At 52.1% G+C, this 56100-nt stretch carries 51 protein-coding genes, 1 other RNA gene and 1 pseudogene (1 of these 53 cut by a window edge); 29 read left to right on the forward strand and 24 right to left on the reverse strand.

What is annotated here, in order from left to right; genetic code table 11:
• The 3 genes in view from KQJ19_RS01945 to KQJ19_RS01955 are tightly spaced (at most 9 nt apart) and all read right to left on the reverse strand, a layout consistent with a single transcriptional unit that may run on beyond the window.
• Positions 1–594 carry the 5' portion of a carbohydrate ABC transporter permease gene (locus KQJ19_RS01945; protein WP_216403286.1) on the reverse strand. Its footprint begins 234 nt before the window's first position, so only the first 594 of its 828 coding nucleotides appear in the window; its start codon is at positions 592–594; its stop codon lies off the left edge, out of view.
• A complete protein-coding gene (locus tag KQJ19_RS01950; protein ID WP_200047064.1) occupies positions 595–1461 on the reverse strand; it encodes a sugar ABC transporter permease in 867 nt (288 codons plus the stop codon).
• Positions 1462–1470: 9 nt separating this feature from the next.
• Complete coding sequence (locus KQJ19_RS01955; RefSeq protein ID WP_216403287.1) at positions 1471–2757, reverse strand: ABC transporter substrate-binding protein; 1287 nt, start codon at positions 2755–2757, stop codon at positions 1471–1473.
• Positions 2758–2968: 211 nt separating this feature from the next.
• Here KQJ19_RS01955 and KQJ19_RS01960 point away from each other — a divergent pair, with 211 nt between their 5' ends.
• The 4 genes and pseudogenes from KQJ19_RS01960 (at position 2969) to KQJ19_RS01975 (ending at position 8652) form a co-directional block, all read left to right on the forward strand.
• The gene (locus KQJ19_RS01960) at positions 2969–4015 is read left to right on the forward strand and encodes a LacI family DNA-binding transcriptional regulator (RefSeq protein WP_016154604.1); all 1047 of its coding nucleotides are present in this window, start codon (positions 2969–2971) and stop codon (positions 4013–4015) included.
• A gap of 25 nt (positions 4016–4040) precedes the next feature.
• Positions 4041–5429: a phosphomannomutase CpsG gene (locus KQJ19_RS01965; protein WP_216403288.1), complete on the forward strand. Its 1389-nt coding sequence runs from the start codon at positions 4041–4043 to the stop codon at positions 5427–5429.
• A pseudogene (gene ugpC / locus KQJ19_RS01970) lies at positions 5426–6492 on the forward strand (sn-glycerol-3-phosphate ABC transporter ATP-binding protein UgpC). Before KQJ19_RS01965 ends, ugpC begins: the two are co-directional and overlap by 4 nt.
• A gap of 141 nt (positions 6493–6633) precedes the next feature.
• Positions 6634–8652 (forward strand): NADPH-dependent 2,4-dienoyl-CoA reductase, encoded by a 2019-nt coding sequence (locus tag KQJ19_RS01975; protein ID WP_016154607.1) that lies wholly within the window; start codon positions 6634–6636, stop codon positions 8650–8652.
• A 56-nt stretch (positions 8653–8708) separates the two neighbouring features.
• Here the strand turns inward: KQJ19_RS01975 and rlmG are convergent, their stop codons facing one another.
• Complete coding sequence (rlmG, locus tag KQJ19_RS01980; RefSeq protein WP_216403289.1) at positions 8709–9845, reverse strand: 23S rRNA (guanine(1835)-N(2))-methyltransferase RlmG; 1137 nt, start codon at positions 9843–9845, stop codon at positions 8709–8711.
• Positions 9846–9928: 83 nt separating this feature from the next.
• Here rlmG and KQJ19_RS01985 point away from each other — a divergent pair, with 83 nt between their 5' ends.
• The 4 genes from KQJ19_RS01985 (at position 9929) to sstT (ending at position 14227) form a co-directional block, all read left to right on the forward strand.
• Positions 9929–10429: a M48 family metallopeptidase gene (locus tag KQJ19_RS01985; protein ID WP_103767079.1), complete on the forward strand. Its 501-nt coding sequence runs from the start codon at positions 9929–9931 to the stop codon at positions 10427–10429.
• A 72-nt stretch (positions 10430–10501) separates the two neighbouring features.
• Positions 10502–11500, forward strand: coding sequence for a Gfo/Idh/MocA family oxidoreductase (locus KQJ19_RS01990; RefSeq protein ID WP_047499168.1), 999 nt, complete (start codon positions 10502–10504; stop codon positions 11498–11500).
• A 271-nt stretch (positions 11501–11771) separates the two neighbouring features.
• On the forward strand, positions 11772–12740 hold the full coding sequence (locus KQJ19_RS01995; protein WP_016154611.1) for a TerC family protein: 969 nt from the start codon (positions 11772–11774) through the stop codon (positions 12738–12740).
• 242 nt (positions 12741–12982) lie between these two features.
• Positions 12983–14227: a serine/threonine transporter SstT gene (gene sstT, locus KQJ19_RS02000; protein ID WP_049283300.1), complete on the forward strand. Its 1245-nt coding sequence runs from the start codon at positions 12983–12985 to the stop codon at positions 14225–14227.
• A gap of 14 nt (positions 14228–14241) precedes the next feature.
• On the opposite strand, the gene KQJ19_RS02005 is transcribed toward sstT, so the two are convergent.
• From KQJ19_RS02005 to uxaC, 3 genes are all read right to left on the reverse strand, one after another.
• Positions 14242–14796 carry a YgjV family protein gene (locus tag KQJ19_RS02005; RefSeq protein WP_016154613.1) on the reverse strand — a complete coding sequence of 185 codons (555 nt, stop codon included), beginning with the start codon at positions 14794–14796 and terminating at the stop codon, positions 14242–14244.
• Between the two features lie 206 nt (positions 14797–15002).
• Positions 15003–16490, reverse strand: a complete 1488-nt coding sequence (locus tag KQJ19_RS02010; protein ID WP_016154614.1) for an altronate dehydratase family protein — start codon at positions 16488–16490, stop codon at positions 15003–15005.
• Between the two features lie 15 nt (positions 16491–16505).
• Positions 16506–17918 carry a glucuronate isomerase gene (uxaC, locus tag KQJ19_RS02015; protein ID WP_047499643.1) on the reverse strand — a complete coding sequence of 471 codons (1413 nt, stop codon included), beginning with the start codon at positions 17916–17918 and terminating at the stop codon, positions 16506–16508.
• Positions 17919–18390: 472 nt separating this feature from the next.
• On the opposite strand from uxaC, the gene KQJ19_RS02020 reads away from it, so the two are divergent.
• From KQJ19_RS02020 to KQJ19_RS02070, 11 genes are all read left to right on the forward strand, one after another.
• The gene (locus KQJ19_RS02020) at positions 18391–19692 is read left to right on the forward strand and encodes an MFS transporter (RefSeq protein ID WP_016154616.1); all 1302 of its coding nucleotides are present in this window, start codon (positions 18391–18393) and stop codon (positions 19690–19692) included.
• Positions 19693–19826: 134 nt separating this feature from the next.
• Entirely contained in the window at positions 19827–20603 is a 777-nt protein-coding gene (gene exuR / locus KQJ19_RS02025) for a transcriptional regulator ExuR (protein ID WP_047499647.1), read from the forward strand.
• 348 nt (positions 20604–20951) lie between these two features.
• Positions 20952–21614: a DedA family general envelope maintenance protein YqjA gene (yqjA, locus tag KQJ19_RS02030; RefSeq protein WP_216403290.1), complete on the forward strand. Its 663-nt coding sequence runs from the start codon at positions 20952–20954 to the stop codon at positions 21612–21614.
• Positions 21615–21632: 18 nt separating this feature from the next.
• Entirely contained in the window at positions 21633–22001 is a 369-nt protein-coding gene (gene mzrA, locus KQJ19_RS02035) for an EnvZ/OmpR regulon moderator MzrA (protein ID WP_029139667.1), read from the forward strand.
• A gap of 147 nt (positions 22002–22148) precedes the next feature.
• A complete protein-coding gene (locus KQJ19_RS02040; RefSeq protein WP_204552259.1) occupies positions 22149–22517 on the forward strand; it encodes a DUF1090 domain-containing protein in 369 nt (122 codons plus the stop codon).
• Positions 22518–22550: 33 nt separating this feature from the next.
• On the forward strand, positions 22551–22856 hold the full coding sequence (locus KQJ19_RS02045; RefSeq protein ID WP_003024832.1) for a YqjD family protein: 306 nt from the start codon (positions 22551–22553) through the stop codon (positions 22854–22856).
• A gap of 2 nt (positions 22857–22858) precedes the next feature.
• Positions 22859–23254: a phage holin family protein gene (locus KQJ19_RS02050; RefSeq protein ID WP_016157537.1), complete on the forward strand. Its 396-nt coding sequence runs from the start codon at positions 22859–22861 to the stop codon at positions 23252–23254.
• The gene (locus KQJ19_RS02055; protein ID WP_003024845.1) at positions 23254–23553 is read left to right on the forward strand and encodes a YqjK-like family protein; all 300 of its coding nucleotides are present in this window, start codon (positions 23254–23256) and stop codon (positions 23551–23553) included. Before KQJ19_RS02050 ends, KQJ19_RS02055 begins: the two co-directional genes overlap by 1 nt.
• A 174-nt stretch (positions 23554–23727) precedes the next feature.
• The gene (locus KQJ19_RS02060; protein ID WP_003024847.1) at positions 23728–24120 is read left to right on the forward strand and encodes a DoxX family protein; all 393 of its coding nucleotides are present in this window, start codon (positions 23728–23730) and stop codon (positions 24118–24120) included.
• 72 nt (positions 24121–24192) lie between these two features.
• Positions 24193–25179: a glutathionyl-hydroquinone reductase YqjG gene (gene yqjG / locus KQJ19_RS02065; protein WP_200047070.1), complete on the forward strand. Its 987-nt coding sequence runs from the start codon at positions 24193–24195 to the stop codon at positions 25177–25179.
• A gap of 124 nt (positions 25180–25303) precedes the next feature.
• Positions 25304–25669 carry a DUF805 domain-containing protein gene (locus tag KQJ19_RS02070; protein WP_216403291.1) on the forward strand — a complete coding sequence of 122 codons (366 nt, stop codon included), beginning with the start codon at positions 25304–25306 and terminating at the stop codon, positions 25667–25669.
• Positions 25670–25733: 64 nt separating this feature from the next.
• On the opposite strand, the gene yhaJ is transcribed toward KQJ19_RS02070, so the two are convergent.
• Entirely contained in the window at positions 25734–26630 is an 897-nt protein-coding gene (gene yhaJ, locus KQJ19_RS02075) for a DNA-binding transcriptional regulator YhaJ (RefSeq protein WP_016154624.1), read from the reverse strand.
• Between the two features lie 104 nt (positions 26631–26734).
• On the opposite strand from yhaJ, the gene KQJ19_RS02080 reads away from it, so the two are divergent.
• Positions 26735–27436 (forward strand): pirin family protein, encoded by a 702-nt coding sequence (locus tag KQJ19_RS02080; RefSeq protein ID WP_016157539.1) that lies wholly within the window; start codon positions 26735–26737, stop codon positions 27434–27436.
• 26 nt (positions 27437–27462) lie between these two features.
• Positions 27463–27612: a hypothetical protein gene (locus tag KQJ19_RS02085; protein WP_216403292.1), complete on the forward strand. Its 150-nt coding sequence runs from the start codon at positions 27463–27465 to the stop codon at positions 27610–27612.
• 53 nt (positions 27613–27665) lie between these two features.
• On the opposite strand, the gene KQJ19_RS02090 is transcribed toward KQJ19_RS02085, so the two are convergent.
• From KQJ19_RS02090 to garP, 14 genes are all read right to left on the reverse strand, one after another.
• A complete protein-coding gene (locus KQJ19_RS02090; protein ID WP_016154627.1) occupies positions 27666–28976 on the reverse strand; it encodes a serine dehydratase subunit alpha family protein in 1311 nt (436 codons plus the stop codon).
• Between the two features lie 24 nt (positions 28977–29000).
• Positions 29001–30332, reverse strand: coding sequence for an amino acid permease (locus KQJ19_RS02095; protein WP_016157542.1), 1332 nt, complete (start codon positions 30330–30332; stop codon positions 29001–29003).
• 854 nt (positions 30333–31186) lie between these two features.
• Entirely contained in the window at positions 31187–32551 is a 1365-nt protein-coding gene (tdcG, locus tag KQJ19_RS02100; protein ID WP_103767075.1) for an L-serine ammonia-lyase, read from the reverse strand.
• A gap of 87 nt (positions 32552–32638) precedes the next feature.
• Complete coding sequence (locus KQJ19_RS02105) at positions 32639–33034, reverse strand: enamine/imine deaminase (RefSeq protein WP_016157544.1); 396 nt, start codon at positions 33032–33034, stop codon at positions 32639–32641.
• A 13-nt stretch (positions 33035–33047) separates the two neighbouring features.
• On the reverse strand, positions 33048–35342 hold the full coding sequence (pflB, locus tag KQJ19_RS02110; protein WP_016154631.1) for a formate C-acetyltransferase: 2295 nt from the start codon (positions 35340–35342) through the stop codon (positions 33048–33050).
• A 28-nt stretch (positions 35343–35370) separates the two neighbouring features.
• Positions 35371–36579 (reverse strand): propionate kinase, encoded by a 1209-nt coding sequence (gene tdcD, locus KQJ19_RS02115; RefSeq protein WP_047499660.1) that lies wholly within the window; start codon positions 36577–36579, stop codon positions 35371–35373.
• A 31-nt stretch (positions 36580–36610) separates the two neighbouring features.
• Positions 36611–37942, reverse strand: a complete 1332-nt coding sequence (tdcC, locus tag KQJ19_RS02120) for a threonine/serine transporter TdcC (protein ID WP_153689985.1) — start codon at positions 37940–37942, stop codon at positions 36611–36613.
• A gap of 22 nt (positions 37943–37964) precedes the next feature.
• Positions 37965–38954, reverse strand: a complete 990-nt coding sequence (gene tdcB, locus KQJ19_RS02125) for a bifunctional threonine ammonia-lyase/L-serine ammonia-lyase TdcB (protein WP_003828594.1) — start codon at positions 38952–38954, stop codon at positions 37965–37967.
• Positions 38955–39052: 98 nt separating this feature from the next.
• Positions 39053–39991: a transcriptional regulator TdcA gene (gene tdcA, locus KQJ19_RS02130; RefSeq protein ID WP_103767074.1), complete on the reverse strand. Its 939-nt coding sequence runs from the start codon at positions 39989–39991 to the stop codon at positions 39053–39055.
• A 991-nt stretch (positions 39992–40982) separates the two neighbouring features.
• Positions 40983–41359, reverse strand: an RNA gene (gene rnpB / locus KQJ19_RS02135) — RNase P RNA component class A.
• A 32-nt stretch (positions 41360–41391) separates the two neighbouring features.
• Positions 41392–42537 carry a glycerate 2-kinase gene (gene garK, locus KQJ19_RS02140; protein ID WP_047358544.1) on the reverse strand — a complete coding sequence of 382 codons (1146 nt, stop codon included), beginning with the start codon at positions 42535–42537 and terminating at the stop codon, positions 41392–41394.
• Between the two features lie 65 nt (positions 42538–42602).
• A complete protein-coding gene (gene garR / locus KQJ19_RS02145) occupies positions 42603–43493 on the reverse strand; it encodes a 2-hydroxy-3-oxopropionate reductase (protein WP_003840019.1) in 891 nt (296 codons plus the stop codon).
• A gap of 31 nt (positions 43494–43524) precedes the next feature.
• A complete protein-coding gene (gene garL / locus KQJ19_RS02150) occupies positions 43525–44295 on the reverse strand; it encodes a 2-dehydro-3-deoxyglucarate aldolase (RefSeq protein WP_216403293.1) in 771 nt (256 codons plus the stop codon).
• A 15-nt stretch (positions 44296–44310) separates the two neighbouring features.
• On the reverse strand, positions 44311–45645 hold the full coding sequence (gene garP, locus KQJ19_RS02155) for a galactarate/glucarate/glycerate transporter GarP (protein ID WP_003024898.1): 1335 nt from the start codon (positions 45643–45645) through the stop codon (positions 44311–44313).
• A gap of 403 nt (positions 45646–46048) precedes the next feature.
• On the opposite strand from garP, the gene garD reads away from it, so the two are divergent.
• The 8 genes from garD (at position 46049) to KQJ19_RS02195 (ending at position 54201) form a co-directional block, all read left to right on the forward strand.
• The gene (gene garD, locus KQJ19_RS02160) at positions 46049–47620 is read left to right on the forward strand and encodes a galactarate dehydratase (protein ID WP_216403294.1); all 1572 of its coding nucleotides are present in this window, start codon (positions 46049–46051) and stop codon (positions 47618–47620) included.
• Positions 47621–47798: 178 nt separating this feature from the next.
• A complete protein-coding gene (locus tag KQJ19_RS02165; RefSeq protein ID WP_181220885.1) occupies positions 47799–48653 on the forward strand; it encodes a tagatose bisphosphate family class II aldolase in 855 nt (284 codons plus the stop codon).
• A gap of 132 nt (positions 48654–48785) precedes the next feature.
• Complete coding sequence (gene gatZ, locus KQJ19_RS02170; RefSeq protein ID WP_181220886.1) at positions 48786–50057, forward strand: tagatose-bisphosphate aldolase subunit GatZ; 1272 nt, start codon at positions 48786–48788, stop codon at positions 50055–50057.
• Between the two features lie 14 nt (positions 50058–50071).
• Entirely contained in the window at positions 50072–50536 is a 465-nt protein-coding gene (gene gatA / locus KQJ19_RS02175; RefSeq protein WP_019077770.1) for a PTS galactitol transporter subunit IIA, read from the forward strand.
• 29 nt (positions 50537–50565) lie between these two features.
• On the forward strand, positions 50566–50850 hold the full coding sequence (gene gatB / locus KQJ19_RS02180; RefSeq protein ID WP_003828616.1) for a PTS galactitol transporter subunit IIB: 285 nt from the start codon (positions 50566–50568) through the stop codon (positions 50848–50850).
• A 4-nt stretch (positions 50851–50854) separates the two neighbouring features.
• Positions 50855–52228 (forward strand): PTS galactitol transporter subunit IIC, encoded by a 1374-nt coding sequence (locus tag KQJ19_RS02185; protein WP_016154648.1) that lies wholly within the window; start codon positions 50855–50857, stop codon positions 52226–52228.
• 44 nt (positions 52229–52272) lie between these two features.
• Entirely contained in the window at positions 52273–53316 is a 1044-nt protein-coding gene (gatD, locus tag KQJ19_RS02190; RefSeq protein WP_016154649.1) for a galactitol-1-phosphate 5-dehydrogenase, read from the forward strand.
• 111 nt (positions 53317–53427) lie between these two features.
• Positions 53428–54201 (forward strand): DeoR/GlpR family DNA-binding transcription regulator, encoded by a 774-nt coding sequence (locus tag KQJ19_RS02195; RefSeq protein ID WP_003828620.1) that lies wholly within the window; start codon positions 53428–53430, stop codon positions 54199–54201.
• Here KQJ19_RS02195 and KQJ19_RS02200 read toward each other — a convergent pair.
• On the reverse strand, positions 54198–55211 hold the full coding sequence (locus tag KQJ19_RS02200; RefSeq protein WP_200047076.1) for a Fic family protein: 1014 nt from the start codon (positions 55209–55211) through the stop codon (positions 54198–54200). The two genes, KQJ19_RS02195 and KQJ19_RS02200, sit on opposite strands and share 4 nt — an antisense overlap.
• Before the next feature lie 2 nt (positions 55212–55213).
• Positions 55214–56077 carry a 16S rRNA (cytidine(1402)-2'-O)-methyltransferase gene (rsmI, locus tag KQJ19_RS02205; RefSeq protein ID WP_016154652.1) on the reverse strand — a complete coding sequence of 288 codons (864 nt, stop codon included), beginning with the start codon at positions 56075–56077 and terminating at the stop codon, positions 55214–55216.
• Between the last annotated feature and the right edge of the window lie 23 nt (positions 56078–56100).

Raw genomic sequence — 56100 nt, forward strand, 5'->3', positions numbered from 1 at the left:
AATCGCCAGAATGGATTTATTCAGCGGCATCATCACATGCCGCAGGATCCCCCACAGGCTGGCGTGATCGAGCCTTGCGGCGTACAGGTAATCATTCGGCGTGCCTTTAAAGCTCTGCGAAACCATGAAAATGCCCCAGGCGCTCATCGCATACGGCAGGATCATCGCCCCGTAGCTGTTGATCAGCCCCAGTTCACGCATCAGGACAAACTGTGGAATGATGAACATAAAGACCGGGAAAACCATCTGCACAATCAACAGGTTGCGAAACGCATTTTTGCCGCGAAAATCGGTTTTCGCGACGGCATATCCCACCAGCATTGAGGTCAGCGTGACGCAGACGGTAATGGTGAGCGACACAAACAGCGAGTTAACCAGGGTGCGCAAAAAAGGTTTGTCCGCCCGGTTGCTGTTATCGAACAGAAAAGCGTAATTCTCCAGCGTCAGATGACCGGAAAACAGCCCGGTCGTGTAGATTTGCGCCGTCGGTTTCAGCGAGGAGATCACCATCCAGATAAAAGGATAGAGCCAGGTGAGCGCCAGCAAAAACATCATGGCGTGAATGAGCAGCGTTAAGGGAGTCAGTTTCTTCATTCACACAATCTCGATATGTTTTTCGAATACTTTGCGGAAGACCCAGATGGCGAGGAAACTGCATGCCGCAACGATAATCGACATGGTCGCCGCCCAGGTTGGCTTCATTTTCTGGAACGCCACTTCATACATCACCACCATCGGACTGGTGGTGCTGTTGAGCGGTCCACCGCCGGTGATAAGATACGGCTCGGTAAAGATGCTGAACGCCACGGTAATCGCCAGCACCATCACCATCACGATTTGCGCGTTCATCATCGGCAGGGTAATCGCCCAACTTTGCTTAAACCTCCCGGTTTTATCCAACTGCGCCGCGCTGTAAATATCCGCGGGGATCGCCACCATCCCGGAATAGAGAATCAGCCCGTAATAACCGACGAATTTCCAGGTAACAATTAACGCAATGGATAACATGGCGCAGTCAGGGTTGGTAAACCAGGGCACAGAGATGCCGAAACTGGCCTGTAAAAATTGATTGACCGGCCCGTATTCGCTGAACAATTTTGAAAAGACGATGGAATAGGCCACCCCCGAAGAGATATTCGCCAGTAAAAAGCTCAGGGCAATAAAACTTTTCCCGTACTTAATTTTTCGTAATCCCGCGGCAAACAGCAGCGAGGCAAGAAAGACAATCGGGATATACCACATTAAAAAACGGCACACGTTCCACATCGACTGCCAGAATAACGCGTCATGAAACACGCCAATGATATTCTGTAATCCGCTAAACGTCGGCGTGCCAATAAATTGCCAGTTCGTCACGCTGAGCACGACCAGCCAGCACAGCGGATAAAACCAGAACAGCAACGAATAACCGATCCACGTGGAGGCCAACAGGCCTCCGGTGCGGGATTCATATCCAGCCATTTTTTCCCCTTATTTCGCCAGCAACGTATTAATTTCCTGCGCGGATTTATCGAGGGTGGCAGCCGGATCGGCGTGGTTGAAAATGACCTGCTCCAGCATCTGCGTCATGCTGCGCTGAATCTCCGTGGTTTGCGTAGTGGCCGCTGGCGGCAGCGCGACGTCCACGTAAGATGCGATCGCCTTCTCCAGCGGGTTTTTCTCAAAGTAATTCACAAACAGCGGATTACTCATTAAATCACTGCGTGCTGGCGGCATACCGGTCAGCTCCAGCCAGCTCCGGTCGTGCTCGGCGTTGTTAAAGACCCACTGAATAAACGCCCACGCCTGCGCTTTGCGCTTGCTGGAACTGAAGATCACCACCCCTTTGCTGTCGCCGAACGTATACGGATGCGCGTCGCCTTTCTCGGTGAGCATCGGCCCAATTTGCAGCGTTTTGAGGATCTCCGGATACTGCTTGTGATAGCGAGCGATATCCCACGGACCGCGCGCGGACGCCAGCACCTGTCCAGTCGCTAACGGATCGTCGGCGGCGGTGAAGTCGTAGCTGCTCCACTTGCTGTTAAAGACTTTCCCCATAAAGGTCAGTACCGCCTGTCCGGCAGGATCGGCAAACGTCGCCTGATGACCCGCGAGGTAAGGTTTACCGCCGTTTTGCGCATAATAAAGCGGAATAAAATCGAACCAGCGTTCCCACCAGTTTTTCCCGGCGGTCATCTGGATAACATAGCCGTTATTATCCGCCGCCCGGCGCTCTGCCAGCTGATAAAGCTCATCATAACGGGTCGGAACATGATCAAAACCATACTGCTTGAGTAAATCGCCCCGCCACCACCAGACGATAGGATTAATATAGATTGGCAGAACATGTTGCTCGCCGTTTAATTGCCAGGCAGGAATAATTTTGCCCATCTGTCGGTTATTAACGAGTTCATTAAAACCACTCATTTTAGACAGGTCTTCAAGCTGACCAATTTCCACCAACTGGCTGGCAAAACCGATAAAGATATTACTGGAAATATCGGGTTCCGTGCCGGAAGCCAGCGCGTTCATTATTGCCTCTTCAGAACTGCTGGCGGCAGGAATGGGCGTAAATTCGACCGGGGTATGCGCCGGGTCTTTATTCCATTCTTTAACCATAGTATTCCAGAAGGCTTCTTCATTTTCGTTTGGTGCCACCCACATTTTAATTGGCGTTTTTGCTGTCTCTGCGGATTTTTTATCATCCGGACCGCAGCCAGAAATACAAAATGCGAATAGTACACAGGTTGTTAATTTAGCTAATTTTACAACTCTCACGATAACTCTCCATTTACTTTCAATAAGTATTGATTTACCGCTACCCTGCTATTGAATGGAGCGTAAATTAACACCCCCTTTTTATGTTTAACGTTAAACAAATCACAAAACGATTTTTGTTTAACGTTAAACTTTGCATCAACGTTCAACGCAATGGACGATAGAAATAAATAATTCACGCCAATATATAAACCCAGCAAATATATTAAACATGAAAATAAACGTTAATGATAATAAAGATAAGAAACGTATTACGATAAAATCATTGGCCAAGATTATGGGTATTTCCCATACCACGGTGTCGAACGCATGGAATAATCCGGAAAAATTATCTCCGGAGCTGCGCCAGCGAATTTTGCAATATGCCAGCGAGCTTGGCTTTCAGGGACCGGACAAGCTGGCGCGCGCGCTGCGTACCGGCAAATCTGACACCATCGGCGTGATATTCAACGACTCTATGAGTTACGTGTTTATCGATCCCCACGACATTGCGCTGATGCGGGGGATCGCCGTCCAGTGTGAAGAACAAAACGTCAATCTGGTCTTGATCCCTTTGCGTAAGCGGCAACAGACGCCGCTCAACACCCTGGTTGATGGCTATATTCTCAACGCCACGCATAACAATGCGGCCATGATCCAGCACGCGCTGGCTCATGGGCGTCCGGTGGTCACGCTCGATTTTCAGTTTCCCGACCATAGCAGCGTCTCCATCGATAACGCCTGCGCCATGCGCGATATTGCCCGCTATCTGGCCGATAAAGGTCATCGACATTTCGGCATCATCGCCTTTCCGTCACAGCCCTCAGCGCAGGGAATGTGCGATCTGACCGCCCCCGTCACCGGCGACAACCTGCTGATGCTCTCCCGCGTGAATGCCTGCCGGGAGGTTTTCCAGCAGCGCGGCTTCGCCCTTGATACGTGCTGGCTGTATCAAACCCGACACGATGAAGAACACGGCGAACAGGCGGCCAAAGCGTTACTGGAAACCCATCCGGAGATCACTGCGCTTATCTGCCTTTCCGATCGCTTCGCCGTCGGCGCGATCCACTACTGCCAACGGCAGCAACTGGCGGTTCCGCAGCGGGTTGCCGTTACCGGTTTCGATAATCTCGCCGTTGAGGTGGCGGGAATACGCCTGACCACCATCGCGCAAGACGCGGAAAAGAAAGGGGAAATGGCCGTCAAATTGCTGCTCACCAGAGGACCGGTGACCCACTATGAATTGCCTTACCAGCTCATCATTCGGGAGTCAGCCTGACTCATTAATTACAGAAGAGTAGATTATGGATGAACTAACCTGTTTTAAAGCCTACGACATTCGCGGTGAGGTTGGCGTCAACCTGACGCCGGATATCGCCTTTCGCATCGGTCGCGCTTACGCCGCCTGGCGCCATCCGCGCCGGGTGGTGATCGGCGCCGACATTCGCCTTAGCTCGGAATCGTTAAAATCCGCCGTGACCGACGGGCTGATTTCCAGCGGCGTGGATGTTATCGACCTTGGTCTGTCAGGCACCGAAGAGATCTATTTCGCCACCCGGGAACTGCGTGCCGACGGCGGCATTCAGATTACCGCCAGCCATAATCCGGCGCAGTACAATGGTATGAAGCTGGTGCGCGAAGAGGCGCGTCCGATCAGTAACGACAACGGCCTGCTGGAGATAAAAGCGCTGGCGGAGCGCAATGACTTTGCACCGATTGTCCATCGTGGCAGCCTCATCCCTTATGATAATCGCCCCGCCTGGATTGCCTGCCTGCTGCGCTTCCTTCAGCATCCGCCGACTCGCCCGTTACGTATTGTGACCAACGCCGGACATGGCACCGTCGGGCCTGCGCTTGACGCGATCGCCGACGGACTGGCCCGTGCGGGGGTTCAGATTGAGTTTATTCGCCTGCACCATCAGCCGGACGGTCATTTCCCGGCGGGCGTGCCGAATCCGATGCTGACGGAAAACCGCCTCATCACCCAGCAGGCGGTTATCGAGAATCAGGCTGATTTCGGCATCGCCTGGGATGGCGATTTCGATCGCTGCTTCTTCTTTGATGAGTGTGGCCGCTTTATTGAGAGCTACTACCTGGTTGGCCTGTTCGCCGAGCACTTCCTGCAACGCTCCGCAGGCAGTCATATCATTCTGGACCCGCGCCTGACGTGGAATACGCTGGACGTTGTAACTCGCTGCGGCGGAATCCCGGTCATCAGCAAAACCGGGCACGCCTTTATCAAAGCGCGAATGCGCGAAGAGGACGCGGTCTACGGCGGAGAAATGAGCGGCCACCACTACTTCCGCGATTTTGGCTATTGCGACAGCGGGATGATCCCACTGGTATTGCTGCTGCAAATTATCGGCAGCGACAGCCGTCCGCTGTCGGCGTATATCGAACACGCCCAGGTGCGCTTTCCGGTTTCCGGCGAAATCAATCTGACGGTGGCCGATCCGCAATCGGTCATGCAATCCATCGCCTCTCACTATCTGCAAGCCAGCGGCCTGCGTGACGATTGCGACGGGTTGAGCATCGACTTCGTTGACTGGCGCTTCAACTTACGCGCCTCCAACACCGAGCCGCTACTGCGCCTGAACGTGGAAACCCGCGCGGATACGGCACTGCTGGCGCGCAAAACCGATGAACTTTTAACGCTGATTGCAGCCTGGGATTCTGACAAGGAGAGGTTATGACCGCGCTAAGCCTGAGCAATATTCATAAAGCCTGGGCAAGAACACCATCATTGAAAATCTGTCGCTGGAGATCGCCTCCGGGGAGTTCATTGTGCTGGTTGGCCCTTCCGGATGCGGGAAATCCACGCTGCTGCGGATCATCGCCGGACTGGAAATCCCCGACGGCGGTAAACTGGTGATGGGGGGAAAAGAGGTTACCAAACTTGCGGCGGGCAAACGCAACCTGTCGATGGTGTTTCAGTCCTACGCCCTCTACCCGCATATGACCGTCAGGGAAAATCTGTCATTCGGTTTACGTAATATCAACACGCCCGCCGCCGAGATTGATAAGCGGGTCGCTCACGCCGCCAGCATGCTGAAGCTGGAAGAGATGCTGGACAGGCTGCCGCAGAATCTGTCCGGCGGGCAGCGCCAACGTGTGGCGATCGGGCGTTCTATTGTCCAGCAACCGGAACTGTTTCTGTTTGATGAACCGCTGTCTAACCTGGATGCCGCGTTGCGGGTCGGGATGCGCCAGGAGATCCAGCAACTGCATAACACCCTGAAAAACACCATGATCTATGTAACGCACGATCAGGTGGAGGCGATGACGCTGGCCGATCGCATCGTGGTGCTTTACAAGGGAAAAATTGAGCAGGTGGGCACGCCGCTGGAGCTGTATAACACCCCGGCAAACCTGTTTGTCGCTGAGTTTATCGGCACGCCGAAAATCAATGTTCTGCCAGCGGTATGGCGCGAAGGCGCGCTGCATATCGCCGATAACCTTGTCTTCCGCCTCACCCGTCAGCCAGCAGGCGTTAGCGACGGGGACAAGCTGTTTGTCGCCATCCGCCCGGAGCATATGCAGTACCAGCAGACCGGGGATTTCACATTGCAAGGTCGTACCCGGCTGTGTGAATTACAGGGCGACTCCACGCTGGTGTGGTTGGATTTGGCCGGCCACCCCGTGTGCCTGAAGTCTTTTCAACAGCTTAGCTTCATGCCGGATACACCGCTTACGCTCACCGTACAAGAGTCGCACCTGCACCTCTTTGACGGTCTGGGTAAACGACTGGCGTTCTGACCCACTTGCCCTTGCGTCCGCAGGGGCATTTTTTGAATCCCATCACAATCACGGCATTCCCCTTTTCCCTTTTACGCCACGACGGCTAAATTATTAACTCATCCGACCACATAACAATAATTTTACATACTGGACACCTTTATGAGCTATCCGTCGCTGTTCGCCCCGCTCGATTTAGGCTTCACCACGCTTAAAAACCGCGTGCTGATGGGTTCAATGCATACCGGGCTGGAGGAGTATCCCGACGGTGCAGAACGGCTGGCCGCGTTCTACGCCGAACGCGCCCGTCACGGCGTAGCGTTAATTGTGAGCGGAGGTATTGCGCCTGCGCTTTCCGGCGTGGGGATGGAAGGCGGCGCGATGCTGAACGACACCAGCCAGCTTGCACATCATCGCGTCATTACCGACGCGGTGCATGACGAAGGCGGCAAAATCGCCTTGCAAATCCTGCATACCGGGCGTTACAGCTACCAGCCGCATCTGGTGGCACCTTCTGCCATTCAGGCGCCAATCAACCGCTTTACGCCGCATGAGCTGACGCACGATGAGGTGCTGCAGTTGATTGAAGATTTTGCCCACTGCGCTCAACTGGCGCGGGAAGCAGGCTATGATGGCGTCGAAGTGATGGGCTCGGAAGGCTATCTCATCAACGAATTCCTGACTCTGCGCACCAATCAGCGCAATGACGAGTGGGGTGGCGAGTATGCCAACCGCATGCGTTTTGCCGTGGAAGTGGTGCGCGCGGTACGCCAGCGTGCCGGTAATGACTTTATTATTATCTTCCGCCTGTCGATGCTCGATCTGGTGGAAAACGGCGGAACCTTCGACGAAACCGTCCAGTTGGCGCAGGCGATAGAAGCCGCAGGGGCGACCATTATTAACACCGGTATTGGCTGGCATGAGGCGCGTATTCCCACTATCGCCACCCCGGTGCCGCGCGGTGCGTTTAGTTGGGTGACACGTAAGCTGAAAGGGCATGTGACGATCCCACTGGTCACCACCAACCGCATTAACGATCCTCAAGTCGCCGATGACATTCTGGCCCGTGGCGATGCCGATATGGTGTCGATGGCCCGTCCGTTCCTCGCCGATGCCGAACTGCTGTCAAAAGCGCAAACCGGGCGAGCGGATGAGATCAATACCTGTATCGGCTGTAACCAAGCCTGCCTGGATCAGATCTTCGTCGGCAAAGTCACCTCTTGCCTGGTGAATCCGCGCGCCTGCCATGAGACCAAAATGCCGATCGTTGCCGCCACTGTGCCGAAAAATCTGGCGGTTGTCGGAGCAGGTCCTGCAGGCCTCGCCTTCGCCATTAATGCCGCCGCACGCGGTCATCACGTGACGTTGTTTGACGCGCATAGCGAGATTGGCGGGCAGTTTAATATCGCTAAGCAGATCCCCGGCAAAGAAGAATTTTATGAAACCCTGCGCTACTACCGCCGGATGATCGATGTGACTGGCGTATCGCTGAAGCTGAATCACTTTGTCAGCGCACGCGATCTGTACCCCTTCGATGAAGTGATCCTCGCCAGCGGGATCGAGCCACGCATGCCACCGATCGAGGGGATCGCGCATCCTAAAGTGCTCAGCTATCTCGACGTCCTGCGCGATAAAATGCCGGTGGGCAAACGCGTGGCGATCGTTGGCTGCGGCGGGATCGGTTTTGATACCGCCATGTATTTAAGCCAGCCCGGTGAGCCCACCAGCCAAAACATTGCGGAATTCTGCGTGGAATGGGGGATCGACACCAGCCTGCAACAGCCTGGCGGCTTACGCCTGGAAGGCCCGCACTTATCCCGCAGCCCGCGCCAGATAGTGATGTTGCAGCGCAAAGCCAGCAAACCGGGACAAGGTTTAGGGAAAACGACAGGCTGGATCCATCGCGCCACCCTGCTCTCACGCGGCGTGAAAATGATCCCGGCAGTTAGCTATCAGAAAATTGATGATGATGGGTTACACGTCGTGTTGAACGGCGAACCGTTGATCTTTAACGTGGATAACGTGGTGATTTGCGCCGGACAAGAGCCGCGCCGTGAACTGGTTGATCCACTCCACGCGGCAGGTAAAACGGTACATCTGATCGGCGGCTGCGATGTGGCGATGGAGCTGGATGCCCGGCGCGCTATTGCCCAAGGGACGACGCTGGCGCTGGAAATTTAACAGTATGGATTTCGTAGGCCGGATAAGGCGGTCACGCCGCCATCCGGCACACACGATTAGCGGCGGCGACCGGTTTTGACCGCTTTCAGTACCACGAATTTATTATTGGTGGCGATGGTCACACAGTTGCCGAAAATCTTCTTCAGCTTGTGGAAGTAGTCAAGGTGACGGTTAGCCACAATGTACAGCTCACCGTTGATTTTCAGGCAGCGGCGAGCGTGGTGGAACATCTCCCAGGCAATGTTATCCGTCAGCGCGTGCTTCTGGTGGAACGGTGGGTTACACAGCACGGCGTTAAAGCGGAACGGTTCGACGCCCGACAGCGCGTTGTTGATCATAAACTCACAGCGATCCAGCGCTTCAGGCATGTTACTTTCCACGTTCAAGCGGCTTGAAGCCACCGCCATCGGCGATTCATCAACAAATACCACGCTGGCTTCCGGGTTCTTCGCCAACAGCGTCATACCGATGACGCCGTTACCACAGCCGAGGTCAACAATCTCCCCTTCGAGGTTTTCCGGCAGATGCTCGATAAAAAAGCGCGCGCCGATATCCAGTCCGGTACGGGAGAAGACGTTGGCGTGGTTATGGATAGTCCATTCGGTACCTTCCAGCTTCCAGCTTAGCATTTGCGAGGCAGCGGCCAGCTCAGGTTTGCTGAACGTACAGTTGATTAAACGGGCTTTTTTCCACGCCAGCGTGGTGGTGGTTGGACCCAATACTTTTTCAAACAGCTCCAGCGTCGAGGTATGCACATCACGCGCTTTTGCCCCGGCGATGATACGCGTTTGCGGCGTCACCACTTCACGCAGCGCGCGCAGTTGCTGCTCCAGCAGCGCCATGGTTTTTGGCAGCTTAATCAGCACCACGCCCGGCGCCTGCGGATATTCAGCGGTGCTGTCGAGGAATTTGACGCTCGACTCAGCAATATCGTTATGACGCAGGTTCTCGCGTGTGGCAAGCTCGCTGAGATAGGAGTCGCCAATGCTGTACGGCGAATGTTGCGCCAGCGCACAGCCCAGCGCGCCAAAGGTATCATTCAGGATTAGCACCGGGCCGCTAATCTCGGTATCGTCCAGCTGTTGCAGCAGATATTCATCTGCCGCTTCCCACGCCAGCAGCGGGTTAACGTCATCCGTTTCCGGGAAACGTTTAAGTGACAGCGAACGGAAACCGTTGTCTATGTGGCTCATCGGCCCTCCTGAATGGTAAAATTTCGGCGTATCCCTGAAAAGGGTGCGTGAGTATACACTTTTTATGATTGGCATGGGCAAAGATGAACCAACTAACTTATCTCCAGGGCTACCCGGAACATTTGCTTTCTCAGGTGAGAACGCTGATTGCTGAACAGCGTCTGGGCGCAGTGCTGGAGAAGCGCTATCCGGGGACGCATGATTTCGCGACCGACAAAGCGCTCTGGCAATATGCTCAGGATCTGAAAAATCAGTTCCTGCGTAATGCCCCGCCGCTGAATAAAGTCATGTATGACAGCAAGATACACGTTCTGAAGAATGCGCTGGGGCTGCATACCGCCGTATCTCGCGTGCAGGGCGGTAAGCTAAAAGCCAAAGCGGAGATCCGCGTTGCCACCGTGTTTCGCAATGCCCCTGAACCTTTTTTACGCATGATCGTCGTTCATGAACTGGCGCATCTGAAAGAAAAAGAGCACGACAAAGCGTTTTACCAGCTGTGCTGTCATATGGAGCCTCAGTATCATCAACTGGAGTTCGATACCCGCCTGTGGTTAACGCAACAATCGTTAAAGCAAACTGCGTAGTCGCGCACTGGCTTTGTCTTCAGAGCATGCTAAATTGACGAAAGGATCCCTTTTCGCAGCCTGAAGGCCATTATGATACGTTTCGCAGTAATTGGCACAAACTGGATCACCCGCCAGTTTGTCGATGCCGCCCATGAAACCGGCAAATATAAGTTGACCGCGGTCTATTCCCGTAGCCTCGAGCAGGCGCAGACCTTCGCCAATGATTACCCCGTCGAGCATCTGTTTACCTCACTGGAAGCGATGGCGCAAAGCGAGGCGATCGACGCCGTCTACATCGCCAGTCCAAACTCCCTGCACTTCCCGCAGACCGAGCTGTTTTTGCGGCACAAAAAGCATGTTATTTGCGAAAAGCCGCTGGCCTCAAACCTGGCGCAAGCCGAAGCCGCTATCGCCTGCGCGCGCGAAAATCAGGTCGTGCTGTTTGAAGCGTTTAAGACCGCCAGCTTGCCTAACTTCCTGCTGTTGCAGCAATCTCTACCCAAAGTCGGAAGAATCAGGAAAGCGTTTATCAATTACTGCCAGTACTCCTCGCGTTACCAGCGCTATCTGGACGGTGAAAATCCGAACACGTTTAATCCGGCGTTCTCAAATGGCTCGATTATGGATATCGGTTTTTACTGCCTGGCCTCAGCGGTTGCGCTGTGGGGTGAGCCGCAAAGCGTTCAGGCCAGCGCCAGTCTGCTGGAAAGCGGCGTAGATGCCCACGGCGTGGTGGTGATGAATTACGGTGATTTCAGCGTCACACTCCAGCACTCAAAAGTAAGCGACTCGGTGTTAGCCAGTGAAATTCAGGGTGAGCAGGGATCGCTGGTGATCGAGCATATCTCCGAGTGTCAGAAAGTGTGCTTCGTTCCTCGCGGGGGGAAAACCCAGGATCTGACGACGCCTCAGCACATCAATACTATGCTGTATGAGGCAGAGGCTTTTGCTCATTTGGTTGAATCCGGCGAAGTGGATCACCCCGCACTGGCCGTCAGCCGTATCACCGCCAAACTGCAAACAGAGATTCGCCGCCAGACCGGCGTGATTTTCCCGGCAGACGAAGCGGTAATATCGCTGACTGCGTAAAAGTATGTAAAACGAATGTTGCAGGCCATTGACTGAATGCATGGCCTGTAATATTTTGTAACCCGCAAAGGGGAGTAACTTCGTTGTCGGTTGATCGTCATTACGATGTGTGAAAAACCACATCCGGTCGCCGGGCGATAACAAAGGAATACGCCATCGTATTCCTTTGTTGTTGTAAGTGAGACCTTGCCGAATGGCAAGGTCTATGCATAAAAAGCAGCGGCTAACGTCATTCGGCGTTGGCCGTTTTTTTTATGCATGGGGAAATACAATGAATACTGTCGGCACACCGTTGTTATGGGGTGGCTTCGCTGTCGTGGTGGTAATTATGCTGGCCATCGACCTGCTGTTGCAGGGTCGTCGTGGCGCGCATACGATGTCGATGAAGCAGGCTGCGGCCTGGTCAATCGTTTGGGTAACGCTGTCGTTACTGTTTAACGCCGTCTTCTGGTGGTACCTGGCACAAACCCAGGGCCGCGCCGTTGCCGACCCACAGGCGCTGGCGTTCCTTACCGGCTATTTGATCGAAAAATCGCTGGCAGTAGATAACGTCTTTGTCTGGTTGATGCTGTTCAGCTACTTCTCCGTACCGCCTGCGTTGCAGCGTCGGGTACTGGTGTATGGCGTGCTGGGAGCCATTGTTCTGCGTACGATCATGATCTTCGCCGGCAGTTGGCTTATCACCCAATTTGAGTGGCTGTTGTACGTGTTCGGTGCATTCCTGCTGTTTACCGGCGTAAAAATGGCGCTGGCGAAAGAAGATGCTTCCGGTATTGGCGACAGGCCGTTAGTACGCTGGCTGCGCGGTCATTTGCGCATGACCGATACCATCGAAGATGAAAAATTCTTCGTGCGTAAAAACGGCCTGCTGTTTGTTACGCCGCTGATGCTGGTGTTGATTCTGGTTGAGCTGAGCGACGTCATTTTTGCCGTCGACAGTATTCCGGCTATCTTTGCCGTCACTACCGACCCGTTCATCGTGTTGACCTCAAACCTGTTTGCTATTTTGGGTCTGCGCGCAATGTACTTCCTGCTGGCGGGCGTGGCGGAGCGTTTCTCCATGCTGAAGTACGGTTTGTCGGTCATTCTGGTGTTTATCGGTATTAAGATGCTGATCGTCGATTTCTACCATATCCCGATCGCTATCTCGTTAGGCGTGGTATTTGGCATTCTGTTTGTGACGCTGATTGTGAACGCCTGGGTCAACCACCAGCACGATAAAAAGCAACAAATACAGTAAGTTTCATCTGCTAGCTGAAAAGCCCGACAGCACACTGCGTGCGTCGGGCTTTTTGTTTATCATGTCAAAATAATGTTAACCCAAAGTTATAAAATATGATCTCAACGCGAAATCCAGGATATTTCGCTTCCAGAACCCTGTTCTTTCCTTATACTCAGCCATGCAAACATTTGCCTCATCCTGAAAGATGCGTCTACAGAACGCACAAAGGCAGGGCAACAACACAATGAAAGGATTACTACATGACTACGCAACGTTCATCGGGGCTATTCTCGCGCCTGGCGCAAGGGAGCCTGGTTAAACAAATTTTGATCGGTTTGGTTCTGGGGATTTTACTGGCACTGGTGTCAAAACCTGCGGCAGAAGCCGTTGGTTTACTGGGTACTCTGTTCGTCGGCGCGTTAAAAGCCGTCGCACCAATTCTGGTTCTGATGCTGGTAATGGCTTCTATCGCCAACCACCAGCACGGGCAAAAAACCAATATCCGCCCAATCCTGTTCCTCTACCTGCTCGGAACATTTTCCGCAGCGCTAGCGGCCGTTGTCTTCAGCTTCGCCTTCCCATCAACGCTGCATCTTTCAAGCAGCGCCAGCGATATCGTACCGCCGTCCGGCATTATTGAAGTGATGCGTGGCCTGCTAATGAGCATGGTTTCTAACCCAATTGATGCACTGCTTAACGCCAACTACATCGGCATCCTGGTTTGGGCCGTCGGTCTGGGCTTTGCGCTGCGTCACGGTAATGAAACGACCAAAAATCTGGTCAACGATATGTCCAACGCAGTCACCTTTATGGTGAAGCTGGTGATTCGTTTCGCGCCGATCGGTATCTTCGGCCTGGTCTCCTCCACGCTGGCAACCACCGGTTTCGCCACGCTTTGGGGCTACGCGCAGCTGCTGACCGTGCTGGTAGGCTGTATGCTGCTGGTAGCGTTGGTGGTCAACCCGCTGCTGGTATTCTGGAAAATTCGCCGCAACCCATATCCGTTAGTGCTGGCCTGTCTGCGTGAAAGCGGCGTGTACGCCTTCTTTACCCGTAGCTCCGCGGCAAACATTCCGGTGAATATGGCGCTGTGTGAGAAGCTGAACCTGGATCGTGATACCTATTCGGTTTCTATCCCGCTGGGAGCCACCATCAACATGGCTGGCGCGGCGATCACCATTACCGTGTTGACGCTGGCGGCGGTAAATACGTTGGGTATTCCGGTCGATTTACCGACGGCGCTGTTACTGAGCGTGGTGGCTTCGCTGTGTGCCTGCGGCGCATCGGGCGTGGCGGGAGGTTCTCTGCTGCTGATCCCACTGGCATGTAATATGTTCGGTATCCCGAATGACATCGCCATGCAGGTCGTTGCCGTTGGCTTTATCATCGGCGTATTGCAGGATTCCTGTGAAACGGCGCTGAACTCTTCTACAGACGTCCTGTTTACCGCTGCGGCCTGCCAGGCTGAAGACGAACGTCTGGCAAATAACGCCCTGCGCGGCTAATCTCTGCCCCTCCGTCACCGGACGGAGGGGTTCTCTTCTTGTACGCTTTTTTCAATTTTGAATGGATCAATTCCGCGTTTTTGCATCCGCCGGAAGCGAATAATGTTCAGGCCGTTCATCACCAGAAAACTACCTTCGATCATCGTCCCACCAATCGATCCCAACCAGAAATTATGGATAACCCAACAGGCGGTTGCGCACCACATTACGCAGCGCACGGTCAGCCCCTGGCAGCGAAACAGCGCCCAGGTGCTGGCCAGCGTGCCGATAATCGGCAACAGCTCCATCGCATGCTGTAATTTCGCCAGCCCAAGAACCAGGGTGAGGATAATAAAAACGGTCATTACCCACAGTTTGCGGGTATGCATCGAGACGAGTGTGCGGATGGTGTTTAGCTCTGCACTCATTCCCGCAGGCCAGGCGCCCATCAGAAAAAAATGCACGCCAATGGTGGCGCTGTAGACGGCAAGTTGCAGCCGGAACCGGCGCTCATCTCGATTGAAAAAGGTGGTAATGCCGATCAAAAAGGCGATGACACCTACGCCCTGGGCCAGCCAATACGCGGTCATGGGAGATCCTTGTGAGGAAACGCAAAAACAAACGGCGCTCCATATTATGAAACGCCGTTTTTAAAATCCACTCCATTTCGATTACCCAATAGATTTCGTGCTACCGCAAGGCGGTAAGTTCAGACATCCCCGGGAGCTTACTGGAGTAAGTGACCGGGGTGAATGGACGCAGCCAACGCGGCTGTCACGCGAAAGATGAAGGGTAATTACAATGTTACGCCGCTTTTAAAGATAGCCAGTTCCCGGAAATCGTTGCGCTCGTTGCAAGTTTGCTTGCCATTGGCGAACTCAACGATCGTATCGACAAACTCGCTCAGCAGCTGAGGCATCGCTTTACCGTGGATCAGCTGTCCGGCGTCAAAATCGATCCAGTGTTTTTTCTTGGCCGCCAGCTCGCTGTTGGTCGCAATTTTCACCGTCGGCACAAAACCGCCGTACGGCGTACCGCGGCCGGTGCTGAACAGCACCATATGACAGCCCGCGCCCGCGAGGGCACTGGTAGCAACCGCATCGTTACCCGGCGCGCTCAGTAAGTTCAGGCCGTGTGTCTTCAGGCGTTCGCCGTAGCGCAGTACGTCCACCACCTGGCTGGAGCCCGCTTTTTGCGTGCAGCCCAAAGATTTATCTTCCAGCGTGGTGATCCCGCCCGCTTTGTTGCCCGGCGATGGATTCTCGTAAATCGGCTGGTCGTGAGCAATGAAGTACTGCTTAAAGTCATTGACCATGGTCACCAGCTTGCCGAAGGTTTCTTCGTCACGGCAGTGGTCCATCAGCAACTGCTCGGCACCGAACATTTCCGGTACTTCAGTCAGCACGGTGGTGCCGCCGTTGGCAATCACGTAGTCGGAAAAACGCCCCAGCATCGGGTTGGCGGTAATACCAGACAGGCCGTCAGAGCCGCCGCATTCCAGACCAAACTTCAGCTCGCCCAGCTTACCCGGCTCACGCTTATCGTTACGCATCACGTTGTACAACTGATGGAGATGTTCAATCCCCGCTTCCACTTCGTCTTCCTGATGTTGGCAGACCATAAAGTGAACACGCTCAGGATCGTACTCGCCTAAGGTTTCGCGGAAGGCATCAACCTGGTTGTTTTCACAGCCCAGGCCGACCACCAGCACCGCACCCGCATTCGGGTGGCGCACCATATTTTGCAGCATGGTACGGGTGTTGATGTGGTCGTCACCCAGCTGTGAACAGCCGTAGGTGTGACTGAAAAGATGCACGCCGTCGATACCCTCGGCGTCGTTGGTCTCTTTCAGAAAGCGGGTCTGCATCTGACGCGCCATAGCGTTGACGCAGCCGACCGTCGGCAGGATCCACAGTTCGTTGCGCACGCCGACCTCGCCGTTGGCGCGACGGTAGATCTGTACGTCGCGATCGGCGGGTTGAACAAGCTCTGCCTGAAAATCAGGGTGGTAGCTATACGTGTCCAGGTCGCTCAGATTCGTGCGCGTGTTGTGAGCATGAATATGCTCACCCGCCGCCACGTCCACCAACGTATGACCGATTGGCAAACCGTATTTAATGACGTTTTCGCCTTGCGCAATATCGCATAAAGCGAATTTATGGCCACGAGAAACCGCTTGGCGCAGGATTACCGCTTGCCCATCAACGGTGACTTCGGTTCCTTCAGCCAAATCAGCGAGCGCTACCGCGACGTTATCCAGCGTATGGATCTTGATGTATTGCATACCTTCACCCAGGCCTTAGTTCAGTTCAATGGCGAAATAATCACGCGCATTGTTGAAGCAAATATTTCTGACCATTTCACCCAACAGCTGGATATCTGCCGGCGCTTCACCTGCAGCAACCCAACGGCCAATCATCTGGCACAGGATGCGACGGAAGTATTCATGGCGCGTGTATGACAGGAAGCTACGGCTATCGGTCAGCATGCCGACGAAACGGCTCAGCAGACCGAGCTGGGCCAGCTGCGTCATCTGACGTTCCATACCGTCTTTCTGATCGTTGAACCACCAGCCGGAACCGAACTGCATCTTGCCCGGCATACCTTCGCCCTGGAAGTTGCCGATCATGGTGCCCAGCACTTCGTTATCGCGCGGGTTCAGGCAGTAGAGAATGGTTTTCGGCAGCAGGTTCTGTTCGTTCTGCTTGCTCAGCAGTTTGGACAGCTCTTCGGCCATCGGGCGATCGTTGATGGAGTCGAAGCCGACATCCGCACCCAACAGTTTGAACTGACGCAGGTTGTTATTACGCAGCGCGCCGATGTGGTACTGCTGTACCCATTCACGACGCGCGTATTCCGCACCGAGGAACACCAGCACCGCGGTTTTAAACTGGGCAACTTCATGCTCGCTCAGCGTTTCACCCGCCAGGCGGCGTGCCAGAATGCTATCCAGTTCAGATTCGTTAGATTCAGCAAACAGCACCACGTCCAGCGCGTGGTCAGAGACTTTACAGCCGTGAGCCGCAAAGTGATCCAGACGTTTGGTCAGCGCAGCTTGCAGGTCGCTGAAGCGGCGGATATCCGTGTCAGACACCTCACCGAGCTTCGCCATATAGTCATTAAAGGTCGCCTGCTCAATGTTAAAGGCTTTATCCGGACGCCAGCTCGGCAGCACTTTCACATCAAAGCTTCCGTCTTTAGCAACGGCCGCGTGATGCTCCAGAGAGTCGATCGGGTCATCGGTAGTACCAACCATTTTCACATTCATCTGCTGCATGATGCCGCGCGCGGAGAATTTGTCCTGCGCCAGCAGTTCGTTGCACTGGTTCCAGATTTCGTCAGCCGTTGCCGGAGACAGCAGCTTACCTGTAATACCAAACGGGCGACGTAATTCGAGGTGGGTCCAATGGTACAGCGGGTTACCGATTGTGTGCGGAACCGTGGCGGCCCAGGCGTCAAACTTCTCGCGATCGGACGCATCGCCGGTACACAGGCGCTCAGCGACGCCGTTAGTACGCATCGCACGCCACTTGTAGTGGTCACCCTTCAGCCAGATGTCATACAGGTTATTAAAACGGTAGTTTTCCGCGATTTGTTGCGGTGGCAAATGGCAGTGGTAGTCGAAGATTGGCTGGTCTTTGGCGTAATCATGATACAGACGGCGGGCAAATTCGGTGTCCAACAGGAAATCTTCAGTCATAAACGGGGTCATTATCGTCTTCCTCTCAGCGAGTGCGTCAGATTGCTTATGTTTTGATGTTGACAAAGTTATCACACCAATTTCCATACACTGAAGATATTTTCGTGAGTTAGATCAACAAATGGCGACAAAAAAATTACTCTCAAAGAGGTAAACCACGCGCCAAGCCGCACCAGCACTGGCTTTGCTGAAGCGAAATAATGACCACACGAAGATTCACACTTTTGTGATGGCACTCACCTTTTAAAGCTGTATGACAAGTTATCTTTTTGCCGTCGCGATACATAAGCCGACGGAATGCAAATTACCGATGTATCACCATCGGATTAACCGGTACGGAAACCGAATTAGCACAAATATTGACATGGCAGAGTTCGGGGAGTACCGGCTTTTTTTCGGTTACCCCCTCGTAAAAGAACATCCTCCTCCCTGAACTGGAAGATGACCGCTCGTTCGCGGACATAACAAAACGATGAGGTTTTACATGCGTAAAATTAAAGGGTTACGTTGGTACATGATCGCACTGGTGACGCTTGGCACCGTGCTGGGTTATCTGACACGTAACACTGTGGCGGCAGCTGCGCCAACTCTGATGGAAGAGTTACACATCTCCACCCAACAGTATTCCTATATCATCGCAGCGTATTCTGCTGCTTACACCGTAATGCAACCTGTTGCCGGCTACGTGCTCGATGTGCTCGGCACAAAAATTGGTTACGCGATGTTCGCCGTTCTGTGGGCCGTCTTCTGTGGCGCGACCGCACTGGCTGGTAGCTGGGGTGGACTGGCGCTGGCGCGAGGTGCAGTCGGTGCCGCTGAAGCTGCGATGATCCCTGCGGGTCTGAAAGCCAGCTCTGAATGGTTCCCGGCAAAAGAACGTTCAATCGCCGTGGGTTACTTTAACGTCGGTTCCTCTATCGGCGCGATGATTGCTCCGCCGCTGGTCGTCTGGGCTATCGTCATGCACAGCTGGCAGATGGCCTTCATTATTTCTGGTGCCCTGAGCTTCATTTGGGCCATGTGCTGGTTGGTATTTTACAAACACCCACGCGACCAGAAAAAACTGTCTGATGAAGAACGTGATTACATTCTGAATGGTCAGGAATCACAGCATAAAAACAGCACCGCCAAGAAAATGTCTCTCGGTCAGATCCTGCGTAACCGCCAGTTCTGGGGCATCGCGCTGCCGCGTTTCCTGGCAGAGCCGGCCTGGGGTACCTTCAACGCCTGGATCCCGCTGTTCATGTTTAAAGTCTACGGCTTTAACCTGAAAGAGATTGCGATGTTTGCCTGGATGCCGATGCTGTTTGCTGACCTGGGCTGTATCGTAGGGGGTTACTTACCGCCGCTGTTCCAGCGCTGGTTCGGCGTTAACCTGATCGTTTCCCGTAAAATGGTCGTCACCATGGGCGCATTGCTGATGATTGGCCCAGGGATGATCGGTCTGTTCACCAGCCCGTACATTGCTATCGCCCTGCTGTGCGTCGGCGGCTTTGCTCACCAGGCGCTGTCCGGTGCGCTGATCACGCTCTCTTCTGACGTATTTGGTCGTAATGAAGTGGCAACCGCGAACGGTCTGACCGGTATGTCCGCATGGCTTGCAAGTACGCTGTTTGCGCTGGTCGTTGGCGCGCTGGCTGACACCATCGGCTTCAGCCCGCTGTTCGCCGTACTGGCGGTATTCGACCTGCTCGGCGCGTTAGTCATCTGGACGGTATTGCAGAACAAATCGGCCAGCGAGGTAGAGTCAGCTTCGCAAACTGGCGATCCCGCTGCGCAAAGTTAACCAGACACGATTTAACAAGGTTATGTAATGCTAAGCCGCCAGTCATCTGGCGGCTTTTTTATCGCCGCGAGTGGAGCCGTAATCGCAAAAGTGGTATAACAAATAGAGTCTGCCGTATCATGCCTGGAGCGCATATGGAAATCACCGAACCACGACGTTTGTACCAACAACTTGCCGCTGATCTGAAAGAACGCATTGAGCAGGGTGTCTACCTGGTGGGTGACAAACTCCCCGCCGAGCGCTTTATCGCCGATGAAAAAAATGTCAGCCGCACCGTGGTTCGTGAAGCGATTATCATGCTCGAGGTTGAGGGCTACGTTGAAGTGCGTAAAGGATCGGGGATCCACGTCATTTCAAACCAACCCAAACACTATGTCGCGCCAGATGAAAGTCTGGAGTTCGCCAGCTACGGTCCGTTTGAGCTGCTCCAGGCTCGCCAGCTCATAGAAAGCAACATTGCTGAGTTTGCCGCCACCCAGGTGACCAAACAGGACATCATGAAACTGATGGAAATTCAGGAGAAGTCGCGTAACGAAAAAAGCTTTCGTGACTCCGAGTGGGATCTCCTGTTCCATGTGCAGGTCGCGCTGGCAACACAGAACTCTGCCCTGGCCGCGATTGTTGAAAAAATGTGGACTCAGCGTATTCACAACCCCTACTGGAAGAAGCTGCACGACCACATCGACCTGCGCACGATAGATAACTGGTGCGACGACCATGACCAGATCCTGCGGGCGCTGATTCGCAAAGATCCACACGCCGCCAAACTGGCGATGTGGCAGCATCTTGAGAACACAAAGCAGATGCTGTTTAACGAAACCAGCGATGATTTTGAATTCAACGCAGACCGTTATCTTTTTACCGATAATCCCGTCATTCATCTCGATACGGCAGCTAACGGCGCAAAATAAACAATCTTAACGATGCAGGCGCGACAAAGCGCCTGTTTCTGACGCTTGGTAAGCATTAGGTATAAAGTGTCAGCCTGTGTAAATCCTCTCGCCTCCCTCCATTGCGATAAGCAAAATCACAGGACAACACCCGTAATTTCTATAACGGACTACGTTGACCTTTGTTACAATTAGTTGTTATTTGAATTTTTGTGTTTGAGAGCTTGCTTACTTCACAACTTTACAGGGAATAGTTCAGGCCGTGAATTTGTGTCAGACCGCGATCCATGTAAAAAACACCAATAAAATTGCGGCGTTACAAACTCCAGAATACCGGCATGACGACAACCGATTCTCCAGGAATATTGAATGGAACTACTGACTCAATTATTGAATGCTTTATGGGCTCAGGATTTTGAAACGCTGGCCAATCCCTCCATGATTGGCATGCTCTATTTCGTACTGTTTACCATTTTGTTTCTGGAAAACGGACTGCTGCCAGCAGCCTTTTTACCTGGCGACAGTCTACTGGTACTGGTCGGCGTACTTATCGCTAAAGGCGCGATGGGTTTTCCGCAAACGGTACTGCTGCTCACCACCGCGGCCAGCCTGGGTTGCTGGCTCAGCTATATCCAGGGGAAATGGCTGGGAAATACCCGCACCGTTCAAAACTGGCTGTCTCATCTACCCGCGCACTACCATCAGCGCGCACATCATCTGTTCCATAAGCATGGCTTGTCTGCCCTGTTGGTCGGTCGCTTTATCGCGTTTGTCAGAACATTACTGCCGACCATCGCAGGATTGTCCGGTCTGAACAATGCGCGCTTTCAGTTCTTTAACTGGATGAGCGGACTGCTTTGGGTTCTGATTCTCACAACGCTTGGCTATCTGCTGGGCAAAACGCCAGTGTTTCTCAAATATGAAGATCAGCTGATGTCTTGTCTGATGCTGCTTCCCGTGGTGTTACTGGTGTTTGGTCTGGCAGGTTCACTGGTTGTGCTTTGGAAAAAGAAATACGGGAACCGAGGGTAAATTATGCTGAAATCATGCATAACACTCCGACGACTGGCCTGGACGACTACTTTTATGCTGTTTATCGGCGCGCTGCTCCTGACCTGGTCGGTCATCCGCCAGCAGGAGTCAACGCTTGCCATTCGTGCTGTAAACCAGGGAGCCACCATGCCTGATGGCTTCTCTATCTGGCATCACCTGGACGCCAACGGCATTCGCTTTAAAAGCATTACTCCGCAAAATGACGCGCTGCTGATCACCTTTGACTCCAGCGCGCAAAGCGCAGCCGCAAAGGTCGTGCTGGACCGAACGTTACCGCACGGTTTCGTTATTGCTCAGCAGGATGATGATAATCAGGCGGTACAGTGGTTATCCCGCTTACGTGATACCCCGCACCGTTTTGGTTAATCTCCAGGAATCTGAATTAGATCACTCACTTTGGTGATTTCATCATTTAGCGCCTATGATTAATAAACTGGGTTTATGACCCATTGCTTTATTATTCTGGAGCATCGGCCAAAGCCACAAGGTCGAATCACAATGGAAGGTTCAAGAATGAAATACCGCATCGCTTTAGCAATTAGTCTTTTCGCTCTCAGTGCCGGCAGTTACGCCTCCACCCTCTGTCAGGAAAAAGAACAGGATATTCAGCGGGAGATAAGCTATGCCGAAAAGCACAACAATCAAAACCGCATCAATGGTCTGAACAAAGCGCTGAGCGAAGTTCGGGCAAATTGTACTGACAGCAAACTGCGCGCCGACCATCAGAAAAAAATCGCCGAGCAGAAACATGAGATAGCCGAGCGTCAACGTGATTTGGCCGAAGCGAAGCAAAAAGGCGATGCGGATAAGATAGCCAAGCGCGAACATAAGCTTGCGGAAGCTCAGCAAGAGCTGAAAGAACTCGAGACACGCGATTACTAAGTACGGTAACTAGCCACTCAACTGGAGAAAACTATGTCGAAAGATAATGCTACGGAAAACCTGCGCGCTGAGCTGAAATCTCTTGCGGATACGCTTGAAGAAGTACTTAGCTCCTCTGGCGATAAGTCGAAGGAAGAGATGAGTAAAATTCGCAGTAAAGCCGAACATGCGTTACGCGAGAGCCGCCATCGTCTGAGCGAAACCAGCGATGTGATTGCCAAACAGACCCGTGAGGCCGCGGCAAAAGCCGATAACTACGTACGCGAAAACCCATGGACAGGCGTCGGCATTGGCGCAGCAGTCGGTGTGGTGCTTGGTGTACTGCTGTCGCGCCGTTAATAATGGCAGACTCTCAACACGCACAAGGTCCAGGCAAAGGCGTACTGGGTATTGGACAGCGGATCCTGACGATTCTCGTTGAGATCGTAGAGACGCGGCTGCGGCTGGCCGTCGTTGAACTGGAAGAGGAAAAAGCCAATCTCATCCAGATCCTGCTGATGCTTGGGCTGACCATGCTGTTCGCGGCGTTTGGTCTGATGAGTCTGATGGTGCTTATCATCTGGGCCATAGACCCGCAGTATCGCCTGAACGCCATGATTGCCACCACCGTTGTGCTGTTGCTTTTAGCGCTTATCGGCGGGCTATGGACGCTGAGTAAAGCGCGTAAAACAACGCTGCTACGCCATACGCGCAATGAACTCGCTAACGACAGGCAGGCCCTGGAGGATGATGCATAATGAGCAGTAAAGTCGAACGTCAACAACGTAAGGCGCAACTGCTTGGACAGATCCAGCAGCAACGGCTGGATCTGTCTGCCACTCGCCGCGACTGGCTTGAAGCCACCGAAGTTTACGATCGTGGCTGGAAGACGCTGCTGAACCTGCGTGGCTGGGTGTTGGTCGGAAGCAGTATTATGGCGGTTCGCACCATTCGTAACCCGAATCTGCTGGTACGCTGGGCTAAACGCGGCTTTAGCGTGTGGAGCATCTGGCGTCTGGTTAAATCGACCATCAGACAACAGCAACTGCGCGGCTAATCACCTCTTCTCCCCCTAACCTCAAATTTTTTGAAAATTTCTGACAGTTTTCCTTGCTAACAATTGTCATTAGCCGCGTTTATGATTCTCTCCATCGACAGCAACGACGCACTCTGCGACGTCGTTGCACAAAAAAACACAATAAGCCGCCTGAGTGGTTTCCTGGAGAGTATGATGAAGAAATTAGAAGATGTTGGTGTACTGGTAGCGCGCATTCTGATGCCAATCCTGTTTATTACCGCAGGTTGGGGAAAAATCACCGGATATGCGGGTACCCAACAGTACATGGAAGCCATGGGCGTCCCAGGATTTATGTTACCGCTGGTTATCCTGCTTGAGTTTGGCGGCGGTCTGGCCATCCTGTTTGGTTTCCTGACTCGTACTACTGCGCTGTTCACCGCGGGCTTCACGCTGCTGACGGCGTTCCTCTTCCACAGCAACTTTGCGGAAGGTGTGAACTCTCTGATGTTTATGAAAAACCTGACCATCGCAGGCGGCTTCCTGCTGCTGGCTATCACCGGTCCGGGCGCATTCAGCATCGACCGTGTACTGAATAAAAAATGGTAAGCGAGCTATACTAAACGCATCAAAAAGCGAGGAGACATCTCCTCGCTTTTGCTATCTGAGGAGGCGAAAATCATGGGACAACTCATTGACGGCGTATGGCATGACACCTGGTATGACACCAAATCAACCGGGGGAAAATTTCAACGCTCTGCATCAGCTTTCCGTAACTGGCTCACTGCGGATAGCGCACCCGGTCCAACGGGCGAAGGGGGTTTCGCCGCCGAAAAAGACCGCTATCATCTCTACGTTTCTCTGGCCTGTCCGTGGGCGCATCGCACGCTGATCTTGCGTAAACTCAAAGGGCTGGAACCGTTTATTTCCGTTTCCGTTGTGCATCCGCTGATGCTGGAAAACGGCTGGACCTTTGATGATAACTTCCCGGCGGCAACCGGCGATACCCTGTATCAGCACGAATTTCTTTATCAACTCTATTTACACGCCGATCCGCACTACAGCGGTCGGGTGACCGTTCCGGTGCTGTGGGACAAAAAGAACCACACCATTGTCAGCAACGAATCTGCAGATATCATCCGTATGTTTAACACTGCGTTTGATGCGCTGGGCGCGAAAGCCGGGGATTACTATCCACCCGCTCTGCAAACTAAAATCGACGAGCTGAACGGCTGGATTTATGACAACGTCAATAACGGCGTGTATAAAGCCGGATTTGCCACCAGTCAGGAAGCCTACGACGACGCCGTAGAAAAAGTCTTTCAATCTCTGGCGCGACTGGAGCAGATCCTTGGGCAACATCGCTACCTGACCGGGGACCAGTTAACAGAGGCCGATATTCGCCTGTGGACCACGCTGGTGCGCTTTGATCCTGTGTATGTGACGCACTTCAAGTGCGACAAACACCGGATTAGCGACTATCTGAACCTGTACGGTTTCCTGCGCGATATCTACCAGATGCCAGGCATTGCGGAGACCGTTAATTTCGATCACATCCGCAATCACTACTTCCGTAGCCACAAAACCATTAACCCGACCGGCATTATTTCTGTCGGACCGTGGCAGGACCTCAACGAGCCCCACGGGCGTGATGACCGTTTTGCCTGATTTACACGGGTCCCCTTTGGGGGCCAAATAATTAATACTGCAAATATTTACCAGCATTCCATTCACAGCTATTCTTAATTTGATTGCTTTAAAAACAAGTAATTGAATACAGAACGAGGCAAAAATGGATTGGTATTTAAACGTATTAAAGAACTACTTTGGTTTTGGGGGCCGCGCGCGTCGTAAAGAATACTGGATGTTTGTGCTGGTCAACATCATCTTTACGTTAGTGCTGGGCATTCTGGACAGAATGCTTGGCTGGGAACGCGCCGGAGGGGAAGGCATATTAACGACGATTTATGGGGTTCTGGTCTTTATCCCGTGGTGGGCGGTGCAGTTCCGGCGTTTACATGACACCGACCGTTCGGCCTGGTGGCTACTGGTGCTGCTGATCCCGATCGTAGGCTGGTTGGTAATCATCATTTTCAACTGTCAAAATGGGACTCAGGGGAGCAACCGCTTCGGCGCTGACCCAAAACAACTGTCCTGATGTAATACACCATCTTGTCGGCCGGATAAGGTGCATTTGCACCGCATCCGGCGTAACAGCCCTGCTATTTACCCGCAAACAGCTTGGGAATTTCCCGCAAACACCAGGATTTCGCTTCGCCCATGCTGTCTCGACGCCAGGCCATAATAATATCAATTTCGCTTGTCGATTCCGGGCTAACCACACGCAACCGACCCGCCGCAATGTCCTCTTCCACCAGCGGGTATGGCATCGTCGCCACGCCAAGGCCGGCCAACAGCGCCTGGCGTTTATCTTCTATTGAACTCACCGTCAGACGCGGCTGTTTATCCAGCAGTTGAACCGTCAGCACCGGACGTTCGCGGGCCGTGTCCGCCACCGCGATTCCGCGGTACTTCACGCGGGTGACTTCCGACAACGGTTCCGGCTCCTGATGAATTGGATGATCCGGGGCCGCCACATATACGTTCATCAGCGAGTACAGCTTGCGCGAGTTGATTTCCGAAGATGAGCGAAAATGCATATCCGGCGCAATCACGATATCCGCCCGCCCCTGCTCCAGACGCTCCCACGCCCCGGCCAGAACTTCGGTAATAACGGAAAGCTGGGTATTGGCCTTCCCGGCAAGTCTGTCGATCAGCGGGAAAAACGCCGCCGTCGGCACCAGCGCTTCGGTGACGATGGTCAGATGCGTTTCCCAACCGCGAGCCAGCGCTTCGGCATCGGTGGTCAGCTTATCCGCAGCTTCCAGCAGTACACGCCCACGTTCCAGCAGCATACGCCCGACGTTGGTGAATTTTGTGCGATGACCTGAGCGGTCGAACAGCACGACGTCCAGCTCTTCCTCCAGCTTCTGCATGGTATAGCTGAGCGCGGAAGGAACGCGCCCCAGTTCGTCCGCTGCGGCGGCAAAGCTGCCACGCCGGTCTATTGCGTCCATGACGCGTAACGCCTCAAGCGTTAAAGCCCTTTCTTTGGCCATCTCGTTCTCATTCAGGAAATTTGAACATACCGGGCAGAATATCTGGCTAACAATGCAGCGTCTAGCCATTTAACATAAAAGGAAGTAAAGAGAGGTCAAGAACTATGATTACTACCCGTACAGCCAAACAATGCGGGCAAGCAGACTACGGCTGGCTGCAGGCCCGTTATACCTTCTCCTTTGGACACTATTTTGATCCTAAACTGCTGGGTTATGCCTCGCTGCGTGTTCTGAACCAGGAAGTTCTGGCACCGGGAGCCTCTTTCCAGCCACGTACCTATCCGAAGGTGGATATCGTCAATCTGATCCTCGAAGGGGAAGCGGAGTATCGCGACAGTGAAGGGAACCATATCCAGGCCAAGGCAGGAGAAGTTTTACTGCTCGCCACACAGCCGGGAATTAGCTACAGCGAACACAATATCAGCAAAGATAAACCGTTAACCCGAATGCAGCTCTGGCTGGATGCCTGCCCGCAGCGCGAAAACGCCTGCGTACAGAAAGCCACGCTGAGTGCCGGTAAGCATCAGTTGCTCGCCTCGCCGGATGGAGAACAAGGCAGCCTGCATCTGCGTCAACAGGTATGGGTGCACCACGTTGAACTGCAACAAGGTGAATCGCTGAGTTTTCAGTTACATGGGCCGCGGGCTTACTTACAGTCGATCCACGGCAGATTCCATGCGGTGACATCTGGCGCCGAAAAGGAAGCGCTCACCTGCGGCGATGGCGCATTTATTCGTGACGAAACTAACATAACGTTAGTCGCCGATACCGCGCTGCGCGCTTTGCTGATAGATTTGCCCGTATAGTCAGGGAAAACAATGGAGTACGACTATTGAGCAAGAAATCATCAAAAAAACGCCAGCCGCAGGTTGAGTCGAAAAAACAGGATACTGTGACCTTCGGCTATGAAGAAATGCTGACAGAGCTGGAAGCGATTGTGGCGGATGCCGAGCTACGGCTGGAAGACGAAGAAGCCGCCTGAAAAGGCGGCTTAGAGTTATGCCGGGGGCGATTCCGCCTTACCCGGCCTGCAGATTAATGTGCCTTACTGGCCATGATCTCAATGATCTGCTTGTCGGTTTCCTGCATCGAGCGACACGCCAGCGCACACAGGTTCGTGATAGATTGCTCCACGTTGTGCGCCACAATCCCTTCATTGCCGGTCACAGCGGTGTCATCCAGCGCCATCAGCACCGCTTTCCACGCCGCAGATGCGCTGGTTGAAACTTTCATCGCGCAGCTGTTTGAGGCGCCATCGCAAATCATTCCGCTCACGTCGCCAATCATGCTGCTGATTGCCATCGCGATGGTGTTGTAGCGACCATCAACGATCCACGCCATCCCCGCCGCGGCGCCCATCGCCGCCGTGGTTGCCGCACACAATGCAGACAAACGCGGAAGCTGATGATGGATGTAGATAGCGCTCAGGTGAGACAACATCAGCGCACGCGCCAGTTTCTCTTCATCCGCTCCAAAGTGCTCAGCCACCACCATTACCGGAACGGTCGCGGTAATCCCCTGATTACCGGAGCCCGAGTTGCTCATTGCCGGAAGCGTCGCCCCGCCCATTCGCGCATCCGATGCCGCACTGGTGCGGATCAGAATAGAGGTGGAGAGATCGTTCGCCAGCAGGCCACGCGCGCACTGCTTCTCAAGCGTGGTTCCGATGTGCAAGCCCCAGTTACCGCGCAGCCCTTCCTGGGACAGCGCACCGTTCAGTTTCGCCGCATCGAGAATAAAGCGGATTGACTCAAACGGTACCGCGTTCACGAACGCCAGAATCTCTTCCAGCGACGTGTGGGACAATACCGCCAGCGGTGACTCCTGCTCCTCTTCCTGAGCGTTCTGTTCTGTCGTGAACACCACGCCCTTATTGGTCTCAATGTGCACAATGTTGGTATGACCACCAACAATCGTCACGCACGCCCATCCCTCAGCGCTATAAACCTTCGCACGGGAGAAGAGAATGTCCTCGCATGGCTCCTGCAGCATCACCGCGACCTTCCCGGCGGTAAGCATCGCTTTCGCATCGGCAATCGCTTGAGGCGAGGCGTCTTTCAGTACCTCTAAACCGGCGTGGGCATTTCCCCCCAGCGCACCCAGTGCCGCCGCGACAGGCAGCCCAACCATTCCGGTACCTGGCACGGTAACGCCCATGCCGTTTTTCATCAGGTTCGGTGAGACCCACGCATCAATGCGTTCAACCGCGCCGTCCAGCTCAGAGGAGGCGACCGCTGCCGCCAGAGCCAGAGAGATAGGTTCCGTGCAGCCCAGCGCAGGCTTAACTTCTTCCTGCACCGCGCGGATAAAACTATCCCATAATGGATTCAATGTAGTCTCAAACATAACAACAACCTTTGCTCAGATATCTCAGGAAAATGCCAGGAACGGAGAAACGCACAGCAGCAGGCCCGTGACAATAATCAGATACAGGGAAGCGCCTTTGTATTTGTGCAGTGCAGGAACTTTGTAGACCAACCAGGCCGGGATCAGACATCCCACCATGCCGAAGATAGGGCTACAAATAGAAGTGAAGCTCAGTACTGGCGCATTAAGCACAATGGCTCCCCACGCCAGCAGGATAGCGAAAACCATAATGCCGCGCTGAACCAGGGTCTCATTGATTTTCTCGGCTGGCATTTTGCGGCGCAGCACGTTCATCACGATCCCTTGAGTGGCTTCACGGAACCCTAAGTAAACGCCGAAGAAAGCGGTCATTACGGCAAAGATGTTCAGAATAACGCTGACGATTTTCACCCAGCCAGCACCCGCGCCGCTGATAAACTGCGCGGCAATCGCCAGAGCGGAAATGTTCTGCTCATAAGCTTTAACCGCTTCGTCATGGCCCATCGCCAGCGTGAAGGAAACGGCGTAGAAAAAGACGGTCACAAACAGAATACCGAACGCAATATTCATGGCTCGCAGGGCTTTATGGCGTGCCACTTCAATGGATTTATTGCGAGAACGATAGGAGATAACCATCGGGCTTAAGGTCTGAATAAACAGAATCGAGGTCAGGGTAAACGGCAGCGTGATAATCGCGTTTTTGATCAACAGCGCCATCGGCGGCAGTGAACCTACGTTATATAAATGCCACATCCCAACCATCGACACGCCAAGCGCCGCCACCACCAGCAGCTTGGTCAGTACCATACCGGTGGAGATTTTAAACAGCAGTTTTTCCCCGCGGGACGAGATAGCCACCAGGATGCAAATCAGCACCAGGCCATAGAACGGGCTGTCGGACAGTAACCCTTCAGTAACACCAAAAGTATGCAGGTAGGAGGCGCTATCGTTGGTGATGGCGGTGGAATAGACGAACATCCAGATAACCAGCATCACAAAATACAACGCACCTAACAGGATGCCCCAGTTCTTACCCAGATAGCCGCTGATCACGCTCGGGTAGTCTTTACACTCTGGGGACTCAGCCAGCGTATTAATAAACAGACGCTGGAACAGATACATGGCTGGGTAGCCGATGATAGAGGAGAGCAAAAACACCCACAGCCCCATCAAACCCACCTGGACGGGAAGAAAAACAATCCCCGCACCAATTGCCATACCGATACTCATAATGACCCAGCCGGTGTCCATGCTGTCGAATTTAATGGCTTCACGCCATTCACTTTCGGTCATTCCCGCCCGACGTGCCGGAGCAGATGCGTCGAGTATTACGCTGTTATTCGTTGCCGTTTCCATAATTTTCCGCTCAATGTGTAGGTAGAGGTTTTTATATTTTTTTCGTACTGCCTCAATGCGATACGCAGTACTACGGTGCAGGTGAGCTATTGGAGTAATGAGGAAATCATACGCGCAGGATCAGAGAAAAACTTCACAAACAAACCCCTGTAATTTCTAAAAGTTAAGAAATATTTTCTCTTTTATTTCCATATAAAGAATTTAATTTCTATATTTGAAGCCGATCACAACAAAAAAGGCGCACTAACATGTAATGCCAGTCAGTTAAGCATTATGGAGAACATGTGATTTCGGCTCAGGGTTCCGTTCACCTCAGTGGTATCACTTTTCTGAAACGCAGATACCCGTGAACGTGCACGGTGCACTGACTTCCAGTGAACTCTGTTTTGCTGTTCAGATAAAAAACGCAGGGGGTCAGGTGTGGGCTGGTCCGGCTGAAAATTGCCGACGTGTTTCCGTAAGGCCGGGAGAACCCGCAGGGATGCGGGTTCAGGGCGCGTTTTGCAGGGACGCTACCTCGCGCCCGGCCCGGTAGCCTGGAGGAATAAACGGAGGGGACCGCGGAGCGGCAATTTTCCCGCCGGGAGCCGGGATTGTTAAGGGTACGGCAATAGTACCCTTAACACGTTCACAGGTCGTATTGTCTCAGAGAAGTGATATCACTAAGGTGAACGTAGCAATACGCCGGAGGCAACAGATTCATTACCTCCGTATGTGCCACTTTCCATTATCGCTACGGCCACTCATCCTCGTTAACTGACAAGCATTACGCACTAACGTGCACCTTTTTTATCAGGTCATATTGATTAATTTATTGCTGAATAGCGCTGCGCTGACCAGGCACGGCTTTTACCTCAGGTACAAACCACTTTAATTGCCAGCCCACCGCGTGAGGTTTCACGGTATTTGTCGTTCATATCTTTGCCCGTTTCATACATGGTCTCGATCACTTTATCGAGCGAAACGCGTGGTTCTGACGTTCGACGTAGCGCCATGCGCGCGGCGTTGACGGCTTTTACTGCGTTGATCGCATTACGTTCAATGCACGGTATTTGCACCTGTCCGGCTACCGGATCGCAGGTCAGCCCCAGGTTATGCTCCATGGCGATTTCCGCTGCGATACAGACCTGCGACGGGCTACCGCCCAGCAGTTCTGTCAGACCGGCAGCCGCCATTGAACAGGCTACGCCAATCTCACCCTGGCAGCCCACCTCAGCACCAGAAATAGAGGCGTTCATCTTATACAGCGCGCCTATCGCCCCCGCGGCCAGCAAATAGCGGGCAATGGAGTTCGCATTCACCGGACGGCGGAACTTGTCGTAATAGGCCAATACGGCGGGAATAATCCCACATGCACCGTTGGTCGGCGCCGTCACAACCCGGCACCCGGCGGCGTTTTCTTCGCTCACGGCCAGCGCAAACATGTTGATCCAGTCAATAACGTTCATCGGATCGCTGGACAGATTATCGCTGGAAACCAGCAACCGACGTAACGCCACGGCGCGACGCGGAACGTTAAGCGGCCCCGGCAGGACGCCTTCGGTGTTCATGCCGCGCTCAATCCCGGCGTGCATGACGTCCCAAATGGCGGCAAAGCCAGCATCGATTTCCTCTTTGCTGCGCATCGCCAGCTCGTTTTGCATCATCAAGCCGGAAACAGACAGCCCATTGCGCTCGCACAGTTTCAGCAGTTCGCTGGCGGAATGAAAATTGTAGGGCACGTGTGCTTCAACATCATGCACCTGCCCAAATTGCTCCTCTTCAATGATAAAACCACCGCCGACGGAGTAATAGGTTTTGCTTAATAGCCTCTCGGTGCTGTTCCACGCGGTGATACGCATGCCATTTTCATGGCGTGGCAGCGTTTCGGTATGAAAGAGAATATTTTCATCTGGAGAGAAATCGACAACATGCGTGCCCTCAGCAACCGGCAAACGTCCGGTACGGGCCACTTCCTGAGTAAAACCAGCGATTGAGTCTATATTAACGTTTTGCGGACTGTTACCGGCCAGCCCCATCATGATCGCGACATCTGTCGCATGACCTTTCCCGGTCAGGGAAAGCGATCCGTAAAGATCGACCACAATATGCGTGGTTCTGGGGAGTTCTCCGCTGCTGACCAACAGATCGATAAAGCTTTTACCTGCGTTCATTGGCCCCACGGTATGGGAGCTGGAAGGTCCAATGCCAATCTTGAAAATATCGAATGCGCTAATCATATCCACACCCTCGGATTGCCGTTCAGTGAAGACCAGGTTTCACACTCATTAAGGATTGGGGCGATCCTGAGATCGCCCCGCAAGGGATTACAGCGTATCGCCACGTACGGCGATGGCTTCAATCTCCAGCTTCACATCCTTTGGTAAGCGGGCGACCTGTACGCAACTGCGCGTGGGGTAGATAGCCTGATGCTCATCAAAGAACTGCTGGTACACCTGGTTAATGGTGGCGAAGTCGTTCAGGTCGGATACGAAAACGGTAGTCTTCACGATATCGCTCACTTTCAAACCTGCGGACTCGACGATCGCTTTCACGTTTTCCAGGCTTTGACGTGCCTGATCGGCCACGTTTTCTGCCACTTCACCGGTCTGTGGACACACCGGGATTTGACCTGACGTCAACACCATGCTGCCCAGATCCACGCCCTGTACGTAAGGCCCAATCGCCCCTGGCGCACATTCGGTTGCAATAACTTTTCTCATAATCCCTCCGGCGTCAGAGCGCCTGGGTGAAAGTACGTGAAATAACATCCTGCTGCTGTTCACGGGTCAACGCGTTGAAGCGCACCGCATAGCCAGACACGCGGATCGTCAGGTTCGGATAATTTTCCGGGTGCTCAATGGCATCCATCAACATTTCACGGTTCATAACGTTAACGTTCAGATGCTGCCCACCTTCCACATGCGCTTCGTGGTGGAAGTAACCGTCCAGCAGACCAACCAGGTTGGTTTTACGCACCCCATCTTCTTTGCCCAGTGCAGCCGGCACAATGGAGAAGGTGTACGAGATACCGTCTTTGGCATAGGTAAACGGCAGTTTGGCCACTGAGGTTAACGACGCAACCGCGCCCTTACGATCGCGGCCGTGCATCGGGTTAGCCCCTGGCGCAAACGGCGTACCTGCGCGACGTCCGTCCGGTGTGTTACCGGTTTTCTGTCCGTACACCACGTTGGAGGTGATGGTCAGGATGGACTGCGTCGGCACCGCGTTACGGTAGGTTGGCAACACCTTAATTTTCTTCATGAAACGTTCGACCAGGTCGCAGGCAATGCTGTCTACTCGCTCGTCATTGTTGCCGTATTGCGGATAGTCGCCTTCGATTTCGAAATCGACAGCCAGACCGTTTTCATCACGAATCGGTTTCACGCGAGCGTATTTGATAGCCGACAGTGAATCCGCCGCCACGGACAGACCCGCCATACCACAAGCCATCGTGCGATAGACATCACGATCGTGTAGCGCCATCAGCGAAGCTTCATAGCTGTACTTGTCGTGCATATAGTGGATGATGTTCAGCGCGCTGATGTACTGCACGGCCAGCCAGTCCATAAAATGGTCCAGGCTCTCCATCACCGTATCGTAATCCAGCACGTCATCCATCAGCGGTGCCGTTTTCGGCCCAACCTGAATTTTCAGCTTCTCATCCACGCCGCCGTTGATTGCGTACAGCAACGTTTTGGCGAGGTTGGCACGCGCACCGAAGAACTGCATTTGTTTGCCGATAACCATCGGGCTTACGCAGCAGGCAATGGCATAGTCATCGCTGTCAAAGTCGGCACGCATCAAATCGTCGTTTTCATACTGCAAAGACGAGGTGATGATAGACACCTGGGCGGCGTACTTTTTGAAGGCAATCGGCAGCGCTTCAGACCACAGCACCGTCAGGTTCGGCTCAGGCGCCGGTCCCATGGTGTGCAGCGTATGCAGGTAGCGGAACGAGTTTTTCGTCACCAGCGTGCGGCCATCCAGCCCCATGCCGCCGATAACTTCAGTCGCCCAGATAGGGTCGCCTGAGAACAGGGTGTCGAATTCCGGCGTACGCAGGAAGCGCACCATACGGATCTTCATAATGAAGTGGTCGATCAGCTCCTGCGCCTGCTGCTCGTTTAAAATTCCCGCTTTGAAATCGCGCTCAATGTAGATGTCGAGGAACGATGCGGTACGGCCCAGCGACATTGCGCCGCCGTTCTGAGATTTCACCGCAGCCAGGTAAGCAAAGTAAACCCACTGCACCGCTTCCTGCGCATTACGCGCCGGGCGGGAGATATCGCAGCCGTACTTCGCTGCCATTTCCTGCATCTGCAGCAGGGCGCGACGGTGCTCAGACAGCTCTTCGCGCAGGCGAATCGTGGCTTCAAGATTCTGGCCCCACTCCAGGTTCGACTGGAGATCGGCAAACTGCAGTTCACGCTCGCGTACCAGGTAGCGGATACCGTACAACGCGACGCGGCGATAGTCGCCGATGATACGACCACGCCCATAGCCGTCCGGCAGACCGGTCAGCACGCCGGATTTACGGCAGCGCAGCATATCCGGAGAGTAGGCGTCGAATACGCCCTGGTTATGGGTTTTACGCAGTTCAGTAAACTGGTATTCAAAATCAGCATCCATCTCACGACCATAAGCATCAAAAGAGCTCTTGATCATGTTGATGCCGCCAAACGGATGCAGAGCGCGCTTGAGCGGCTTATCCGTTTGCAGACCAACGATTTTTTCCAGTTCTTGTTCAATATAACCCGCATCATGTGCGGTTATCGTGGTGGCAATATTGGTATCGAAATCAACCGGCGCGTGCGTCGAGTTTTCAATACGGATGCCCGCCATGACTTTTTCCCACAATGCAGTGGTCGCTGGCGTTGCTTCGGCGAGGAAAGATTCATCCCCTTCATAAGGCGTATAGTTGTGCTGAATAAAATCACGGACATTAATTTCTTCTTTCCAGTCCGTACCTTTAAAGCCATTCCAGGCTTCGGCATACAGCATATCGCTGGTATCGATATTTACCTTCATGAAAAATAATCTCTCTGCTGAAAATTAATTATGCAAATTCTACTGGTATATTAATTTTGCCTAACGCAATGGCATCACGCGCAATCATTTTCTCTTCATTTGTGGGAATAACCGCACAAATAACACGAGCATCTTTATTAGAGATAATTCTTTCGCCATGGGAATTTGGCAGGCTATTCATCTCGCTGTCGATATTCCCCCCTAAAACGGCGAGATGCTCGATAACCAGACGACGAATTAATACCGAGTTCTCACCTATTCCACCGGTGAAAATAATCCCATCAAGACGATGCAGCGAAGCGGCATGTCCGGCGATATGGCGCGCGATACGATGCACAAACGTTTTAATCGCCAACTGCGCACGCTCATGTCCCTCGTGCCAGGCTTTTTCTAACGTACGTAAGTCAGAGGACAAACCGGAAATACCCAGTAAACCGGACTCTTTATTCACAACGCGCTCAAGGTCGCTCAGCGTCTGGTTGGTTTCGCTGGCAATCCACGCCATGGCGCCGAAATCGACGTCACCGCTGCGTGTACCCATCATCAACCCTTCCAACGGCGTCATGCCCATTGAGGTATCAACGCTCTGCCCGTTACGCACCGCGCAGATTGACGCGCCGTTCCCCAGGTGAGCCACAACCAGACCGGAGTCATCACTCTGCAGCTCAAGAAGCTCATGCGCTCGCTGAGATACATAGCGGTGCGACGTGCCGTGGAAGCCATAACGACGAACGCCTAACTCCTCAAAATATTTCCACGGTAGACCGTAAAGATAGGCCTCTGGGGCCATCGTCTGGTGGAAGCTGGTATCAAATACCGCAACCTGCTGCACGCCTGGGAAAAGGTGCTGTGCTGATTCAATCCCACTGAGGTTCGCATAATTATGTAACGGTGCTAATGGCGATACCCGGCGAATATTATCGATAACGTCGTCAGTAATAATTGCTGATTCGGTAAAGATATTTCCACCGTGGGCAATGCGGTGGCCAATTAAGGCCACGCTGTCCATTAAATTACGTTTTTCCAGTTCAACGGCGATTGCTTTTAATGCGTCTTCGTAGCTGTGGTGAGCCAGCTTAGCTGGCTCTCCTCCATTAATTGCTATGAACGCATTTTCAGAGTTAATACCGTCCGCGATTCCCGCCATTAAAACTTCACAGTTCGCTGCATCCAGCACTGAGAATTTAATGGAAGACGAACCACAGTTAATAACCAGTACTACCGGAAACTCATTCATTTCACTACTCCGCTCATCCTGAGCTTAAGGATTAAAACAGTTTGTAGACAATGTTCAGGATAGTCAGCAGACCAATCACGGTAACAAACACGTTATCCAGACGGCCACGGTATTTCGCCAGTGACGGCGCTTTACGGATGGCATACATCGGCAGCAGGCAGAGCAGAGAGGCAATAATCGGCGCGCCCATTGCTTCAATCAGGTCCAGGATGTTCGGGTTGGCGTAAGCCACAACCCAGGTGGAGCCCATGATAAAGATCATGCTGATGGTGTTAAGTTTGCCGACGGAAACCTTAGTTTTATCGCCTTTGTAACCAAACTTCAGCACCAGACCGTTCAGACCTTCCAGCGTGCCCAGGTAGTGGCCGAAGAAAGATTTGAAGATAGCAACCAGGGCGATGATTGAAGCGCCGTACTCCAGAACGGTCGCGAAGGTGGACTTCGAACCGGACAGTGAAGCGAAGTGGTTCGCCAGGTAAGACAGTACTGGAATGTTCTGCGCTTTCGCATCCGCCATGTTTGCCGGAGAGAGCGTGAACAGGCAGCTAAAGGCAAAGAACATCACCACGGCAACCATCAGCATACTGGCGCGGGAGATGATTTTTGAACATTTCTGCTCGGTAAATTCGCGACCGTAATCTTTCTCATACTCTTCACGTTTAGAGACCACGAAGGAAGAAACGATAGGTGAGAAGTTGAAAGAAAACACCATGATGGAAATACCCAGCCACACGGTAACCAGGATGCCGTCATGGCCAGTCAGTGCGATATTGCTGAGATCAACCTGATCGATAACCGCAGAGTTCCAGTAAGGAATCAGAGACAGAGAGATCAGCACCAGGCTGGCAATAAACGGCCATACCAGGTAGCTCATCACTTTAACCATCAGATCCTTACCAAACCAGATGACGAATGCCATCAGCAGCAGCAGGAACAGTGCCACGAAGCCACGGTTTAACGCTGGCATCTGCAACTGGTTTTCCCAAAAGGTCATAAAGGTGTTGGTAATGGTGACGCCATAAATCCACAGCAGCGGACAAATTGCAAAGAAGTAGAGGAACGTGATAACCACGCCGCCCGTTTTACCAAAGTGCTCTTCAACCGTTTCTGTGATGTTACCGGAAGGGTTAGAACCGGAAAGACACAGGCGTGCCAGCGCACGGTGGCAATAGAAGGCGATGGGGTATGCTAACACCAGCATTATCAGAATGGGGATCAGTCCGCCAAAACCTGCGCGGATAGGGAAGAACAGCACCCCGGCGCCGATGGCTGTACCAAATAAACCCAGTGTCCAGGTGGTGTCCGATTTGCGCCAGGACGACTGTTTTGTCTGGCTGGATACAATGCTATCAGTAGTACTCATATCCTATCCTCAACGAAGTATATTAAGCGTCAACTAAACCAGTAATTTGAGATACACGAGAAAGGTCGATATTACCGCCAGAAATAATGCTGACTGTTTTTCTGTTCTGGATATAGCTATCTAATTTCCCGCTTAATAATGCTGCGCAAGCCAGCGCGCCGGCACCTTCAGTCACAACTTTATTTCGCTGAATTAATGCCACCATGCTGTTGCGAATTTCATCTTCGCTGACCAGGACAATGTCATCCACCAACTCACGAACAATTTCATACGTTAAAGTACCCGGGCGGGAAACGTCACAACCATCCGCCAGGGTGCCGGTCGTTCGGTGCGTGGTTATTTCTCCAGCGTGGAAAGAAGCCGCCATGCCATGAACATTTTCAGACTGTACGCCAATAATTTTAATAGTCGGGTTAATAGATTTAATTGCCACTGCAATACCAGCAATCAGTCCGCCACCGCCAATTGGCACAATCACGTTATCGACATCGTACAGATCTTCCAGAATTTCCAGACCAATAGTGCCCTGACCAGCAATCACTTTCGGGTCATCATAGGGTGGAATAAAGATACGGCCTTCAGTTTCCACAATCTCGCTAACCTTAGCGATGGTGTCGTTGAAGTTGTCGCCGTGCAGCACAACCTCTGCGGAATAATCGCAGGTTGCAGCAACTTTAGACTTCGGCGCGCCTTTCGGCATGACCACTTTGCCGTCGATTCCGAGCATGGCGCAGGAGAGAGAAACCCCTTGCGCATGGTTACCTGCAGAGCAAGCCACCACGCCCTTACATCTTTCAGCTTCGGTTAATGAACTGAGCTTGTTAAACGCACCACGGATTTTAAATGAACCGGTACGTTGCATATTTTCAAACTTGAGGAAAATTTCCCCTTTGCAACGTTCACTAAAATAGTTAGAGCGAGGCATTCCCGTTTTATAAATTTTCCCCGCCAGTCTTTTTTTCGCTTCGAGGATATCTTCAATTGCAACTGGGAGATCGTATGTAATGTGCATTAGAACCTCTTACTAGGGTATTAAAGTAAATAGATAGCCATGACCATTGTCAGATATAGACAGATGGCGTTAATTTCGTGTTAAAACAAATTCAATCTTTAATCAATTTCAATTAATTGCCTTCGTCTCCGACAATTATATGATGAATACTCTTTGGCTAATTCCACCAAAATAGATGCTGCTTTTTTAATTCGATAATTTTTCGACCATACGGCGGCATAACGCGCGACGGGTAAGGTTTCTTCTACCGGGATAGTAATAAACTGGTTTGAGCCAAATGGTGTGGTCATATCGCAGGGAATTACTGTTAAGAAATCAGCATTGAGAACAAGATTATAAATCGTAACGACGGAGTCTGTTTTAACGATGTTTTCACTGCTGATGCCATTATTTTGTAACGTGGTTAGAAGTTCACTGTAGTACCCCATATTCGTTTGTGGCAACACCCACTGTTCGTTTTTCAACGCGCTCAGCGAGGTGATGCCGGTGCATGTTCGGGACTTGCTGGCAACGAGGACGAAGTCTGACTCAAAGAGCGGTTCAACATGCAGATCGTGCAGTTTCATCTCATCACTCAGCGTACCGATCGCGAAGTCCAGACGCCCGTCACGAATCGCAGGTAAGAACGAGGAGAGCTGAGCTTCATACATGGAAACCTGCGCTTTCGGGAACACTTCTTTGAATTTTTTAATCATGCCGGACATGATGGTGAAGGCAATCAATGAAGGAAAGCCAAACGACACATCAACGACCGCATTGCTCGTCATGCTGTTCATCTCATCAACCATGTTCTTCATTTCACGGGTAATAGATTCAGACCATGAGAGCATAACCTGACCTGCCTGAGTTAATGTCACACCAGTATTTTTGCGTACGACTAACTCAATACCGAAATAAGCTTCTACATCATTAATGATTTTGCTGACAGCCGGTTGAGTTAAACCTAATTCTTTTGCAGCTGAGCCGATAGAACCGCTTCTAATGACTTCCTGAAAGACCACTAAGTGCTGTGTTTTAGGGAGTGTAATAGTATTCATATCGACCTGCGCTAATTACTTTGTTGACGGCAGGAAGTGTACCAAATTAAGCGAACGAGGATATGTGCTACCACTCACAAATCCCCTTGACTTACATTTTGTAAGACTATTATTTAAATTGAAATCACTTAATAATCATATAGATATGAAATATTGATCTCACTTTATCCTGACTTTAATCAAAAAAAGATGGGGGGATAACGATTTTTTATGGCTATAACAACACCATTTCTCCTGCTATTTCTTAAAACCACGAAAGGCTATATTTCAATCAATTACAGAGTAATTACCAGGCAAAACAGCGCTTAAATTTAATAAGCAACTTATCAAATATAATTATATTTTATCGTTTATAGTGGTCAAATAACGTTATGCATCACGTTTTTTAGCCTTATTTGTTTGTAAAGAAACATTGCATTTATTAATATTTAAACCAAAACATACAAAGAACCATCAAATGCAACATTGCATTAACAGTAGTTTTGTACGATTTATCAGCCAGTAATTTTGTGATGGCGATCGATTGCGTTCGATTATTCTCGATAAAAACGTATCGCGCAGCGTTTTGTGCTGGTCATCACAAAAAAGGAAATATCCCGCAAGACATTCCCTTAGATAAAAGAAGTTCAGTGCGTAAATAAAGGTCAAATAACGATGAGATGAATGGGAAATAAAGGCCAGATCCGTGGTGAACCAACTACAACACGACAGGAAAAAACGTCTGCCGGATGGCAGTGTAAACGTCTTATCCGGTCTATAAAGCAAAAAACCTCGCCGAAGCGGGTTTTTATAAAGAGGTGAAGCTGACCGATAAGCCGCGTTCTTTTGAGTATAGCGTCGTGGACAGTCTGCCTACAAAGCAAAAACCCCGCCGAAGCGGGGTTTTATAAAGAGTGAAGCTGACCGATAAGCCGCGTTCTTTTGAGCATAGCGTCGTGGACAGTCTGCCTACAAAGCAAAAACCCCGCCGAAGCGGGGTTTTATTATAAAGAGGTGAAGCTGACCGATAAGCCGGGTTCTGTCGTGGACAGTCATTCATCTAGGCCAGCAATCGCTCACTGGCTCAAGCAGCCTACCCGGGTTCAGTACGGGCCGTACCTTGTGAACCCCTATTTGGCCTTGCTCCGGGTGGAGTTTACCGTGCCACGGACTGTTACCAGCCGCGCGGTGCGCTCTTACCGCACCCTTTCACCCTTACCTGATCCCACTTGCGTGGGCCATCGGCGGTTTGCTCTCTGTTGCACTGGTCGTGGGTTTCCCCCCCAGGCGTTACCTGGCACCCTGCCCTATGGAGCCCGGACTTTCCTCCCCTCCGCCCGTCTCCCCCGAAGAGGACGACGACGAAGCGGCGACTGTCTGGTCAGCTTCGGCGCGCAGTATAGAGGGTTTGCGGGGCATTGTCACCCCGCACTGCGCATTCCTATCGCCAACGTGGCGGCGATGTTTCTTGAAGCGCGATAAATATTATCAAATGCCCCACGAAAGGCCTCTTCCAGCGTGCTGATGGTGGTTAATACGCTAAACACCGCATCGATACCATATTGATGCACCACCTCCACATCGCGCGTCAGGCTGCCGCCAATACCAATTACCGGCTTGTGGTACTTCTTCGCGACATTCGCCACACCCACCGGCACTTTGCCGTGAATGCTCTGGCTGTCAATCCGCCCTTCTCCGGTCACCACCAGCGTACAGTCATGAATATGCTCTTCCAGATTGAGCGCCTGGGTCACAATCTCAATACCACTGCGCAACTCCGCACCTAAAAAAGCCATTAACGCGGCGCCCATTCCGCCTGCCGCACCTGAGCCAGGAACGTCTTTCACATCAACCCGCAGCGATTTTTTAATGATGTCGGCATAGTGAGACAGATTGCGGTCCAGTTCGATAATGCGTTCTTCCGTCGCCCCTTTCTGCGGGCCAAAAATGCGCGAAGCGCCAGTATCGCCGGTGAGTGGATTAGTCACATCGCAGGCCACGCGAATTGAGCAGGTTTTTAAGCGCGGATCCAGGCCCGTTATATCGATGGTGTTCAGACTCTCCAGGCTTCCACCACCGTTGCCAATCTCTGTCCCGTTGGCGTCGCAGAGTTTCGCCCCCAGCGCCTGCACCATACCCGCGCCGCCGTCGTTGGTCGCACTACCGCCAATACCAATAATGATGCTCTGCGCACCGCTATCCAGCGCCTGCAAAATCAACTCCCCGGTGCCACGCGACGTGGTGACTAACGGGTTACGCTTTTCAGGTGGAACCAACGCCAGACCGCTGGCTGCCGCCATTTCGATAAACGCGGTTTTACCATCTCCAGACATGCCCCAGCAGGCATTCACTTTTTCGCCCAGCGGCCCTGTCACCCACGCTGAATGTTCACTCCCCTGCGTAGCGGCAATCATGGCTTCGACCGTTCCTTCACCACCATCGGCAACCGGGACAGAAACATATTGCGCATCGGGGAAAATTTCCCGAAATCCTTTTTCTATTGCCTGAGCTACCTCGGTGGCAGAAAGGCTTTCTTTATAAGAGTCTGGGGCAATTACGATTTTCATAGTTATGTAGCCTGACAGTGCCGCGCAAGGCAAGAAATACAGGGCGCGCATCCGCGCCCTTCTTGTTAGCGAGTGACTTCCACTTTCGCCAGTTTTTCGTAGTAGCATGCGAGTGCGCTATGATCGGCGGTGCCCAGCCCATCAGCGCGTAGCGCCTGCATCATCTCCATGACTGCAGCAGTCAGCGGTAACTGAGCGCCAACGCCATGAGAGGTATCCAGCGCGTTCGCCAGATCTTTAATATGCAGGTCGATACGGAAACCCGGCTTAAAGTTTCTGTCCATAACCATTGGCGCTTTCGCATCCAGTACGGTGCTTCCCGCCAGCCCACCACGGATCGCCTGATACACCAGATCCGGGTTTACGCCCGCTTTGGTCGCCAGCGTCAGCGCTTCGGACATTGCCGCAATGTTCAGCGCCACAATCACCTGATTCGCCAGCTTGGTGACGTTACCCGCGCCGATGTCACCGGTATGTACCACGGAACCTGCCATCGCCTTCAGCAGATCGTAATATTTGTCAAAAATCGCTTTATCACCGCCAACCATCACCGACAGAGTACCGTCGATGGCTTTCGGTTCGCCGCCGCTTACCGGCGCGTCCAGCATATCCACGCCTTTCGCTTTCAGCGCGTCGCTGATTTCACGGCTGGCTAACGGCGCGATGGAGCTCATGTCGATCAGCACTGTCCCCGGTTTCGCCCCTTCAATAATGCCGCCCTCTCCCAGCGCCACTTCTTTCACATGTGGAGAATTCGGCAGCATGGTGATGATCACATCGCACTGCTCGGCAATATCTTTCGCCGTGGCGGCGGTTTCTGCGCCTGCGGCAATCACTTCCGCAATGGATTCCGGGTTACGGTCAGCAACCACCAGCGAGTAACCTGCCTTGAGGAGGTTTTTACTCATTGGTTTACCCATAATACCGAGGCCAATAAAACCAACTTTCATTGTCATGTCTTTATCTCTCTCTACTGTCGAGGGGGGGTTATTTCTTAAAAGAATCAGCCAATTTTTGCGTGGCTGAACGGAACACGCCAAGATCGCTGCCAACGGCAACAAACGTCGCGCCCCACTCCAGATAACGACGCGCATCCGCCTCTACCGGGGCCAGAATGCCGCTTGGTTTGCCGTGTGCTTTCGCGCGGGCAAAAATGTGCTGGATAGCTTTCTGCACATCAGGATGTGACGCATTGCCGAGGTGGCCTAACGCCGCAGCCAGATCGCTTGGGCCGACGAAGACCCCGTCGACGCCTTCTGTCGCCGCGATTGCGTCAACGTTATCAACGCCCTGCTGACTTTCGATCTGCACGATGATGGTGATGTTCTTATTCGACTGCGCAAAATAGTCCGGTACGGTGCCAAACATATTGGCGCGATGGGATACGGACACGCCGCGAATACCTTCCGGCGGATAGCGGGTCGACGCCACGGCGTTCACCGCCTCTTCTTCCGTCTCCACGAACGGGATCAGGAAGTTGTAAAATCCGATATCCAGCAGGCGTTTGATAATTACCGGCTCGTTGGTCGGTACGCGCACTACCGGCGCGCTGGCGCTGCCTTTCAGCGCCATCAATTGCGGGATAAACGTCGATATGTCGTTCGGCGCGTGTTCGCCGTCCAGCACCAGCCAGTCAAAACCCGCCAGGCCTAAAACTTCGGTACTGATTGGGTTGGCTAATGCAGACCAGCAGCCAATCTGAATCTGTTGCGCCGCGAGAGCCGCTTTAAACTTATTCGGAAAAATCGTGTTATTCATCGCTTACACCTTTGTTTATTTCTGCAATTCCATACGTTTAATGTCACCGACAATAAACAGGTAGCAAACCATTGCCATCAGCGCCGAGCACCCTACAAACATCAGCGCAGCATTAAATGAGTGCAGCTCGCTCACCAGATACCCAATCACCAGCGGGGTGACGATGGAAGCCACATTGCCAAATACGTTAAATACCCCACCGCACAGACCGACAATCTCTTTCGGCGCAGTATCGGAAATCACCGGCCACCCCAGCGCCCCGAAGCCTTTACCGAAGAACGCCAGCGCCATCAGCGCCACCACCAGGGTGGTGTTATCGGTGTAGTTACACAGAATAATGGTCGAGGCGAGCAGCATTCCGAGCACAATCGGCAGCTTACGTGCCAGAGTGATGCTGAAGCCACGTTTAATCAGATAATCAGAGAACACGCCGCCGAGTACGCCACCGGCAAATCCGCACAGCGCAGGAATCGAAGCCACCAGGCCCACTTTCAGGATCGACATGCCTTTTTCCTGTACCAGGTAAATCGGGAACCAGGTGAGGAAAAACCAGGTAATTGTGTTGATAAAATACTGTCCGAAGAACACGCCGAGCATCATACGGTTAGTGAGCAACTGCTTGATATAATGCAGTTTAGGACCGCCTGACTTCACATCACCCGGCTTTTTATGGTCCATATCCACGACCGCGCCGTTTTCAGAGATAAACTTCAGCTCTTCTTGCGACATACGCGGGTGATCGGTTGGGTTATGAATAAACTTTACCCACAGCCCGGTGAGCACAAAACCAATCACGCCCATCACGGTAAAGACGTGTTCCCAGCCCCAGGCGAAGGTCAGCCAGCCCAGCAGCGGCGAAAACAGCGCCAGAGAGAAATACTGTGCGGAGTTAAAAATTGCGGACGCCGTACCGCGCTCTTTCGTCGGGAACCAGGCCGCCACGATCCGGGCATTCGCCGGGAAGGACGGCGCTTCCGAGAAGCCCAGCATAAAGCGCATGATGAACATTGAAATACCCGCCCAGGCCAGCGGGAACATGTCGACAAAGCCCTGCAGGAAGGTAAACAGCGACCAGAAGAACAGGCTGTAGGTATAGACTTTCTTTGAACCGAACTTATCCAGCAGCCAGCCGCCGGGGATTTGCATTAACAGGTAAGCCCAGCCGAAAGCGGAGAAAATGTACCCCATTGAGATGGCACTGAGCTGTAACTCTTTCGCCACTTCCGTGCCGGCAATTGACAGCGTTGCACGGTCCGCATAGTTAACGGCTGTAACGATAAATATTATCAGCAATATTAAGTAACGGGTGTGCGTGCCTTTCTTTTTCTCGACAACTGTATCCAGAATCATTCTAATTACCTCGGGTACATTAAATTTTTATTATTATTGGGTAGATATTCCTGGTGATAAATTACTGATAATAAGAATGCATAATAATTTATCAGACGCTATGAAACCGTGATTTAGTATAATCAGCAGCGCAACGTTAATCATTGTGCAAGCGCTCATTAAACATGCGTTATTAAAATAATGTTTTGGGCATATGCACACATACATGGGCGCTAATGCACACATTTACGTATTGCTACCCCTGGTGGGGCGGCCTTGCTAAGTTTAAGTGATCATCATCACATTCTTGGCGATAAACTCCTGACATTCTTATTTCACGATACCGAATCTTTATTACTTATAATTAGATTCAAAATATAAATATCCACACTATTATCACCACCTTGTTGGAGAATACTGGACAATGGCCGACATCGAAATCAGACAAGAATCGCCAACGGCGTTTTATATTAAAGTTCACGAAACAGATAATGTGGCGATAATTGTCAATGACAATGGTCTGAAAGCTGGGACGCGTTTTCCAGACGGACTGGAACTCATTGAACATATTCCCCAGGGACATAAAGTGGCGCTCCTGGATATTCCTGTTCGCGGCGAAATCGTGCGTTATGGCGAAGTGATAGGCTATGCCGTTCGCGATATCCCACGCGGCAGTTGGATTGATGAATCAATGGTTGAGCTACCCAAGGCCCCGCCGCTGGAGACGCTGCCGCTGGCAACCAAAGTGCCAGAACCGCTGCCGCCTCTTGAAGGTTACACCTTCGAAGGTTATCGCAATGCAGACGGTAGTGTCGGCACCAAGAATCTGCTCGGTATTTCCACCAGTGTGCACTGCGTGGCGGGCGTGGTGGATTATGTGGTGAAAATCATTGAGCGCGATCTGCTGCCAAAATACCCGAACGTTGACGGCGTGGTCGGACTCAATCATCTTTACGGCTGCGGCGTGGCGATTAATGCCCCAGCCGCCATCGTGCCGATTCGTACCATTCACAATATTGCGCTAAACCCGAACTTTGGCGGTGAAGTGATGGTCATTGGCCTCGGCTGCGAAAAACTGCAGCCAGAGCGCCTGCTGGAAGGTACGCACGATGTGAAAAGTATTCCGGTCGACAGCGCCAGCATCGTCAGCCTGCAGGATGAAAAACACGTTGGCTTTCAATTGATGGTTGCCGATATTTTGCAGGTGGCCGAACGCCATCTGGCAAAACTCAATCAACGCCAGCGTGAAACCTGCCCGGCGTCAGAACTGGTGGTCGGCATGCAGTGCGGCGGCAGCGATGCGTTTTCAGGCGTGACGGCCAACCCGGCGGTCGGTTATGCCTCCGACCTGTTAGTACGCTGCGGCGCCACCGTAATGTTCTCTGAGGTTACCGAAGTGCGCGATGCCATCCATCTTCTGACCCCACGTGCGATTAACGAAGAAGTAGGTAAACGCCTGCTCGAAGAGATGGCCTGGTACGATAACTACCTTGATATGGGCAAAACGGATCGCAGCGCCAACCCTTCTCCTGGCAACAAGAAAGGCGGTCTGGCAAACGTGGTGGAAAAAGCGCTGGGTTCTATTGCCAAGTCTGGCAAGAGCGCGATTGTCGAAGTCTTGTCGCCGGGCCAACGCCCAACCAAACGTGGCCTGATTTACGCGGCTACACCCGCCAGCGATTTTGTCTGCGGTACGCAGCAGGTCGCTTCCGGGATCACCGTGCAGGTGTTCACCACCGGTCGCGGTACGCCGTACGGCCTGATGGCCGTGCCGGTGATAAAAATGGCGACCCGTACCGAGCTGGCCAACCGTTGGTTTGACCTGATGGACATCAACGCAGGCACCATCGCCACCGGGGAAGAAACCATTGAAGACGTGGGTCTGAAACTGTTCGAGTTTATTCTCGACGTCGCCAGCGGGCGTAAGAAAACCTTCTCGGATCAATGGGGACTGCATAACCAACTGGCGGTGTTTAACCCGGCGCCAGTGACCTGATTATCCACGTTTTTTCTTCATGAGCATGCCTTCGGGCATGCTTTTTTTTTCGCCATATACTTTCGCAACCCTCCCTTTTCTTTCGAAACTTTCATTTATCAGATCGAAATCACAAAAAAACGTTACGAAACCCTATACTTTATTTCGAAGAAAGCAATCGAAAGACTTCGGAGGAAGTATGTTTATCATCTCAAGCAAAATGATGCTGAAGAAGGCACAGCGAGAAGGCTATGCCGTACCGGCGTTTAACATTCACAACCTGGAGACCTTACAGGTTGTCGTGGAAACAGCAGCCGAACTACGCTCTCCGTTGATCGTCGCCGGCACGCCTGGCACTTTTAGCTATGCCGGTGTCGGTAATATCGTTGCAATCGCCAGTGAACTGGCAAGATGCTGGAACCATCCTCTCGCCATCCATCTCGATCACCATGAAAGCGCCACCGATATTGAAGAGAAAGTCGCTACAGGTATTCGCTCCGTCATGATCGATGGTTCCCATCTGCCGTTTGTCGACAACATTGCGTTAGTTAAACACGTAACAGATTACTGCCATCGCTATGACGTTAGCGTTGAAGCTGAGCTGGGACGGTTGGGTGGACAAGAAGATGACCTAATCGTGGACGGAAAAGATGCGCTTTATACCCACCCAGAACAGGCTCGGGAGTTCGTGGAAAAAACCGGTATCGACTCACTGGCGGTCGCGATTGGCACGGCTCATGGTCTGTATAGCACTGAACCTAAACTGGATTTTGAACGGCTAACAGAAATTCGTCAGTCCGTTGATATTCCACTGGTTCTACATGGCGCATCCGGCCTGCCAGCACATGATATTAAGCGCGCCATCTCTTTAGGGATCTGCAAAGTCAACGTCGCTACCGAACTCAAAATCGCCTTTTCTGGCGCACTCAAAACCTATCTGAGTACACATACCAATGCGAATGACCCACGGCATTACATGGTGCCAGCAAAAGCCGCCATGAAAGAAGTGGTACGTAAAGTCATTGCCGACTGCGGTTGCGAAGGAAAACTATAAGTAACTGATTAATATGAATTGTATGAATTCTGGCAAAGGTCTGTTTTAAAGCTGGATCACGAAAGCTGCTTTTACCCTTTGCCTTCAATCCAAAAATATTATGAAGATAAACAAAAGATATCGGAGATAGAAGTGAAAGAAATAATCTCTCGTCATAAAGCAGGTGAACATTTAGGTATTTGTTCTGTTTGTTCAGCACATCCGTTGGTCATTGAATCCGCATTACGCTTTGATCTCAATACGGACAGTAAAGTTCTGATCGAAGCAACGTCTAATCAGGTTAATCAGTTTGGTGGCTATACCGGGATGAAACCCGCCGATTTCCGTGATTTTGTCTATGGCATCGCACAAGAAATTGGCTTCCCTCGAGAAAGACTGATCCTGGGGGGCGATCACCTCGGCCCTAACTGCTGGCAAAATGAAGTAGCGGCAGAAGCGATGGAGAAATCCGTAGCCTTGATTAAAGCTTACGTCGCCGCAGGATTCAGCAAAATCCATCTTGATGCTTCAATGTCCTGCGCTGACGATCCGACACCGCTAGACCCGATGGTTGTTGCTCAGCGAGCAGCCATACTTTGCCAGGCAGCAGAATCAACAGCAACCGAAGAACAGAAACGCCAACTGACTTACGTGATTGGCACAGAAGTTCCCGTACCAGGAGGAGAAGCCACCACCATCGGTAGCGTTCATGTCACACGTGAAGAAGATGCCGCCCGGACACTGGAAACCCATCAGGTTGCCTTCAGTGCATTAGGGCTTGAAGAAGCGTTAACGCGCGTAATCGCCATTGTGGTCCAGCCCGGCGTCGAATTCGATCACACTCAAATTATTCACTATCAGCCACAAGCTGCAAAAGCGCTTTCCGCCTGGGTCAAAGAGACCCCAATGGTCTACGAAGCGCATTCTACCGATTATCAAACCCGCCAGGCATACCGTGCGCTGGTACGCGATCACTATGCGATTTTGAAAGTGGGTCCAGCACTCACCTTCGCTCTGCGTGAAGCTATTTTTGCCCTTGCGCAAATGGAAAATGAACTGGTATCTCCGGAGCAGAGAAGCCGGGTATTGGAAGTGATTGACGAAGTTATGTTGAATGAACCGGGCTACTGGAAAAAATACTATCGCCCAACCTGGAGTCAGGCGATGGTTGATATTCACTTCAGTCTCTCCGACCGTATTCGTTACTACTGGCCGCATCCCCGCATTCGTCAAAGCGTAGAGAAATTAATAACCAATCTTAATGACGTCGCTTTACCACTGGGGCTAATTAGCCAATTTATGCCCGTGCAATTTGAGCGTCTGTCTGAAGGAACGTTAACCGCGACGCCACACAATCTGATTATCGACAAAATTCAGGACGTTCTGCGCGCCTATCGCTTTGGTTGCGCACCAGCACTTGCCTGAAATCAGGAGAATATATGAGCCAACTTTTTGTCCGAACAGGAATTAACTTTAGCTCGTGTCAGCATGCGCTGACACATATTGGGGAGGAGATGCTGGCCAAAGGGGTCGTGCACGAAAGCTACCCGCAGGCCCTGATTGAGCGTGAAGCAACCTTTCCAACTGGAATAGCGCTGGAACGTCATGCCGTTGCGATTCCACATTGTGAAGCTGTTCATGCTAAATCTCCTGCTATCTATCTGATTCGCCCGGATACACCGGTCAACTTTCAACAAGCGGATGATGATGAAGAGATCGCCGTCTCTTTAATTATCGCCTTAATCGTTGAGAACCCGACGGCACAACTGAAGCTCCTGCGTCGTCTGTTTAGTGAGCTACAAAACCCGAACACCATTGAAGCATTACTGAATGCGCCCGATGCAGAACTGGCAATGCTCTTTCGGGAAAAAATCCTTGAGTCTGAGCTCTGTGCCCAGATTTGATAAAAAACTGATAATAAAAGGAATACCCTATGAAACGTAAAGTAATTGTGGCCTGTGGCGGTGCTGTAGCAACTTCAACAATGGCTGCGGAAGAAATTAAAGAACTCTGTGAAGCCAACAATATACAACTCGACCTGGTTCAGTGTCGTGTAACAGAAATCGAAACCTATATGGACGGCGCAGACCTCATTTGTACCACGGCTCGCGTTGACCGTACATTTGGCGATATCCCGGTGGTTCACGGCATGCCTTTTGTCTCAGGCGTGGGTATCGAAGCATTGCAGCAAAAAATCCTGACCATCCTCGTGGGGTAACGCCATGTTTAGCGAAATAATGCGTTATATCCTCGATTTAGGTCCAACGGTTATGCTGCCGTTAGTGATCATCATCTTCTCAAAATTGCTGGGAATGAAGCTCGGGGATTGTTTTAAATCTGGTCTGCATATCGGGATTGGGTTTGTCGGCATCGGTCTGGTAATCGGCCTGATGCTGGACTCTATTGGACCTGCCGCAAAAGCAATGGCAGAACAGTTTCAAATCAACCTGCACGTCATCGATGTCGGCTGGCCTGGTTCATCACCGATGACCTGGGCTTCGCAAATTGCGTTAATTGCGATTCCTGTCGCCATTGGGGTGAATATCCTGATGCTGGTTACCCGCATGACCCGTGTGGTGAATGTCGACATCTGGAATATCTGGCATATGACGTTTACCGGCGCCATGTTGCATCTGGCGACCGGTTCATACTGGTTGGGCATCCTCGGTGTGGTTGTTCATGCCGCCTTCGTTTACAAACTGGGCGACTGGTTTGCCAAAGACACGCGCGACTTTTTTGGCCTGGAAGGCATCGCCATTCCACATGGTTCCTCGGCATATCTGGGCCCGATAGCGGTCCTGGTTGATACGATCATTGAAAAAATCCCAGGTCTGAACCGCATTCATTTCAGTGCGGATGATGTACAAAAACGCTTCGGCCCCTTCGGAGAACCCGTCACCGTCGGTTTTGTGATGGGGTTAGTGATCGGCATGCTGGCAGGGTATGACGTTAAAGCTGTGCTCCAACTGGCGGTTAAAACAGCTGCCGTTATGTTGCTCATGCCACGCGTAATTAAACCGATTATGGATGGACTCACTCCCATTGCAAAGCATGCTCGCAAGCGCCTGCAGGCAAAATTTGGTGGACAGGAGTTCTTGATTGGCCTGGATCCTGCGCTACTGCTCGGCCATACGTCGGTGGTTTCCGCCAGTCTTATCTTTATCCCGCTGACCATTCTGATTGCCGTTCTGGTACCAGGAAACCAGGTTCTGCCATTCGGCGATCTCGCGACCATTGGTTTCTTTGTCGCCATGGCGGTAGCCGTTCATCAGGGAAACCTTTTCCGCACGCTGATCTCCGGCGTCATCATCATGGGTATCACCCTTTGGATAGCCACGCAAACCATTGGTTTACATACCCAGCTAGCCGCCAATGCGGGCGCATTGAAAGCTGGTGGCATGGTGGCTTCAATGGACCAGGGCGGTTCCCCAATCACCTGGCTGCTAATCCAGCTCTTCACCTGGCAGAACGTGGTGGGTTTCATCATTATCGGTGCTATTTACCTGTTGGGTGTACTGCTGACCTGGCGTCGGGCGCGTAATTTCGTGGCGGCTGAAAAAGCGGCAGCCATAACAGAAAGCCAGACCGCATCTTAATTTCTGGGGAGCATTTGCTCCCCTTCACTTTTCTGGAGACACTTATGAAATCAGTGGTTATTCACGCTGAGGGCGACGTACGCGTTGAAGAACGTCCCATACCACAACTACAAACTGATGAAGATGTACTGGTCAAGGTGGTCAGTTCAGGGCTTTGCGGCTCAGATATTCCCCGAGTCTTCAATCATGGCGCTCACTATTATCCAATCACACTTGGGCATGAGTTCAGTGGCTATGTTGAGTCTTACGGCGCGGGCGTAACCGATCTACAACCCGGAGATGCCGTTGCCTGCGTACCGCTGCTCCCCTGCTTCCACTGTCCTCAGTGCGAGCGTGGATATTTCTCATTGTGTAAGCAATATCAGTTTGTCGGATCGCGCAGCGAAGGCGGCAATGCAGAATATGTGGTGGTAAAACGCGCCAACCTGTTCCGCCTGCCTTCAGAAATGCCGATTGATGATGGCGCATTCATTGAGCCCATTACCGTTGGCCTGCATGCTTTTCACCTCGCTCAGGGATGCGAAGGCAAAAACGTGATCATCGTTGGTGCAGGTACTATCGGTTTACTGGCAATGCAATGTGCTCGCGAACTCGGCGCAAAAAGCATCACGGCGATTGATATCAACCCGCAGAAGCTGGCGTTAGCAAAAGAACTGGGGGCAACCTATGTGTTTAACAGTCGGGAGATGAGTGCGACCGAGATCCACTCCGGTCTGGAGAACATTCAATTTGACCAACTCATCCTGGAGACTGCGGGAACCCCACAAACTGTTACTCTGTCGATCGAAATTGCCGGACCTCGCGCTCAACTGGCATTAGTCGGTACGCTGCATCACGATCTGGCGCTAGCTTCAGGTGTTTTTGGGCAAATATTGCGTAAAGAGTTAACCATCCTTGGCAGTTGGATGAACTATTCCAGCCCATGGCCTGGAGAAGAGTGGGAAACCGCTGCCCGTTTACTCACGGAGAAACGCTTACAGCTTGAGCCGTTAATTGCCCACAGTGGTGATGCCGACAGCTTTGCCAGCGCCGTCAAGTCACTCAATGGCGCGCCGATGCAGGGGAAAATTCTGCTCAAACTCTCCTGACCCAACGAGCCAGCAACCTGCGCTGGCTCACATTTACTTTCGAAATTTAGCGTTCACCTTTCGCAATCCTTCGATTAAACTAGTGGCAGTCAAATTATCAGGCAAATCAATATGAACTCATTTGAGAGAAGGAATAAAATTGTCGACCTGATTAATACGCAAGGTAGCGTACTGGTAATGGATCTTTCGAATACCTTTGGTATTTCTGAAGTAACCATTCGCGCCGACCTGCGGTTATTAGAAGAGAAGGGTCTGGTCACCCGTTTTCATGGCGGTGCGGCAAAACCAGGAAGCCATCTGGCTGAAGGTGACAATCAGGAAGTATTATTAGAAGACCGGTATCAGCTTGCCAGCGATCCCAAAAAGCGGATCGCTCAGGCTGCAACGGCAATGGTCGAGGAAGGAATGACCGTGATTCTGGATAGCGGAAGCACGACCTTACTGATCGCTGAGGCGCTAAACCGAAAAAGTAATATCACAGTTATTACCAATAGCCTGCCCGCTGCGTTTACGTTATCGGAAAACAAAGACATTACGCTGGTCGTCTGCGGCGGCACGGTGCGTCACAAAACTCATTCAATGCATGGCACTATCGCTGAACGTTCCCTTCAAGGGATAAGCGCAGACCTGATGTTCGTTGGCGCCGACGGGATTGATGCCACTAATGGTATAACGACATTCAACGAAGGCTATTCGATTAGTAGCGTGATGGCTGCTGCGGCACATAAGGTTATTGCCGTACTGGATGCAACAAAATTTAACCGACGAGGTTTTAATCAGGTACTTCCAATGGAGAAGATTAACTGCGTAATAACCGACGACAGTATCAGCAAACAGGATAAATCAGCGCTGGCCAAAACAGGGGTTGAACTGCTGGTCGTTTAAATTACCCTCCATAGCCCCCCTTTCGTCGCGCCAACGCGTTGCAGTTTACCTTTTAGCTGCAACGCTTTCAGATAGCGTTCTACAGTTCGGGCTGAGATTTCACACTCATCAGCGATACTTTTGGCGGATCTGCCTGGCTGATTCGACAAGATTTGTAGTATGCGTTTTTCAATATCCAGTAAATCAGGCGACATTTCTTCCGACATTTCTTCCGACATTTCTTCCGACATTTCTTCCGACAGGGCTGATGATTTCCCCAATCCCTCTTGCAAAGCAGAGATGATGTTTTCAAGGATAAATTCTATAAATGGCGTGCAGCTACTTTGCCGATCGCACTGCCCTAACACCTGGTAGTAGCGATCCTGTTGGTAGTGGATCAGTGTCTCTACTGGTAACCACGCCAATTCCGATCGCCACTCACGGAGGATTAATGTCTGCCACAACCGGCCCATCCGTCCATTGCCGTCGGCAAAAGGATGAATGAATTCAAATTCATAATGGAAAATAGCACCAGCAATCAGTGGGTGGAGCTCTGTCGTTTTTAACCAGCCCAGTAGGTCATTCATCAATCGAAGAACTTGTGACGCCGGTGGGGCCATATGGATAAGCTGTTTCTCCCTGTAAACACCGACATTGCCGGATCGCAATTGACCCGGGTTATCGACAAGCCCCATCATCAGGATTTGATGTGCCTGTAAAAGATCGGAGAGTCTTTCACTTTTCCACTCTGACATTTTTTCATAGGCCAGAATCGCATTTCTGACTTCCTGTATATCTTTAGCCGGAGCCAGAATACGTTTCCCCTCCATCAGAGCGGTGACTTGTTCCGTAGTCAACGAATTATGCTCAATCGCTAAAGAGGCCTGAATAGTGCGAATACGATTCTCTTTGCGCAAAAGAGGAGATGCCCTACCAGCCATCGCCGCCCAATTTCCCATCAACTCCCCAATTTCAATGACTTGATTGAGGATCAATGGAGTGATGACGAAAGGTGGTTGGTAGGTACTCACTGTTACTCCCCCTGCTGTTCCAGCGCGTACTTATACAGCGCATTCTTCTTCACGCCGTGGATCTCAGCGGCCAGTGCGGCGGCCTTTTTCAGCGGCAGCTCTGCCTGCAATAAGGCCAGCGTACGCAGCGCATCAGCCGGAAGGTCGTCTTCTTGCGCTTTGTGTCCTTCGACAATCAGCACCATTTCGCCTTTTCGACGGTTTTCATCTTCCTTGACCCACGCCAGCAGTTCGCCGACCGGCGCGCCGTGAATGGTTTCCCAGGTTTTGGTCAACTCACGCGCCAACACCACGTAGCGGGATTCGCCCCAGACGGCAACCATGTCTTCCAGGCTATCCAGCAAACGGTGGGTAGATTCATAAAAAATAAGCGTACGCGGTTCAGCCTCAATGGCTTTCATCGCATCACGACGCCCTTTCGATTTGGCAGGCAGAAAACCTTCATAGCAAAAGCGGTCTGAAGGCAGACCTGCAGCGCTCAGGGCAGCAATCGCCGCGCAAGGGCCTGGCAGGGGAACAACGCGGATCCCTGCTTCGCGACAGGTCCGTACCAGATGGTAGCCAGGATCGTTAATCAGCGGCGTTCCGGCATCGGAAACCAGCGCAATGTTTTGCCCTTCTTTAAGCTTCGCCACCAGCGTTTCGGCCTTTTGCTGCTCGTTGTGATCATGTAAAGCGAACAAACGCGCGTTAATCGCGAAGTGTTGTAACAAGAGTCCTGTATGACGAGTGTCTTCAGCGGCAATCAAATCAACGGCTTGTAAAACTTCGAGCGCTCGTTGGGTAATATCAGCCAAATTTCCTATAGGAGTAGGTACAATAAAGAGTTGGCCTTGAGAATTATCCGCCGATTCGTGTTGTTTCATTGTGTCGTCCGTATTGCCGATTT

This window comes from Citrobacter sp. S46_ASV_140 (genome assembly GCF_018919545.1).
GTDB lineage: Bacteria > Pseudomonadota > Gammaproteobacteria > Enterobacterales > Enterobacteriaceae > Citrobacter > Citrobacter braakii.

Excerpts from the sequence above, each read along its gene's own strand:
- KQJ19_RS01950 (WP_200047064.1), bottom strand. The coding sequence starts at position 1,461 with ATGGCTGGATATGAATCCCGCACCGGAGGCCTGTTGGCCTCCACGTGG.
- KQJ19_RS01960 (WP_016154604.1), top strand. The coding sequence starts at position 2,969 with ATGAAAATAAACGTTAATGATAATAAAGATAAGAAACGTATTACGATA.
- KQJ19_RS01965 (WP_216403288.1), top strand. The coding sequence starts at position 4,041 with ATGGATGAACTAACCTGTTTTAAAGCCTACGACATTCGCGGTGAGGTT.
- KQJ19_RS01975 (WP_016154607.1), top strand. The coding sequence starts at position 6,634 with ATGAGCTATCCGTCGCTGTTCGCCCCGCTCGATTTAGGCTTCACCACG.
- rlmG (WP_216403289.1), bottom strand. The coding sequence starts at position 9,845 with ATGAGCCACATAGACAACGGTTTCCGTTCGCTGTCACTTAAACGTTTC.
- KQJ19_RS01985 (WP_103767079.1), top strand. The coding sequence starts at position 9,929 with ATGAACCAACTAACTTATCTCCAGGGCTACCCGGAACATTTGCTTTCT.
- KQJ19_RS01990 (WP_047499168.1), top strand. The coding sequence starts at position 10,502 with ATGATACGTTTCGCAGTAATTGGCACAAACTGGATCACCCGCCAGTTT.
- KQJ19_RS01995 (WP_016154611.1), top strand. The coding sequence starts at position 11,772 with ATGAATACTGTCGGCACACCGTTGTTATGGGGTGGCTTCGCTGTCGTG.
- sstT (WP_049283300.1), top strand. The coding sequence starts at position 12,983 with ATGACTACGCAACGTTCATCGGGGCTATTCTCGCGCCTGGCGCAAGGG.
- KQJ19_RS02005 (WP_016154613.1), bottom strand. The coding sequence starts at position 14,796 with ATGACCGCGTATTGGCTGGCCCAGGGCGTAGGTGTCATCGCCTTTTTG.
- KQJ19_RS02010 (WP_016154614.1), bottom strand. The coding sequence starts at position 16,490 with ATGCAATACATCAAGATCCATACGCTGGATAACGTCGCGGTAGCGCTC.
- uxaC (WP_047499643.1), bottom strand. The coding sequence starts at position 17,918 with ATGACCCCGTTTATGACTGAAGATTTCCTGTTGGACACCGAATTTGCC.
- KQJ19_RS02020 (WP_016154616.1), top strand. The coding sequence starts at position 18,391 with ATGCGTAAAATTAAAGGGTTACGTTGGTACATGATCGCACTGGTGACG.
- exuR (WP_047499647.1), top strand. The coding sequence starts at position 19,827 with ATGGAAATCACCGAACCACGACGTTTGTACCAACAACTTGCCGCTGAT.
- yqjA (WP_216403290.1), top strand. The coding sequence starts at position 20,952 with ATGGAACTACTGACTCAATTATTGAATGCTTTATGGGCTCAGGATTTT.
- KQJ19_RS02040 (WP_204552259.1), top strand. The coding sequence starts at position 22,149 with ATGAAATACCGCATCGCTTTAGCAATTAGTCTTTTCGCTCTCAGTGCC.
- KQJ19_RS02045 (WP_003024832.1), top strand. The coding sequence starts at position 22,551 with ATGTCGAAAGATAATGCTACGGAAAACCTGCGCGCTGAGCTGAAATCT.
- KQJ19_RS02050 (WP_016157537.1), top strand. The coding sequence starts at position 22,859 with ATGGCAGACTCTCAACACGCACAAGGTCCAGGCAAAGGCGTACTGGGT.
- KQJ19_RS02055 (WP_003024845.1), top strand. The coding sequence starts at position 23,254 with ATGAGCAGTAAAGTCGAACGTCAACAACGTAAGGCGCAACTGCTTGGA.
- KQJ19_RS02060 (WP_003024847.1), top strand. The coding sequence starts at position 23,728 with ATGAAGAAATTAGAAGATGTTGGTGTACTGGTAGCGCGCATTCTGATG.
- yqjG (WP_200047070.1), top strand. The coding sequence starts at position 24,193 with ATGGGACAACTCATTGACGGCGTATGGCATGACACCTGGTATGACACC.
- KQJ19_RS02070 (WP_216403291.1), top strand. The coding sequence starts at position 25,304 with ATGGATTGGTATTTAAACGTATTAAAGAACTACTTTGGTTTTGGGGGC.
- yhaJ (WP_016154624.1), bottom strand. The coding sequence starts at position 26,630 with ATGGCCAAAGAAAGGGCTTTAACGCTTGAGGCGTTACGCGTCATGGAC.
- KQJ19_RS02080 (WP_016157539.1), top strand. The coding sequence starts at position 26,735 with ATGATTACTACCCGTACAGCCAAACAATGCGGGCAAGCAGACTACGGC.
- KQJ19_RS02090 (WP_016154627.1), bottom strand. The coding sequence starts at position 28,976 with ATGTTTGAGACTACATTGAATCCATTATGGGATAGTTTTATCCGCGCG.
- KQJ19_RS02095 (WP_016157542.1), bottom strand. The coding sequence starts at position 30,332 with ATGGAAACGGCAACGAATAACAGCGTAATACTCGACGCATCTGCTCCG.
- tdcG (WP_103767075.1), bottom strand. The coding sequence starts at position 32,551 with ATGATTAGCGCATTCGATATTTTCAAGATTGGCATTGGACCTTCCAGC.
- KQJ19_RS02105 (WP_016157544.1), bottom strand. The coding sequence starts at position 33,034 with ATGAGAAAAGTTATTGCAACCGAATGTGCGCCAGGGGCGATTGGGCCT.
- pflB (WP_016154631.1), bottom strand. The coding sequence starts at position 35,342 with ATGAAGGTAAATATCGATACCAGCGATATGCTGTATGCCGAAGCCTGG.
- tdcD (WP_047499660.1), bottom strand. The coding sequence starts at position 36,579 with ATGAATGAGTTTCCGGTAGTACTGGTTATTAACTGTGGTTCGTCTTCC.
- tdcC (WP_153689985.1), bottom strand. The coding sequence starts at position 37,942 with ATGAGTACTACTGATAGCATTGTATCCAGCCAGACAAAACAGTCGTCC.
- tdcB (WP_003828594.1), bottom strand. The coding sequence starts at position 38,954 with ATGCACATTACATACGATCTCCCAGTTGCAATTGAAGATATCCTCGAA.
- tdcA (WP_103767074.1), bottom strand. The coding sequence starts at position 39,991 with ATGAATACTATTACACTCCCTAAAACACAGCACTTAGTGGTCTTTCAG.
- garK (WP_047358544.1), bottom strand. The coding sequence starts at position 42,537 with ATGAAAATCGTAATTGCCCCAGACTCTTATAAAGAAAGCCTTTCTGCC.
- garR (WP_003840019.1), bottom strand. The coding sequence starts at position 43,493 with ATGACAATGAAAGTTGGTTTTATTGGCCTCGGTATTATGGGTAAACCA.
- garL (WP_216403293.1), bottom strand. The coding sequence starts at position 44,295 with ATGAATAACACGATTTTTCCGAATAAGTTTAAAGCGGCTCTCGCGGCG.
- garP (WP_003024898.1), bottom strand. The coding sequence starts at position 45,645 with ATGATTCTGGATACAGTTGTCGAGAAAAAGAAAGGCACGCACACCCGT.
- garD (WP_216403294.1), top strand. The coding sequence starts at position 46,049 with ATGGCCGACATCGAAATCAGACAAGAATCGCCAACGGCGTTTTATATT.
- KQJ19_RS02165 (WP_181220885.1), top strand. The coding sequence starts at position 47,799 with ATGTTTATCATCTCAAGCAAAATGATGCTGAAGAAGGCACAGCGAGAA.
- gatA (WP_019077770.1), top strand. The coding sequence starts at position 50,072 with ATGAGCCAACTTTTTGTCCGAACAGGAATTAACTTTAGCTCGTGTCAG.
- gatB (WP_003828616.1), top strand. The coding sequence starts at position 50,566 with ATGAAACGTAAAGTAATTGTGGCCTGTGGCGGTGCTGTAGCAACTTCA.
- KQJ19_RS02185 (WP_016154648.1), top strand. The coding sequence starts at position 50,855 with ATGTTTAGCGAAATAATGCGTTATATCCTCGATTTAGGTCCAACGGTT.
- gatD (WP_016154649.1), top strand. The coding sequence starts at position 52,273 with ATGAAATCAGTGGTTATTCACGCTGAGGGCGACGTACGCGTTGAAGAA.
- KQJ19_RS02195 (WP_003828620.1), top strand. The coding sequence starts at position 53,428 with ATGAACTCATTTGAGAGAAGGAATAAAATTGTCGACCTGATTAATACG.
- rsmI (WP_016154652.1), bottom strand. The coding sequence starts at position 56,077 with ATGAAACAACACGAATCGGCGGATAATTCTCAAGGCCAACTCTTTATT.